This window comes from Cryobacterium sp. 10I1, from assembly GCF_035019805.1.
Taxonomy (GTDB): domain Bacteria; phylum Actinomycetota; class Actinomycetes; order Actinomycetales; family Microbacteriaceae; genus Cryobacterium; species Cryobacterium glucosi.
In genome coordinates, this window is sequence record NZ_JASJVF010000005.1 from 1 (window position 1) to 40,713 (window position 40,713).

Sequence of the window (40,713 nt, forward strand, 5' to 3'; positions counted from 1 at the left end):
CAACGCCTGCAAAAACACGTTCCCCAGGCTCGCGAGGTGCCGTTTCCGGAACCGGGCGATCGAGCGAAAATCCGGTGCCTGCTGCGCGGCCAACCAACGAAAAGCGACCACGTCCACACAGACCCGCTCCAACTCCCGTGACGAGCGAACCCCGACGCAATACCCGTAAAGCAGCACGCGGACCATCAGCCGAGGGTCATAAGGCGGCTGGCCCTTCGACTTCGCGTAGGACGCGTAGAACTTCTTCAGGTCAATTTGAGTTTCGACGATGTCGGCGATGAAACGAGAGAGGTGGTTCTGCGGCAGCCACTCATCCAAAGACGGTGGAACCAACATCACGGCCGCCGGCTCGAACGCCCGGAACCGCTTGTTCACGCCGGCGCCAGCCTCGACTCCGTCGTCCATGACCAGGTCAACATGTTCGAGTTCTGTCGCGGGAAACAAACCATCAAAATCGCTCATAAGCAATTTTCCCAGACCAACAACCCCAGCCCAGGAAATCCGTCGGCGTTTTAAACTTCGCCGTTACTGACCCACGCTCCTAGGAGAGCTTGAGGATGGGGTGGAGTCCCCGCGCGGTCTCCTGGGCCCCTGGCAGGCCGGTGAGGGCCAGCCAGTTGGCAAGCATGAGGTAGCCGCCCTCGGTCAGGACCGATTCCGGGTGGAACTGCACGCCGAGAATCGGAGCGGATGCGTGCCGCAGCCCCATGATCACCCCGCCAGCCGTCCGCGAGGTCACGACAAGGTCGCTCGGAACGGTGGAATCGACGACGGCGAGCGAGTGGTACCGGGTCGCCGTGAAGGGCTGCGGAACGCCCGCGTAGAAAGCGCTGTCGTCGTGCGTGACCTGGCTCGTCTTGCCGTGCATGAGCTCCTCGGCGTTCGTCACCGTGGCCCCGAAGGCCTCCGCGATCGCCTGGTGCCCCAGGCACACGCCGAAGAGCGGCGAGCCGGCCTCGAACGCGGCCAGCACGACTGCGATGGAAACGCCCGCGTCCGCAGGCTTCCCCGGCCCCGGCGAGAGCAGCACACCGTCGAATTCGGCGATGCGCGCTGCGGCGTCCTCTGGTGGAAAGGCGTCGTTTCGCACGACCTCGGTCTCAGCTCCGAGCTCCATCAGGTAGCCGTTGAGCGTGTAGACGAAGCTGTCGTAGTTGTCGATCACGAGTATGCGGGTCATGGGGTGCCGACCGTCGATTCCTGGCTATTGACGATGGTGTCCACCCACGGGAAAACCCACGTGGCGAGGACGAAGAGGACAAGAGCGATGAGCACCAGCACCTGGAGGATGCGGAGCCAGAGCGGGCCGGGGAGGACCCGCCACAGTGCTGCGTACATATGAGCCTCCTAGCCCGCGGCCTGGGCTGCGATGATGGCGGCGAGTTCCGCGGGCGGGCCGGCCGAGATCGGCTGCCAGGAATCGAAGACGCCGTAGGCGATGATGCGTTCCGCCGTCGAATAGAGCGGATTGCAACTCGTGAGGGTGATGATGCGATCGGTCGCGGTGGCCCCCGGCGCATGCGGGACTGCGGCGAGCACGCCCACGTCGGTCGGTTGCACGTATTCCAGGTCACGGAACCGGTACGTGTAGTAGCCGTCGGCCGTCTGCACGAAAATGGGATCGCCGAGCTGAAACTCGTTGATCAGGTGCATGCCGCCGCCATTGGCGCTGCGGTGAGCGGCCACGACGAAGTTCCCGACCTCGCCGGGCATCTGAGTGCCGGGGTAATGCCCGATGCCGAGGCGTGGACTGTTGAGCACGTTGTGGCCGACGCCCTCAGCGATGGTGCGCGAGTACGCGGCGCCATAGCGGGGCACATACAGCACGGCGAACGGCTGCGCCTCCCCCGGGGCGACGCTGACGACGGGAGTCCCGAAGCCCGGCGTCTGGACGGGAACGGCCGTCGGCGTGTTCGTGGCGGTCGGCGCTGGCGTCGCGCTGGCCGCCTGTGCGTCGCCGATCCACTGCTGGCTGATCTGGTTGGCCGCACTCGCCTGTTCCCCCGCAACGACGAGGTCGTTCCACCACAGTTGCCAGGCGATGAAGAGGAAAACGAGAACGCCACCCGTGATGAGCACTTCACCGATGACACCGATCACACTCACCGGCCTGCGGCGCCGGGAAGCGCGCCGCTCGCGGCGACTCTCCGCTGGCGCAGCGGGCGGGGTGGCGTCGGACATGGTTCCGATTCTAATCGGCAGTGGTGGCCGGCAGGCCCTGGAGAGGTCGCCTGATGGGCAATGGCGCTAGAATCGCAGGCATGGCACGAACGAATCCCCGCACCAAGCCCGCCCGCACCGAGGTCGTTCGCTCTGGCGAGGACGCCCCGAACGCCGTCTGGTTCAAACCAGTCATGTTCGGCTTCATGCTCATCGGACTGGCATGGATCATCGTCTTCTACGTGAGCCAGGGCACCCTGCCGATCGCCGGCCTCGGCTCCTGGAACATCCTCGTTGGATTCGGGATCGCCTTCGTCGGCTTCCTGATGACGACCCGCTGGCGTTAACCTCTCGGTTACCCCCCTTTTGGGGGTCAATTACACCGGTGTAATTATCCCCAGTTGTGGACAGACCTGTGGATAACTTTCAGCCCAGGAACTTGACGAAACTCAGGGCGACGAGCACGATCGCGAAGGCCGCGACAAGCCAGTTCTGCAGCGACTGGTGCTTGCTGCGCCGAGTCTGCACGTAGATCAGGCCGAGGATCGCACCGCCGATCAGGCCGCCGACATGCGCCTGCCAGGCAACATTGAGGTTCGGCAGGAAGCCGATCACGAGGTTGATTCCGACCAGGATCAGCAATTGTGTCGAGTTGCCTCCGAGGCGCCTCTGAATTACCAGGAACGCGCCCATCAGGCCGAAGATCGCACCGGATGCCCCGACGACCGGTGTGAGCGGACCAGCGAGGAACAACACCCCGAGCGAACCGGCGAGGCCGCTCAGCAGGTACAGGGCGAGGAATCGACCGCGGCCGAGCATCCCCTCGAGGATCTGGCCGAATATCCACAGTGTGTACATGTTGAGAAGCACGTGGAAGATGAAGCCGGTCGAGTGGACGAAGACACTGGTGAGCATCCGCCATGGCTCGAAACTGCCGGGGTACGAGTAGATGCCCGCATAGAGCAATGCGCTCGTCACGTCGAATCCCGGGACGAGCTGCAGCAGGAACACGGCGAAGGTGACCCCGATGATGCCGTACGTGACGACGGGCCCACGGCTCGAGGAGATGCGGGTCAGCAGGGCCGGGCGGGTGCGCGGGGCGTTCTGCCGCTGCTCCTTCATGCACTCGGGGCAGATCACGCCGACGGCGGCCTGTGTCTGGCACTCCGGGCAGATGGTGCGGCCGCAGCGCTGACAGAGGATGAAGCTTTGCCTGCCCGGATGCCGATAGCAGAAATTGGCTGCGGATCCGGGCAGGTCAGTCATTCGAAGTGGGCCTAGACCTGCTCGACGGTGACGGACTCGATGACGACCTCGGTGAGGGGACGGTCACGGCCATCGGTCGGCACGGTGGCAAGCTTCGCGACGATGGCACGGGAGGCCTCGTCCTCGACTGCGCCGAAGATGGTGTGCTTGCCCTGCAGCCACGTGGTCGGGACGACAGTGATGAAGAACTGCGACCCGTTGGTGCCGCGGCCGCCCTGGATGCCGGCGTTGGCCATCGCGAAGACGTACGGCTGGGTGAAGTCGAGGTCGGGGCTGATCTCGTCGTCGAACTGGAAGCCGGGGCCACCGGTGCCCTGGCCGAGCGGGTCGCCGGCCTGGATCATGAAGTCCTTGATGATGCGGTGGAAGACGGTCCCGTCATAGAGGGGAGTCTTCGAGACCTTGCCAGTGCCGGGGTGCTTCCATTCGATCTCGCCGGTGGCGAGGCCCACGAAGTTCTTCACCGTCTTCGGCGCGTGGTTGCCGAAGAGGTTGACCTTGATCGGTCCGAGCGATGTATTGAGCGTTGCGACGGCGGTGTGCTTTGACATGGGGTCAATTCTTGCACAGGCGCGAAGACGGATCCTGACCGTCCACGCCATCCGAAGCCCTCTTGCGGTATTGCGTGGCAAGATGGATGGTGTTCGCCACATGACATCGATGGAGGGTCCAGATGAGCCTGTCACGCAAGCGCCGCAAGGAACTTACGAAGCTGCGCAAGAGCGCAGACGAGTTGTGGAACCACCAGCAGGAGGTTCTCGATCGGGCAAACGTGCTCGCACGTGATGCCGCACACCAGGCGGGGGTGCTCACCCGCGAGGAAGTCGTTCCCCGTGTCCGCGACAGCTACGACCAGTTGGTACGCCCGAAGATCCAGGCAACGCAGGATCTCGCAGAGGATGTGCGCAGCCAGGTCGTCACGAAGGTGCTTCCCGGCATCGGCACTGCTATCGGCACCGTCATGAGCGTCGGAGACGTCGCCAGGGATGCCCGCGTTCGTGCGGCCCTGAGCCGCCTGCACTTCCAGCAGCCCGTTGTGATCGAGAAGAAGGGCCCGGGGGCCGGCGCATACATCGCGCTCGGTGTCGCCCTGGCCGCCGCCGCAGGAGTCGCATACGCCGTCTGGCAGACGTTCCGCGCCGATGACGAGCTCTGGGTCGCCGACGACGAGCCCAAGAACGCATCGTCCGTCGAGTCGTAACAGACAGACAGAGACACAAAGAAGGCCCGCATCCACTGGATGCGGGCCTTCTGTCATTCTCGTGCAGGATTCATTCTCGTGCAGGATTCATTCTCGTGCAGATTGTGGAGCCACGGGGAATCGAACCCCGGACCTCCTGCTTGCAAAGCAGGCGCTCTACCAATTGAGCTATGGCCCCGTACATTCACGGGGGTGATGGCCGGAACGGCCGGTACTTCTTATAACTGCGACTGCATAAAACTGTAACTGCGTGGGGATACCGGGATTTGAACCTGGGACCTCTTCATTATCAGTGAAGCGCTCTAACCAACTGAGCTATATCCCCCTTATTGGGCAGATTTGAGACTACCGGAAACCTCCGGTTTCTCCCAATCGAGCAGCCGATTCGTTTCGGATGCTGCCCGATTGGGAGGCGGTGACGCGGGTGGAGCGGGTGACGCGGGTGGAGCGGGTGGAGAAGGTCGAGCTAGTTGTTCGTGAAGCCGACGAGCAGTCCGCCGGTGATCTTCACGCTCAGGTTGTACAGCACGGCGTAGACGGCACCCAGGGCCGTGATGACGACCGTGTTCAGCACCGCCACGACGACAGCGAAGCCCATGACATTACCGATGGACAGGATGCTGGCCAGATCGGAGGAAGACCCCGCGATATCGGCGTACAGCGCGTCGATCTTGCCGAAGATCCCGGTGCCGTTGAGCACCGTGAAGATCAGGAAGGTCGCGACGATGGTCACGATGCCGAGGCACAGGGCGATCAGGAACGACAGCTTCACCGCCGACCAGAAGTCGATGTACACCAGCTTGAGCCGCACCTGCTTGGTTGTCACAGTGGGCCTCCGGCCGGACTTCTTGGCAAGTTTCTCAGCAACACTACTCATCTAACGGTTCTTCCTCTCCCGAATCGCTCTCCGGCTCGTCCGCAGTTTCCTCGACGATCAGGTTACGTTCGGAGTTCTTCGCAATGGCGATGATCCGGTCTTCTTCCGCAAACTTAGCGAAGACGACGCCCATCGTGTCCCGTCCCTTGGCAGGGACTTCTGCGACGTCAGAGCGTACCACCTTGCCACTGGCAAGGACCACGAGTACTTCGTCCTCGTCATCCACGATAAGGGACCCGACGAGGTCCCCGCGATCATCGTTGAGTTTCGCGACCTTGATACCGAGTCCGCCACGGTTCTGCAGGCGGTACTGATCGGCCGCGGTGCGCTTGGCGTATCCGCCCTCCGTCACGACGAACACGTAGCCGTCGTCGGAGACAACGGATGCGTCGAGCAGCCGGTCATCCCCGCGGAAGTGCATCCCGATCACGCCGGAAGTGCTGCGGCCCATCGGCCGGAGGGCTTCGTCGCTCGCGGTGAACCGGATCGACATTCCCTTCCTGGACACGAGCAGCAGGTCCGAGTCTTCCTCCACGAGCAGCGCGGAGACGAGTTCGTCGCCCTCGCGCAGCTTGATCGCGATGATTCCGCCGGTACGGTTCGTGTCGTACTCGCTCAGGGCCGTCTTCTTGATCAGGCCGTCGCGAGTGGCGAGCGTGAGGTACTGGGCCGCCCCGTAGTCGCGGATGTCGAGGATCTGCGCGATCTCCTCGCCCGGCTGCAGTGCGAGCAGGTTGGCAACGTGCTGGCCCTTGGCGTCGCGACCGGATTCCTGGGCCTCGTACGCCTTGGCGCGATAGACCCGGCCGGTGTTCGTGAAGAACAGCAGCCAGTGGTGGGTGGTCGTGACGAAGAAGTGCTCCACGACGTCGTCCGCGCGCAGCTGGGCACCCTTGACGCCCTTGCCGCCGCGGTGCTGGTTGCGGTAGTTGTCGCTGCGGGTGCGCTTGATGTAGCCGCCGCGCGTGACGGTGACCACCATCTCCTCTTCGGGGATGAGGTCCTCGACCGACATGTCGCCGTCGAAGCCGAACATGATCTCGGTCCGCCGGTCGTCGCCGAATTTCGTGGTGATCTCGGTGAGTTCGTCGCTGATGATCGTGCGCTGGCGCTCCGGGCTCGCGAGGATCGACTGGAACTCGACGATCTGCAGCTCGAGTTCGGCGGCCTGGTCGATGATCTTCTGACGCTCCAGGGCCGCGAGGCGTCGCAGCTGCATGGTCAGGATGGCGTCGGCCTGGAGCTTGTCCACGTCCAGGAGGTCCATCAGGCCGGTGCGGGCGTCGTCGACGGTCAGAGACCGGCGGATGAGCGCGATCACCTCGTCGAGGGCGTCGAGGGCCTTGAGGTACCCGCGCAGGATGTGCGCATCCGCTTCGGCCTTGTTGAGCCGGAACTGGGTGCGCCGCACGATGACGTCGACCTGGTGGTCGACCCAGGCGGAGACGAAACCGTCGAGGGGAAGCGTGCGCGGCACCCCGTCGACGATCGCGAGCATGTTCGCGCCGAAGTTCTCCTGCAGCGGGGTGTGCTTGTAGAGGTTGTTCAGGACGACCTTCGCGACCGCGTCGCGTTTGAGCACGATCACGAGGCGCTGGCCGGTGCGGCCGGAGGTCTCATCGCGGATGTCGGCGATGCCACCGATCTTGCCGTCCTTGACGAGGTCGGCGATCTTGATCGCGAGGTTGTCCGGGTTGACCTGGTACGGCAGCTCGGTGATCACGAGGCAGGTGCGACCCTGGAGCTCTTCGATGCTGACGACGGCCCGCATCGTGATGGACCCGCGACCGGTGCGATAGGCATCCTGGATGCCCTTGATCCCGAGGATCTGGGCGCCGGTGGGGAAGTCTGGTCCCTTGATCCGCTGGATGAGGGCTTCCAGAAGCTCCTCGCGGGTCGCGTCCGGGTTCTGCAGGTACCAGAGGGCGCCGGCGGATACCTCGCGCAGGTTGTGCGGCGGGATGTTGGTGGCCATGCCGACGGCGATGCCGACCGAACCGTTGACGAGAAGGTTCGGGAAGCGCGAGGGGAGCACGGTGGGTTCGAGCGTGCGGCCGTCGTAGTTGTCCTGGAAGTCGACGGTGTCCTCGTCGATGTCGCGCACCATTTCGAGGGCGAGCGGGGCCATCTTCGTCTCGGTGTACCGCGGGGCGGCAGCGCCGTCGTTTCCGGGGGAGCCGAAGTTTCCCTGCCCCAGGGCGAGCGGGTACCGCAGGCTCCAGGGCTGCACCAGCCGGACGAGGGCGTCGTAGATGGAGGAGTCACCGTGGGGGTGGAACTGACCCATCACGTCGCCGACGACGCGCGCGCACTTGCTGAACGCCTTGTCCGGGCGGTAGCCGCCGTCGAACATGGCGTAGATCACGCGGCGGTGCACGGGCTTCATGCCGTCACGCACGTCGGGAAGCGCACGCCCGACGATGACGCTCATGGCGTAGTCGAGGTAGGAGCGCTGCATCTCGAGCTGCAGGTCGACCTGGTCGATCTTGCCGTGCTGCTCGAGATGAGCCGCCTTCGCGGCGGCCTCCGCTGCGGTCTCTTCGTTGGTCGTGTTGTTGGTGGTGTCGTCAGATGTCAAGGAAACGCACGTCCTTCGCGTTCTTCTGGATGAAGTTGCGGCGGGACTCGACGTCCTCGCCCATCAGTGTGGAGAAAATCTCGTCGGCAGCCGCTGCGTCGTCGAGCGTGACCTGGAGCAGCGTGCGGGTCTCAGGCGCCATCGTGGTTTCCCACAGCTCCTTGTAGTCCATCTCGCCGAGGCCCTTGTAGCGCTGGATGCCGTTGTCCTTGGGGATCCGCTTGCCCGCAGCAGCGCCGTCGGCGAGCAGCGCGTCGCGCTCCTTGTCGGAGTAGACGTATTCGTGCGGGGCATTCGTCCATTTGAGCCGGTACAGCGGCGGCTGCGCGAGGTACACGTAGCCGAGGTCGATGAGCGGCCTCATGTACCGGAACAACAGGGTCAGCAGGAGGGTCGTGATGTGCTGGCCGTCGACATCCGCATCGGCCATCAGGACGATCTTGTGATAGCGCACCTTGTCCGGGTTGAATTCCTCGCCCATGCCGGCGCCGAACGCCGTGATCATGGCCTGGACTTCTGCGTTGCCGAGGGCACGGTCGAGCCGGGCCTTCTCCACGTTCAGGATCTTCCCGCGAAGGGGCAGGATCGCCTGGTATTCCGGGTTCCGGCCCTGGACGGCGGAGCCGCCGGCCGAGTCACCCTCGACAATGAAGATCTCGGAGAGCGACGGGTCCTTGCTCTGGCAGTCCTTGAGCTTGCCCGGCATGCCGCCGCCCTCGAGGAGGCCCTTGCGTCGGGCGGTTTCGCGCGCCTTGCGGGCCGCCATCCGGGCGTTCGAGGCCTGGAGGGCCTTGCGGATGATCTCCTTGGCCGAGATCGGGTTGCGGTTGAACCAGTCGGAGAGCTGGTCGTTGGCGACCTTCTGCACGAAGGACTTCGCCTCTGTGTTGCCGAGCTTCGTCTTGGTCTGGCCCTCGAACTGCGGTTCGGCGAGTTTGATCGACACGACGGCGGTCAGGCCTTCACGCACATCGTCGCCGGTGAGGTTGTCGTCCTTTTCCTTGAGGATGCCCTTTTCCCTCGCGTACTTGTTGACGAGGGTCGTGAGCGCTGCGCGGAAACCCTCTTCGTGGGTGCCGCCCTCATGGGTATTGATCGTGTTCGCGTAGGTGTGGACGCTCTCCGTATACGCGGTGGTCCACTGCATGGCCACTTCGAGCGCCATCTTGCGTTCGTGGTCTTCGAACTCGAAGGAGATGATCTCTTCGTTGACGAGTTCGGCCTTCTTGGCACGGTTGAGATACTCGACATAGTCGACGAGTCCCTTCTCGTACATGAAGGTCTTGTGTATCGGTGCGCCCTCTGCGTCGAGGTGCTCCGGTCGTTCGTCGGTGAGCGTGATGGTGAGCCCCTTATTAAGGAACGCCATCTGCTGGAAACGGGCCCGCAGGGTTTCGAAGTCGAAGTCCGTGGTCTCGAAGGTCTCGGCGCTCGGCCAGAACGTGATCGTCGTTCCGGTCTCGTCCGAGGCTTCGTCCTGGCTCAGCGGGGCGAAGGGGACACCGTCGTGGAAACTCTGCCGCCACACGTGGCCCTGGCGACGAACCGCGACGTCGAGCCGGGAGGACAGCGCGTTGACCACGGAGCTGCCGACGCCGTGGAGGCCGCCGGAGACTGAATAACCGCCGCCGCCGAACTTTCCACCGGCGTGGAGCACGGTCAGGACGACCTCGACCGTCGAACGGCCCTCCGCCTTGTGAATGTCGACGGGGATTCCTCGCCCGTTGTCGGCGACGCGCACGGCTCCGTCGGCGAGGATCTCGATGCCGATCGTGTCGCAGTGTCCCGCGAGGGCCTCGTCCACCGAATTGTCCACAATCTCGTAGACCAGGTGGTGCAGACCTCGGGGGCCGGTCGACCCGATATACATACCGGGGCGCTTCCGAACGGCTTCAAGTCCTTCGAGGACCTGGATATCGTCGGCGCCGTATCCATGCTCCGGCTCGATCAATGGTTCGACTGACATCTGTTATGGAGCTCCTGACCGTCGCGCGGGCGACCCTTGAGTCTACCAAACAGGGCATGGTCTCCCGGCCATAAACGGGGATCTGACGCGTTTTGCCTAGTCGGTTGACCTGTTTTGGCTCCCTAGCCGTAGGTATCGCGTGGACCGCGCCCTGGAATTGATCTGGGACCCTTTTTCCAGGAGGGAGCGTTGGGTCCCTGAAAACGGATTGACAGGATGCCCGCGTCCGGATACCGGACGGAGATGTGCGTCATGATTTCGACACGCATCATGCGCAGCTGAGTCGCCCACGCCGTCGACTCGCAGTGCACGGTCAGGACGCCCTCGTCGATGCCGGCGGGAGTGGAGTGTTTCGAGGTTTCCTCACCGGCGAGTTCGATCCAGGATGCGAGCAGTTCCGACTGCGCGAGGGGTGAGTTCCAGCCCAGTTGCAGGGTCAGGGAGTCGATTGTGTCCCCGAGGCCACGCGGATCGCGGCCGATGCCGAACGGGACACTCGAGCCGGTGTCGTCCCGCACCCGGCGCCTCGCCCTGACACGCTTCGCGTTCGGGTCGCCGAACACGTCCTTGAAGCGCAGGTAGACCCGTGCTGCCTCGCTCTGCTCAGCCATCGATGACCTCCCCGGCGTGGATGTGAATCGTGTGCGCGGCCAGTTGCTTGGGGACATCCTCGAACACGGCTGCCGTGATGAGCACCTGGTCGAATCCCAGGACCGCGGCTGCGAGGCGGCTGCGGCGCGATTGGTCGAGTTCGGCGAAGACGTCGTCGAGGATGAGGACAGGATCCCCACTCGAGGAGTCCCTGCGCAGGAGTTCGGCGGCTGCGAGCTTGAGCGCGAGGGCGAACGACCAGGATTCGCCATGGCTCGCATACCCACGCGCCGGCAGGGCATTGAGCATGAACACCACATCGTCGCGATGCGGTCCGACGAGGGTCATCCCGCGGTCGAGTTCCTTCCTGCGCACACCGGCCAGGGATGCACGGAACAGGTCGGCGGTCGCCCCTGCCTCCTTCGCTCCGGCATCATTCGTGCCGACCGATGCTCCGGAGGGAGTGTCCTCCTCGCTGCCGAGGGTGTCATCCAGTCCGAGGATACTGAGTGCGCCGAGCAGGGCCGGCCCGTGATCGGCGCCGACGACGGCCTCATATGCAGTGCGGAGGGGTGTGCCGAGCTCTTCGACGAGCTTCGCCCGCTCGTCGATGATCTCCGAACCGAATTCCACGAGACGGTCGTCCCACACTTCGAGGGTTCCGAGCTGGGTTGTGCGCAATCCGGACGCCCTCGCCGATTTCAACAGGGAATTGCGCTGCCGGAGCACCCTGTCGTAGTCGGCGAGCACACCGGTGAGACGCGGAGACCGGAGGACGAGCAGCTGGTCGAGAAAACGGCGTCGTCCAGACGGGTCGCCGCGGACGAGCGCGAGGTCTTCCGGAGCGAACAGGACGCTCGAGAAATACCGCGGCAGTTCCCTCGTCTTGATCACCGAACGGTTGATCTGCGCCCGGTTCAGTCCCGAGCGGTTGATCTGCACTTCGGCGAGGAGGTCCCGGCCGTTGTACTCGAGTTTGGCCCGGATGATCGCGGATTCCTCGCCGGACCTGATCATCGCGGCCGTCGTCGACACCCGGTGCGAACCCAGTGTGCTCAGGAAGCCGAGGGCCTCGACCAGGTTGGTCTTCCCCTGGCCGTTGCTCCCGACGATGAGGTTCGGTCCCGGCTGGAACGGAACCTCGACCTGCGCATAGTTGCGGAAGTCGGTCAGGGACAGGTGAGTTACCCGCACCGGAGTTCTTAGCGCAACAGCAGGTTCGGCTGGAGCAAGTACTTGTAGCTGTCAGCTCCCGGCTGGTCGCGCGAACTCTGGCTCGTGATCAGGACAGGGCCCGGCTTGTTCGGGTTTTCCGTCTTCGTGAAGGAGATCCGCACGAATTCCGAGTGCACGGCCGTGAGGCCGTCCAGCAGGAATTGCGGCTTGAGGGAAACAACGGTTTCGACGCCGGACAGGATCGCATCGACGGATTCCTTGGCCTGTGCCTGTTCGGAACCGACCGCTTCGAGCGTGAGTCCCTCGGTCGTGAAGGAGAAACGCAGCGCAGCCTCGCGTTCGAGTACGAGAGCGACACGGCGGGTGGCCTCGATCAGTTCCGCGGTATTCATCACGGCGTAGTTGTCGACCTGGTCGGGGAACAGCCGGCGAACCGGCGGGTAGTTGCCCTTGATCAACAGGCTTGTGACGGTCTTCTTGTCGGCGGTGAATGCGATCAGTTCTCGATCGTCGGTGTTGGTGATCGCGACGGAGATCGTGCCGCTGTGTCCGAAGGTCTTGCCGACTTCCTGCAGGGTACGTGCGGGTACGAGCGCGGTGATGGTGTCTGTCGCGACCATCGTTCCGGGGTCCCAGTCGATTTCTCGCACGGCGACACGGTAGCGGTCTGTCGCGACGAGGCTCAGGCTGTTTTCGGAAATCTGCAGCTGGACACCCGTGATGACCGGCGTGACGTCGTCACGCGATGCGGCGACGGCGACCTGGGCGACGGCAGCGGCGAAATCTTCGGCGGGAACCAGGCCGGCCTGGCCGCTGACGACCGGGATGCTTGGATATTCCTCGACAGGCATGGACAGGAGCGTGAAGCTCGCGGTTCCACAGCTGACCGTGATGCGGGAGTCCTTGGTCACGAATGTGACGGGGGCGTTCGGCATCCGGCTGGCGATCTCGGCGAGGAGGCGACCGGACACGAGAACCCGTCCGGTCTCTTCGACCTCGGCGGCGATTTCGGTTTGCGCGGACACCTCATAGTCGAATGACGAGAGGATCAAGCCGGTCGCTGTTGCTTCGATCAGCACACCGCTCAAAATGGGCAGCGTGGTGCGCTGGGGAAGGAGTTTGACAGCAAAAGAAACGGCTTCGCTGAAAACGTCCCGGTTGGCCTGAAATCTCACGAAGTCACTCCTGTCGGTCGGAGACCTGTTTGGCCTCAATGGTAGTCGTTCTCACAACGGCCCCGGCGTCGCTCGGTTTCCTCCGGTGTCGGAGGAAAGGTTGTCGGCCAGAGAGAAGTTTAAGTTTTTGTTAATCTTCTTAACCGTTGTGGAAACTGTGGATAACTCTGTGGATGCGGCTCATTCACTGGGAACTACAAACATGTAACTTGTGGGCAGCCTGTGAGCGTTAATCGTCCCCCGGTTCAGGGCGAGCCTTGCCACCAGCGGAGTTTGCACAAGCTGGACGGTAGTTTCCACAAATTCAGACAAGTTGTTCGACGAGTTTCCACAGGGTTATCCACAACTGTGAAAACTGAGGGATTCTGCGGCTTATTTGTAGCGGTGGTCCTGTTTGATGCGGTTGGTGAGCTCCGTGACCTGGTTGTAGATCGAGCGGCGTTCCTTCATGAGTTCGCTGATCTTCTTGTTCGCGTACATCACCGTCGTATGGTCCCGGTTGCCGAACAGCTGGCCGATCTTCGGGAGGGAGAGATTGGTGAGCTCGCGGCAGAGGTACATCGCGATCTGTCGAGCCGTGGCAACGGCTTGGGAGCGTGAGGAGCCATAGAGGTCCTCGACGGTGAGCTTGAAGTAGTCCGCCGTGTTGGTGATGATGTCGACCGGCGCGATGACGTTGTCTTCGTCGAGGGTGATCAGGTCCTTGAGCACCGTCTGGACGAGGTCCATGTCGACGGGCGTTCGGTTGAGGCTCGCGAAGGCCGTGACCCTGATCAGGGTTCCCTCGAGCTCGCGGATGTTGGATGAGACCTTGGACGCCATGAATTCGAGGATGTCGTGGGGAACCTGGAGCTTCTCGCTCTGGGCCTTCTTGCGCAGGATGGCGATGCGGGTCTCGAGGTCGGGGGCCTGGACATCCGTGATGAGGCCCCACTCGAAACGGGACCTCATGCGGTCTTCGAAACCGGTCAGGGCCTTCGGCGGCAGGTCGCTCGTGATGACGACCTGCTTGTTGTGGTCGTGCAGGGTGTTGAAGGTGTGGAAGAACGCCTCTTGGGTCTCCGCCTTGCCCTGCAGGAACTGGATGTCGTCGATCATCAGGATGTCGATATTGCGATACCGGGACTGGAATGCCGAGCCGCGGTTGTTGGCGATCGAGTTGATGAAGTCGTTGGTGAACTCTTCTGAACTGACATAACGCACTCGGATGCCGGGATAGAGGCTCATGGCGTAGTGGCCGATGGCGTGGAGCAGGTGGGTCTTTCCCAATCCGGAGGAGCCGTAGACGAAGAGGGGGTTGTACGCCTTGGCCGGTGCCTCGGCAACGGCGACGGCGGCGGCGTGCGCGAACCGGTTCGACTGCCCGATCACGAAGTTGTCGAAGCTGTACTTGGAATTGAGCCGGGTGTCGTGCGGGCTCTCGACGGGCGGCGCGCTCTCGAAAACCGATTGGGGCGTCGCGGGTGTCTCGACGTCCCTGGGCAGTGCGGACTCCTGGACCGGACGGAGCGACTCCTGCTCGAGTTCGGGATTGACGACGACGTAGAAGGTCGAGACCGCGCTCGCCTCGGACAGTTGACCCATCGCGGCGAGCAGCGGCACCCGCATCCGCTGGTTCAGCATGCTCGCGGTGAACTCGTTCGGTACTTCGAGATAGAACGTGCCGGCCGCGATGCCCTTGGGTTCGACCAGGTTCAGGAAGCCGTAGAGCATCGGGGTGATGGTGTCATCCGATTCGAGGCTGGTGAGCACTGCCCGCCAGGTGTCCGCGATCGGTTGTTCTTCGGCTGCCATTGTTCCCTCTGTCGATACTGTCTGGTGAAACGCTGTGTGTTGAAACTGCGTGTCGGTACTGTCGATGATTTCTTGAATGCACCCGGAACTGCCGGAAGAGTCGACACCAGTGTGGGCCGAATCGACGGCCTCAGCAAAAGCATCCACAAGGTTATCCACCGCCTGTGCGCAATTCGGGCTGTGTTTTACAGGCATTGCGGGCTGCCTGTGGATAACTTGTCCTCACGGTAGTCAATGTCTGCCGCGGCGGCCAACTCTGTTGTGGATTCGGTACGTGTCGTTGACCGGAAACCGAGAAAACATCTGCAGAATCTGCCGTTTACCGCCGTCGGGTTTGACCAGCACCGATTGAGGCCGTAGTTTTAATCAGTTGACCCCAGCCCGCGGGCTACCTCACTCTTTCCCGGCCGTTCTACATTTTTTGGCCTGCGGAGATTCAATACGTGGAGACCACACAATGAGCAAGAGAACTTTCCAGCCGAACAACCGTCGTCGCGCCAAGGTGCACGGCTTCCGTCTTCGCATGCGTACCCGTGCCGGCCGCGCGATCCTCGGTGCCCGCCGTCGCAAGGGTCGCACCGAGCTTTCCGCCTAAGCACTCACGTGCTCGCGGGGACCAATCGCATCACGAGCGGCAACGACTACAAGATGGTCGTTCGCCGTGGCGTGCGTGTTGTTGGTCCGCATTTCGTGACGTACCTGCGTGACAATTCCGAGGGCTTACCCCCTCGGTTTGGTTTCATCGTCGCCAAAAACGTGGGGAACGCCGTCCGGCGCAACCGAATGCGACGTCGCCTGAAGGCGGCGTGCTTCGGTCTGCTCCCTACGGTGAACCCGGGCACGGATGTCGTCATTCGCGCACTTCCTGCGGCGCACGAAGTGGAGTGGCCGGTTTTGCAGGCCGAAGTCAGCCAGGCCCTCCTGAGTTTCCAGCGCCGAATTGCGGCGGGCATGACCGGATCCGGCCATCGCCGGCCGGAACGACTGCCCTCCCGATGAGTAGCCCGCGATGGTCGACCTCGTGAAGACGGTGTTGGCGTGGGTCCTTCTGCTCCCACGCAATCTGGGGGTTGTGCTCCTGCGCGTCTACCGCGCGGTGATCTCACCGCTGTATGGCGACGTTTGCAGGTACTATCCCTCTTGTTCGGCGTACGCACTCGGCGCCGTTCAGGAACATGGCCTTGTAATCGGGTCCGGTCTGGCTGCACGCCGGCTGGCCCGGTGTCATCCGTGGGCCGAAGGCGGAGTCGATGACGTTCCGCTGAAGCGCAAGCGTCGCTACGCCGTGACGTCGTTTGGATTTGTAGTCCCAGTGAGCCACGGAAAGGGCTGACCCAAAGTATGGACCTCCTAGGTACGATTCTCTGGCCTTTGAAATGGGCTGTCGAGCTCCTGCTCGTCGCCTTCCACTGGTTGTTCACGACCGTTGGCCTCGGCTACAACGATGGCATCACCTGGGTGCTCGCGATCGTGGGACTCGTGCTCGTCGTGCGCGCCGCGCTCATCCCCATCTTTGTACGGCAGATTCGCAGCCAGCGCAAGATGCTCGAGGTCGCTCCCCAGCTCAAGAAGATCCAGGACAAGTACAAGGGTAAGAAGGACCAGTTCTCCCGCGAGGCAATGTCCCGCGAGACCATGGAACTGTACAAGCGCACGGGCACGAACCCGCTGAGCTCGTGCCTTCCCCTCCTGCTGCAGATGCCGATCTTCTTCGCGCTCTTCTCCGTCCTCAACGACGCGCAGCACGCCAAGGCCGGCGTCGGTCCGCTCAACTCCCAGCTTGCGGAGAGCTTCGGGAGTGCGACCTTGTTCGGGGTTGCACCGCTGCACGAATCGTTCTCCACGCAGTGGGCGCTGCTCGTGGCCGGCAGCCCGTACAACCTCGCCGTGATGCTCATCGCGGCCACCATGGTCGTCCTGATGACTGCTTCGCAGTTCATCACGCAGCTGCAGATCGTCTCCAAGAACATGTCGCCGGAAACCAAGGCGAGCCCGATGTTCAAGCAGCAGCGCATGATGTTGTATTTACTCCCGCTCGTCTTCGCCTTCTCCGGTATCGCCTTCCCGCTCGGCGTCATGTTCTACTGGCTGACCTCGAACATCTGGACCATGGCCCAGCAGTTCCTGGTCATCCGCAACATGCCGACACCGGGCAGTGAAGCGGCCAAGGCCCGCGAGGAGCGTCTCGCGCGCAAGGGAAAGCTCATCGCGAAGGATGGCGACATCATCGTGGTCGAAGAGCCGAAGAAGCAGCAGCCGCAGCGTCAGCAGCCCGTCGGCAAGTCCCGCGCCAAGAAGCAGACCGGCCCGAAGAAATAGACTGGTCCGAAGCGACTGAACAGGCCGAAGGGCCTGAACAGAACGACTGAGCAGAACACAGAAGAGACGGACATCGTGACTGAGAACACCGACGTGATCGCCGCGGATTCCCCCGCGGAAGACGACTCCCCCACCCTCGATCAGCTCGAGAAGGAGGGCGACGTCGCCGCGGACTACATCGAGGAATTCCTCGACATCTGCGACCTCGACGGGGACATCGACATCGATGCCCGCAACGGCCGCGCCTACGTGTCGGTCAATTCGACGGATGCCGGAAGCCTGCGCCTGCTCTCCCGCCCGGACACCGTGAACGCCCTGCAGGAACTGACCCGCCTCGCGGTGCAGAACAAGACCGGGTCGTTCTCCCGGTTGATCCTCGACATCGGCGGCTCCCGTGAGGCCCGCCAGGCGGAGCTCGGCGTCCTCGTGACCCGGGCGATCGAGCGCATCGCCGCAGGCGCGACGGAAGCCTCCCTGCCGCCGATGTCGTCCTATGAGCGCAAGCTCGTGCACGACCTCGTCTCCGAGCACGGTTACGTGTCGGAGTCGACGGGCGAAGGCCGCGACCGTCACACGGTCATCACCGCGGCGTAGTTTCACGTGGAACCCGTGAACGACACGCTCGAGATCGAACCGGTCGTCACGGCCGGGCTCTTCGGGGACCGCATCGACGTCGCACGGGCCTTCGCGGCCAACCTCGCGACGCAGGGCGAGGAGCGCGGCCTGATCGGCCCGCTCGAGTTGCCCCGGCTCTGGAGCCGGCACATCCTGAACTGTGCGATCATGGCCCCGCTGCTCCGGCCCGGACTGGTCGGCGACGTCGGGTCCGGCGCCGGACTGCCCGGACTCGTGCTCGCGATCATTCGGCCCGACGTCGACTTCGTGCTGATCGAACCGATGGAGCGCCGGGTGGCTTGGCTGACCGAGCAGGTTGCGGAGCTCGGTTTGACCAACACGACCGTGACGCGCGCCCGTGCTGAGGACCTGCACCTTCCGCATCCGCTCGACCAGGTCACCGCGCGCGCAGTAAGCGCTTTCCGAACACTGATTCCCCTGACGGCGCCGCTCCTCAGGGCAGGGGGCGAGCTCGTGCTCATGAAGGGCGCTGGTGCGCAGGGCGAAATTTCGGCGGCTGCGAAGGAGATTCGTCGCTTCCACCTCAGCAATGTCGAGGTGATCACCCTCGGTGAGGGCGTGCTGCAGGACGTGACGCGAGTCATAAGGGCTACAGTTGATTAGTCCCCGATTGGCGTTTCGCACACGCGAACACGGATCGTGCATCACCCTCGGATGGCTCTTCAACCGTCGAACGTAAAGGTTTCACGTGAAACAACCCGGCCAGGAACAGCACGACACCACGGCCGCACGCGGTTTTGACAGCAGCACTCCCCTCGCCAGGGAAATCACCGAGCTCACGCGCAGGCGTCAGGTGATCGCAGCGGAGAAGCTGCCCAAGCCCGAGCGCACCCGGATCATCACGGTGTCCAACCAGAAGGGCGGCGTTGGCAAGACCACGACCGCCGTGAACCTGGCAGCGGCCCTGGCCCGGCAGGGTGCCCGGGTACTTGTGATCGACCTCGATCCGCAGGGAAATGCCTCGACAGCGCTCGGCGTCGAACACCGCGCGGACACCCCGAGCGTCTATGACGTGATCATCAACGACGTAGAACTCGCCTCCGTTGTGCAGAGCAGCCCCGAATTCGGTTCGCTCTTCTGCGTACCGGCGACGATCCACCTCGCGGGAGCCGAGATCGAGCTCGTCTCCCTCGTCGCCCGCGAACAGCGGCTGAGTCGTGCCCTCACCGTGCACCTCTCCGCAATGACGGATCCCTACGACTATGTGTTCATCGACTGTCCCCCATCCCTCGGGCTCCTGACGATCAACGCCTTCGTCGCCGCGAAAGAGGTCCTCATCCCGATTCAGTGCGAGTACTACGCGCTCGAAGGCCTGAGCCAGCTGCTCAAGAACATCGAACTGATCGAGAAGCACCTGAACCCCGAACTCACGGTATCGACCATTCTGCTGACGATGTACGACAGCCGCACCAACCTGGCCAACCAGGTGGCGCAGGACGTGCGCGATCACTTCCCCGACCAGGTGTTGAGTACCCTCATTCCGCGCTCTGTGCGGGTTTCTGAGGCGCCGAGCTACGGTCAGAGCGTGATCAGTTACGACCTGAACTCGGCAGGATCGCTCTCCTACCTTGAAGCAGCAGCGGAAATCGCCAGACGCGGTGCCCCCCAGACAGGAGAACGACAGTAATGGCGAAGAGAACAGGCCTCGGCCGCGGTATCGGCGCCCTGATTCCGATTCAGGACGACCCGACCCTCGCCCGTCCCGTGGACGTGTTCTTCCCGTACTCCCCGGCGGCGAAGGCGAGCGCGGCAGCCGCACTCGCGGCGGCGGGTGACAAGGCCGGGATCGACGCTGTCGGACTCACCGCGGTGCCGGACTCGGGTGCTCCCGCAGAGGACGGCCTGGTCGAGGGCGGTTCTGCTGTCGTCGAGCCGGCGGATGCGGATGCGCCCGTCCTCGTACCGGTTCCCGGTGCCCGGCTCGCGCACCTCAATCCGTTCGATATCGTCCCGAATGCCGTGCAGCCCCGCAGCGTGTTCGACGAATCCGATCTTGCGGAACTCGTGCACAGCATTCGCGAGGTCGGTGTGCTGCAGCCGATCGTGGTGCGCCCCCTCCCCGATCAGCCCGGAAAATACGAACTCGTCATGGGCGAGCGTCGGTTGCGGGCGACCAAGGAAGCGGGCCTCGATTCCATCCCCGCCGTTGTCCGGGAGACCGCGGACATCGACATGCTCCGAGACGCACTGCTCGAGAACCTGCATCGTGCCCAGCTCAATCCGCTCGAAGAGGCGTCGGCGTACCAGCAGCTGCTTGCGGACTTTGGAATCACCCAGGACGAGCTCGCACAGCGAATTGGCCGGTCAAGGCCACAAATCACCAACACGATCCGTCTCCTGAAGCTTCCGGAAGCCGTCCAGGTACGGGTCGCCGCGGGTGTCCTGTCCGCCGGTCACGCCCGTGCGATCCTCTCCGTGGGCGATCCGGAAGGGATGCTTCGTCTCGCCGACAAGATCGTCAACGAGGACCTCTCTGTGCGGGCGGCGGAAGCCGCGGCGACGGCAGTGCCGAAGGCGCAGGCGCCTCGACCATCGGCAGGCAAACGCCAGGGTCACCTCGACGAGATCGCTTCACACCTTGGCGATCGCCTGGACACCCGGGTGAAGATCAACCTGGGCGCGCGTAAGGGACAGATCAATATCGATTTTGCCACGATCGGCGACCTGAACCGGATTCTTGCGGTTCTGGGAGAGCCCGGCTTCGGGTCGAATTAGATCCCTCGGTCGAACAGGCCTGCTCCCCTACGGTGTTTCACGTGAAACATCACGCACGCACACGCGTCAGGTGAGCCGATTCACTCGCGGGGTGCTTGGTACGAAATGACGCAATTGGCGCGCTTCATCACCGGGGCGCCTGGTCGACGCGACGTTCTGCGCATGTTTCACGTGAAACGGTGTCACGAGACGCGAACCCCAGGTATGTTTCACGTGAAACATAGCGTTAGACTCAAGCCATTCTCTATGTAACCGGTGTCTCAAGGGGCCACCGCCGTGCAGGGTGAATCACCAGCGTGCCTGTGGGGTGTGCAGAATGCAGCGCATGTTTCACGTGAAACGTGCTCTTGCGCGGATTTTCTGCCTCCCGTCATTTCTGGCGCGAGTGTTTCACGTGAAACGTTGTCAGGAAAGACGAGTGGGAACGCCGGTTCTGCGTGATCTCAGGTCTTCAGAAGGCATCCTAAGCCGATTCCGGCGCTCCGGGAATGTCCGATTCGCGCCCCAAAGGGGCTGATTTTCGGGAGAAATGGACGATCTTGTCGGATCGAAGTCAGTCGACGGTCGCGACCGCGGCTCGCGCGAGTGACTCGTAGACGTCGCCGAGCGTCGCACCCGACGCTTCGATGGACTGGGGGACCAGGGAGGTTTCCGTGAGCCCGGGGAGCACGTTGGCTTCGAGGAACCAGACAACGCCTTCTTCGTCGACGATCAGGTCGATCCGGGAGATGTGCCGGAGTCCGAGCAGCGTGTGAATATCGACAGCCGTCTGGGCGACGAGAGTGGCGATGTCCGCGGTGATGCGCGCTGGTGCGTAGAAGAGGGTCTCGCCGGCGTTGTAGCGGGCCTCGAAGCTGTAGACGCCGTTGACGGGCACGATCTCGACGGCGGGGAGGGCGACCGGACCGAGTCCGGAGTCGATGACAGTGACGGCGAGTTCGGTGCCGCGTACCTTTTCTTCGACGAGGGCCACCGAGTTGTAGGTGTAGGCCTCGACCATGGCCCGCGGAAGCTCGGCCGCGGTCTCGACGATGGTGACACCCTGCGCGGATCCACCCTGGGATGGCTTCACGACAAGGGGAGTGGGAAGTGCCGTCAGGAGATGCTCGAGAACGCTCGCCGCTCCGAGGTCCCGGAAGGTCTCTTTGGAGAGGGCAATCCAGTTCGGTGTCGCGAACCCGGCGCGTCGGACGAGTTCCTTGGCCGTGGGCTTCGTCCAGGCGAGGCTCGCCGGACCTCCGCGGGAGCCGACGTGGGGGATACCCGTCGTCTCCAGGAGCGAGAGGAGCGCGCCGTCTTCCCCGGTGGCTCCGTGCACGACCGGGAAGATGACATCGGGGGCCCGGGTGGTGAGGTCGAGCAGGAGTCCCGCCTGCGGGTCGAGGAGGGTGACCTTGTGGCCGAGGCCGGTGAGCGCGTCCGCGACCCGACGCCCCGAACGGAGCGAGATATCGCGCTCATGCGAGATTCCGCCGGCGAGAACGATGATCGCGAGGGGAGAAATATCGGTCATGATCAGGGATTCCTTGCTAATCGCTTGGGGGTGGTTCGTGGGCTAGGAGATGTCGGTCGGCAGCGGGTTGAAGCGACCGGGTGTGCGGAGCGGATCGAGCGAGCCGGTTCCGGCGAACGTTTCGAGAAGGTCGAGCTCATCGCGGACGACGGTCGCGAGGCGACGGACGCCGACCCGGATCTCGGCAGGGGTGGGATAGCAGAACGACAGGCGGATGTTCTGCTGGCCGTCGCCGTCGGCGAAGAAAGCGGTTCCCGGCGTGTACGCGACGAGCTCCTTGACGGCGCGCGGGAGCATAGCCTTGGAATTGAGCAGCTGCGGCAGGGTGACCCAGACATAGAATCCGCCATTGGGATTCGTCCAGGTGAGTTCGGGCAGGTACTCGTCCAGTGCATTCAGCAGGGCGTCCTTGCGCTCGTGGTACACGCCTCGGAAGGTGTTGATCTGGCCCTTCCAATCGGCAGTGGCCAGGTACTCCGAGATCACGAGTTGGCTGAACGAGCTCGGCGACAGAACGGCGGCCTCGTTCGCGAGCACCAGCTTTTCCCTGATCGCGTGGGGTGCGAGGGCCCAACCCACCCGGAAACCCGGAGCGAGGGTTTTGGAGAAGGTGCCGAGGTAGACGACGCCGTCCTGTTCGAGGGAGCGCATCGCATCCGGTGCCGGCTTGTCGAAGTAGAGCAGGCCGTACGGGTTGTCTTCGAGGACGAGGATGTTGTTGGCGCGGCAGATCTCGAGAATTTCGATACGCCGTTCCCAGCTCAGCGTGACCCCGGCCGGGTTGTGGAAGTTCGGGATCGTGTACAGGAACTTGATGGTCTTGCCTGCAACACGGAGCTGCTGGATGTGCTCACGCAGGGCTTCAGGGATGAGACCGTGTTCGTCCATGGGAACATGGTCGACCTCGGCCTGGTACGACTTGAAGATGACCATGGCAGTCACGTAACTCGGTCCCTCGGAGATCACAACGTCACCGGGATCGAGAAAGAGTTTGCTGACGAGTTCGAGGGCGTGCTGCGAGCCGGTGGTCACGACGACATCGTCGGCATGGGCGCGGATGCCTTCGAGGGCCATGACCTCGAGGATCTGTTCGCGGAGAGCGGGTACTCCCTGGCCGGAGCCGTATTGCAGGGCGACGGGACCCTGCTCACGCATGACCCGCTCCATGGCGTTGACCACGAGGTCCGGGGGCAGCGCTGCCACGAACGGCATTCCCCCGGCCAGTGAGACGACCTCGGGGCGGGAGGCGACGGCGAAGAGGGCCCGCACCTCGGAGGCCCGCAGCCCGGCGGCTCGCTCGGCGTAGTGGTGGTACCACGGGTCGAGGTTGTTACCGGCCTGGGAAGAGCCCTGTGCAGTCACGTCACATCCGTTCTGGTGAGGGTTCAATCGTAGGCCCACCCGGATACGACGAAGCCCGCCCGACGGTGCCGGGCGGGCTTCGTTCATCTCTACGTCCGGTGTTTCACGTGAAACCGACCGAAGCGGGGAGAGGGCCTCTAGGCCAGGTATGCGGCCAGGTCGGAAACGAGGACGACCTTCGGCTTGGCGCCGATGACGGTCTTGACGACCTCGCCCTTCTGGAACACCTTCATGGCCGGGATCGACGTGATCTGGTATTTCGCGGCGAGGGCGGGGAAGTCGTCGACGTTGAGCTTGACGATGTCGAGCTTGTCGGCGTGCTCTGCGGCGATCTGGTCCAGGATGGGGCTGACGGCGCGGCAGGGGCCACACCATTCCGCCCAGAAGTCCACGAGGACGGTCTTCTCGTTGTTGATGACTTCCTGGTCGAAAGTCGCGTCGGTAACGGCGCGTGCGGACATGTGTGCTCCTTAGTTGGTGGCTGTTGCGAATGTGGAGTCGCCGGCGCTGGCCAGCAGTTCCGCGGGGAGGGAAGCGAGGTAGTGCTCCGCGTCGAGCGCAGCCACGGTGCCGGAGGCGGCCGCGGTCACGGCCTGGCGGTAGTGCGGGTCGATGACGTCGCCGGCGGCGAAGACGCCCGCCTGGCTGGTCAGGGAGGATCGTCCAGCGACGGCGATCGTGCCGTCCGTCGTGAGATCGAGCTGCTTGTGGACGAGGTGGGTGCGCGGGTCATTGCCGATGGCGACGAAGACCCCTCCGACGGGAAGGATGCTTTCGGCGCCGGAAACCGTGTCGCGCAGAACCAGGCCGTCGACGGCATCCGTGCCCGTGATGCCGGAGACCGTCGAGTTCCAGACGAACTCGATCTTCGGGTTGGCGAAGGCGCGATCCTGCATGATCTTGGAGGCGCGCAGGGTGTCCTTGCGGTGCACAACGTAGACCTTGCTCGCGAACCGGGTGAGGAAGGTGGCTTCCTCCATGGCGGAGTCGCCGCCGCCGATCACGGCAATCTCCTTCTCTTTGAAGAAGAAGCCGTCGCAGGTCGCACACCAGGAGACGCCGCGCCCCGAGAGGCGCTCTTCGTCTTCGAGACCGAGCTTGCGGTAGGCGGAACCGGTCGCGAAGATCACGGTCAGGGCCTCGTGGGTCTCGCCGGAACCGAGCGTGACGGTCTTGACCGCGCCGGTGAGGTCGAGTTCGGTGACGTCGTCGTAGACGACCTCGGTGCCGAAGCGTTCGGCCTGCTCCTGCATCTTCTGCATGAGGTCGGGGCCCTGGACACCCTCGGGGAAGCCGGGGAAGTTCTCGACCTCGGTCGTGTTCATCAGCTCGCCGCCTGCCTCGACCGAGCTCGCGATGAGGAGCGGTTTGAGGTTGGCGCGCGCGGCGTAAATGGCGGCCGTGAATCCGGCAGGGCCGGAGCCGATGATGATGATCTGACGCACGCGTAGACTCCTTCGCAGTGGGGGCAGGGCAGGTGTGGCTGCCTCGCTGCCGGGTACAACACATCCTAATCGGATGCTATTCCGCGCCTCCCAGCCGGGGGCCTGCGTTCACGGCCGGTTGCCAGTGTGCCCGGCCCGGGGACCACCTTGCTGGTGGCGTGCCGGACTAGTTCGTGCCGCGCGGGCGGAACCGGTTGATCAGCGGCACCAGGAAGACCCTGAGTTCATCGCTGCGCATGAGCAGCAGCATTCCGAAGTAGGCGAGCGACATCACGCCGCCGATGATGAGCATCGAAAGGATGGCCTCGAGCCGTCCGGAGACGGCGAAGCCGCCCTCGTGAGTGCCGCCGAGGAGCAGGAGGATTCCGAGGCCGATGATGAGGGGAAGAATCGCGGCGACCAGGTACCGGACGAGGCTCCGCAGGATACGACGGCCGTCGAGACCGCCCAGACGACGCCGCAACAAATGGCCGGCCAGGATCGTTTGCAGGATTCCGGAGACCGTCACGACGAGTGCGATGCCGACGGCGATCCAGGCCGGGGGCAGCAGCGAGCACGCGAGCACTCCGGTCACGACGAGGATGACCTGGAACAGGGTGAAGAAGAACGGGGTGCGGGTGTCGCCGAGCGCGTAGAACGTGCGTTGCAGGACGAAGAGCACGCAGAAGGCGACGAGGCCGAGAATGTAGGCGATGATGACGTTCCCGGTGCCCTGCACCTGCTCGAACTTCCCCTGGGTGAAAACCGCCGCGAACGGGTAGGCGCAGACCAGGATGACCGTCGACGCGAGCACGATCAGGAGTGACGTGCCTCGTATAGCCGACGAGGCATCCGTTCTGAGCTTCGCAACGTCACCGCGGGAGGCATGCTCGCTCATGCCGGTGAAGTAGGCGGTGGCCACGGAAACGGTGATGACCGAGTGCGGGAGCATGAAGATGAGCCAGGCTGTTGCGAGCACGGCGACGGACGCCTTGCCCGTGGCCTGGGTGACGACCTGGGTTTCGACGATCCCGGCGGCCGTGCTGAGCAGGAGCATGCCGAAGGTCCAGCTCGCGGTCTTGCCGGCGGCGCCGAGCCCGACCCCGCGGAAGTGGAAGTCGGGGCGGAAGTGAAGTCCGATCCGACGCCAGAAATAGAAGAGCACGACGGCCTGCGCGACGACGCCGAGCGTGGCGGTGCCGCCCAGCAGTGCGACCATGCCCGGGGTGAAGTCGCTCGCCGTGCGATCACCGTTGGGGTCGGCCCCGGCCACGAGGGCGAAGACGACGATTCCGGCCAGGGCAACCACGTTGTTGAGAACCGGAACCCAGGTGAACGGTCCGAACGACTTTCTCGCATTGAGCACTTCCCCCAGAACCGTGTACAGGCCGTAGAAGAAGATCTGCGGCATGCACCAATAAGCGAAGGCGATGGCGAGGTCCAACTGCGCTGGAGGCAGGTGCAGGCCGATGAAGGGCGTGATGACCGGGACCAGGAGTGTTGCGGCGAGCGTGGTGACCGCGAGGATGCTGAGCGCCAGGGTCAGCAGCTTGTTGATGTACGCGGTGCCGCCGTCGACGTGGAGTCCGGCCCTGACGATCTGGGGGACGAGGACCGCGGTGAGGACTCCGCCTGCGACGATCGTGTAGACGGTGTTCGGGAGCTGATTGGCGAGCGCGAACGCGTCGGCGCTCGTGCCGTACAGGCCGATCACGCCGGCGAGGACGATGACCTTCACGAATCCCAGGATGCGGGAGACGATCGTGCCCGAGGCGAGGAATGCGCTCGCGCGCCCGATGCTAGCCACGCGGCACGACCGGGGGATCGACGGGGGCATCGACAGGGGCGTCCACAGGGGCATCTGTCGCCTGCGCGACCGCAGTACGTTCCCGGCGGCGGCGCTGCACGTTTCTCCAGAGCCCGAATCCGAAGAAGAGCACGAGCAGGGCGGCGAAGATGAGCGAACCGAGGCCCTCCCAGTCCGCACGCACGTTGATCGGAATCTGACTGGGCTGGCCGACGACGGAACCGTCCGGGGAGAAGAGGGTGATCCGCAGCGTGACCGCACCATTCCCGACAGCGGCCGTCACGGGGACCTTGACGGTCCTGGCCGAGGACGCCTCGATCGTCGCCTCGATGACATCGCCGCCGACGATGAGTCGGCCGTTGGACGGGACGACCTGGACTTTCACCGTCACGGACTGCCCGAGGGCGTTGTCGAGGGTGATCGGGATGTCGACCTGACTGCCGACGACGTTGATCGGACCCTTCGTGGACACGCTGATCGAGGAGAGCAGTACAGAGGAGTCCGCGAGGCTCGAGTCGACGGCCTCGCTCCAGGCACCCGTATCCTGCGCCCAGCTCGTCGACAGCAGCGCGAGCGTCGTCAGTCGCTGGGTGGCGGTGATGGCGAGCGGTTTGGAGAGTGCCGTCGAGAACGCCGTCACCTCACCTTCACGGTGCAGCAGAGTGCGCGCCGTGAGGATGCGGGCATCGGACACCGCCTGGGACTGGAAGCTCACGTCCGTGGCCGGCGACGCCGCACGTGCGGCGGCCACGGTCGCCGGTGCACGCCAGCCCAGGCCCGAAAGGGCCGCGAGGGTTTCGCTCAACCGGACTCCACCCGGCACGGGGTCACGGTCGAACGTGGCGAGGAGTGTGCGCACGGTCGCGGGACGTTCGGCGGAGACCACCGCGATCTGGGAGCTCAGCTCGGCCATCGCCACCTGCCAGTCGCTATCCGTCGTCGCGGTGGCCGCCGTCCGGAGCGCTGCAGAGATGGGTTCGTCGGTGACCAGGGCGTTTCCATGCCCACCGGCCAGGACCACGTTCGCGTTGGGGGTCTCGGTGAGGTCAGACTGCGCGGTGTTTGCCCCGCCGAGGATGAGGCTCGAGAGGCCGCCCGCCGTGAAGACATCGAGGTCGGCGGCCGAGACCGTGCCCGTCAGCGGCCAGCCGATGTCCGTTGCCGTGTAATTCCAGGCCAGGAGTTGCTCGCTCGTGGGGACTGTGCCCGGAGTGATCACGGGTGCTGAGGTCGGGGGTGGAGTCGGAGTCGCGGTGTCGGTCGTCGTGTCGGTCGTCGTGTCGGTCAGGCCGGCAGGGGCGCTGCCGGTTGCCGTCGGAGTCGGGGTCGGTGTCGGAGTTGATGTTGATGGTGTCGGTGCCGGTGTCGGGGAGGTGAAATCCGAGGCGTTGATCGACTGGTCGAATGAGAGGGGAACCAGGAGGGTGCCGGCAGCGGCCTGGGCCTGAAGGGTGAGGTCGGCACCCGCATAGCCGAGCGGGAATATATCGTTCTTCGCCTGACCGAGGCGACCGAGCCAGGCCACGGCACTCGCCGGTGCCGTGTTGCCGAGGATACGGATCGACGCGATGATCATCGGATCGATCGCAATCGTCACGTCGCGGTTGATCACGCCGTCGAGCTGCCGGCTCAGCCTGCCGCCCGGCGCGGTGTAGGTTTCGAGTGATTTCGCCGGGATGAGACCCTCGGTCTGCTCCGGCACCGTGATCGGCATCACGACAGCGAGGGCCACCGGGGTGACGACCTCGTTGGAATACCAGACGAAGGTGCCCCGCCCCTGGGCGAGGACGGACCCGTCCTCGGTGATCGTGGCCGAGATGCCGCGGGCGCCCCACGCGTTGCCCGAGGTGAGGCCGACGTCCGCGGAGGGCACCGAGATGGCGACGGTCGCCGTTCCCGCTGGCGGGATGGCGGCCGGAAGTGCCGAACGCAGCATCAGGTCGCCGGGCTTGCCCGTCTTGGTGGGATGCAGCCAGGCGGTGAGTGCGCTGCGACTGGTCAGTGCCCGTTCGGCGAGGTAGAGCTCGATCGTGCCGGGGGTGATGGTTTCGGCGCTGCCGTTGGTGATCCTTACGGTGACCGCGAGGTCCTGACCTGACCGCAGGGGCGCCAGCGAGACGGGGGCGACCGTCACCGTGACCTGGTCCGTCGTCGCAGCATCCGCTGTCGGCGTCGGCGTCGGCGTCGGAGTCGCCGTCGCGGCGGCGGCCGCGCTGGTGGGCGCGCCGGGAATGAAGCCGGACGAAGCCAGGGGAAGCAGTCCGGCGAGGATGCCGATCAGGAGGGCGGAGACGGGGACCCTGAGGTGCGACCAGCGGCCGCTCGCCGCTGTCGGGTGCGCGGGCCGACGCGCAGTACTTGACTCGGCCACCATATAGGGGATTCTACGGCGTGCGCCCTGAGTAACCGGTCTGCGGCTCCCGCGCCGGCGACCAGGAACTAACATGGGGGGCATGCAGAGCGTCGCGACAGCCCTCACGCGGCTGGGCGACCTGGCTGCCACTCCTTCCGTATCCCGCCTGGCCCTGGCCTTCGAGGCTGCGGGCCACGAGCTTGCCCTCGTCGGCGGTCCGGTGCGCGACGCGTTCCTGGGCCGGACCCTGCACGACCTCGATTTCACGACGGATGCGACCCCGGAGCAGATCCTCGAGATCGTCACCCCGATCTCCGAGGCGCAGTGGGATATCGGCCGGGCCTTCGGGACCATCGGGGCGAAGGTCGCCGGCGAGACCGTGGAGATCACCACCTACCGGGCGGACAGCTACGACGGGGTGACCAGGAAGCCGGAGGTCGTATTCGGGCTGAGCCTGGAGGACGACCTTCTCCGCCGGGACTTCACGGTCAACGCGATGGCGTTGCGCCTTCCCGGGCTCACCCTGGTCGACCCGGCGAACGGCATCGGCGACCTCATGGCCGGGGTCCTGCGGACGCCGATCTCGCCGGAGATCTCCTTCGGCGACGACCCGCTGCGGATGATGCGTGCCGCCAGGTTCACCGCCCAACTCGGTTTCACCCTCGACCTCGACACCGCGATCGCGATGGACGCGATGGCGTCGAGCATCCGCAATATCTCGGCGGAACGGGTCTGCGAAGAGCTCTGCAAGCTGCTCCTCTCGGACAACCCGCACGGCGGCCTCGAGCTGCTGGTTGACTCCGGCCTGCTCGACATCGTCCTGCCGGAGATTCCGGCGCTGCGCCTCGAGGTCGACGAGCACCACCACCACAAGGACGTCTACCAGCACACCCTCACCGTGCTCGACCAGGCGATCGGCTACGAGAAGTCCCGGGAGAGCTTCCCGGGCGGACCGGACCTGATCGTGCGGCTCGCCGCCCTGTTCCACGACATCGGGAAGCCGGCGACCCGGAAGCTCGAGCCAGGCGGAATCGTGAGTTTCTACCACCACGACGTGGTGGGCGCCAAGCTCGCGAAGAAGCGCCTGCGTGCGCTGCGCTTCGACAACGACACGATCGCGGCCGTCTCCCGGCTGATCGAGCTCCACCTGCGCTTCTTCGGGTACACCGAGGGAGCCTGGACGGATTCGGCCGTGCGCCGCTATGTGCGCGACGCCGGCGACCAGCTCGAACGGCTGCACATCCTCACCAGGGCCGACGTGACCACCCGCAACCGGCGTAAGGCCGACCGGCTGGGCTTCGCATACGACGACCTCGAGCAGCGCATTCGCGAACTCGCCGAGCAGGAGGAGATGGCCGCAGTGCGGCCAGACCTCGACGGAGAGCAGATCATGGCGATCCTCGGCGTGAAACCGGGCAGGGAGGTCGGCGAGGCCTACCGTTTCCTCCTCGAACAGCGCCTCGACGACGGCCCCCTCGGTGTCGAGGAGGCAACGCGCCGCCTTCAGGCGTGGTGGGCGGGACACGGCCAGTAACCACTCCTCAACAGGGGCGGATGTGCGCACTTCTCCACAAGCGCTGCTTCCGGCTGCACGGTCCACGCGCGTCCCGGCATGCTCGGACTGACGTGAACACAGACGGCGTGGAGGGCGCCGCGGCGCTGTGGTGGCTTTTGGTCGCCTCATCGAGTAGTCTGGGCAGGTTGTCTGCGCGCCGGATTCCCGGCCTCCGCCTTCAGCACATGCACAACCCTCCTGTTGCAGAGATTCTGCAGCCGTTTAGTCCGAAGGAGGTGGGTTAGTCATGCATCAGTACGAGTTGATGGTTATCCTCGATCCCGAGATCGATGAGCGCACCGTAGCTCCCAGCCTTGACAAGTTCCTCAACGTTGTTCGCAACGATGGTGGAACGATTGACAAGGTTGACGTTTGGGGTCGCCGCCGTCTCGCTTACGAGATCAACAAGAAGTCCGAAGGCATCTACGCCGTCGTCGACTTCACCGCGAACGCTTCTGCCACGGCCGAGCTCGACCGCCAGCTGAAGCTGTCGGAAGCCGTCATGCGCACCAAGGTTCTCCGCGCAGAAGAAGGCATCGCCCAGGTTGCCGTCGCGAGCAAGCTCGCCGCCGAGAAGGCAGCCCGCAAGGCAGCCAACCCGAAGGTCATTGCCGCGAAGGCCGAAGCCGCAGCCGCCCCGACCGCCAAGGTCGCCGCGTCTGTCAAGCCCGCATCGGCTCCCGCCGCAGCAGCCGTCAAGGCCGCAGCCCCGGCAGCTCCTGCAGCCCCGGCAGCGGTCGCCACCCCGGCAGCAGTCGCCAAGCCCGCAGCGGTCGCCACACCGGCTCCCGCAGCAGCCGTCGACACCGCCGACAAGGCAAGCGACAAGTAGCCCATGGCCGGCGAGACCGTAATCACCGTGGTGGGCAACCTGACCAGCGATCCGGAACTGCGTTACACGCAGGGCGGGCTGGCGGTTGCCAACTTCACCATCGCATCCACTCCGCGCAATTTCGATCGCGCAGCCAACGAGTGGAAAGATGGCGACGCATTGTTCCTGCGCGCGAGCGTTTGGCGTGAATTCGCCGAGCACGTCGCCGGTTCACTGACCAAGGGTTCTCGTGTCGTCGCTACTGGGCGGCTCAAGCAGCGTTCCTATGAAACGAAGGAAGGCGAGAAGCGCACAAGCTTCGAGCTCGAAATCGACGATATCGGTCCTTCGCTCAAGTACGCCACTGCTTCGCTCACTCGCGCTGCATCGTCCTCCTCCCCGCGCGGCGGTAACTCCGCAGCGGCCGGGAACGACGAGCCCTGGGCAGCCACTCCTCCCGCCGCCGTGAACACCGGTGGCGACGTGTGGAACACCCCGGGCAACTTCAGCGACGAGACACCCTTCTAGCCGATCGCGGCGCTCCGGCGCCGTCAGGCTGAAACGCACTTCTTAAGAAAGTAAGGAAATCATGGCTGGAAAGTCGAGCGGCGACCGCCGCAAGCCGCTCCGCGGAGCTAAGGGTGGCAAGAATGCCGCTCCCGCGAAGTCGATCCGGGTTGGTGTCATCGATTACAAAGATGTCCCCACCCTGCGCAAGTTCATCTCCGAGCGTGGAAAGATCCGCGCCCGTCGTATCACCGGTGTCTCCGTCCAGGAACAGCGCCTCATCGCCCGTGCCGTCAAGAACGCCCGCGAAATGGCGTTGTTGCCCTACGCCGGCTCAGGCAGGTAGGTAGCCAAATGTCGAAAATCATTCTGACGCACGAGGTCTCCGGCCTCGGTGCACCCGGCGACATCGTCGAGGTCAAGAACGGGTTCGCCCGTAACTACCTCTTCCCGCAGGGCTGGGCCGTTTCCTGGACCCGCGGAGGCGAGAAGCAGATCGAACAGATCAAGGCTGCTCGTGTCGCCCGTGAGCACGCCACGCTCGAAGAGGCCCAGGCCCTGAAGGCAACCATCGAGAACACCAAGGTCCGTCTGGTCGTCAAGGCCGGAACGGGCGGACGCCTCTTCGGCTCCGTCAAGACCACGGATGTTGCCGAAGCCGTCGCCGCTGCAGGCCTCGGTGCCATCGACAAGCGCAAGATCGAGCTCAGCCCGATCAAGTCCGTCGGCGAGCACCAGGCAACGGTTCGTCTTCGCGACGAACTGAGCGCCACCATCACCCTCGTGGTGGTTGCTGCCAAGTAAGCAGTCACACTGCCGGCCTAGCGGCGGACTCCCACCGGAGTCCGCCGCTAGGCTCGTTTAAGGCTCCAGCCACCCCTTTCGAGGGTGATTTCAGTTGATGAATCCCCACATTTGTACACAGGATTTCTTCTGGGCACCAACGTTCAAGGTGTACTTGAACCAGCTTTTTACCCACAGCTGTGAATAGAATTTATGCCTGATCAAAGTGCATTAAATTTTCAAAGAAGATTAGTTGTCCACAGCCGAGTCCACAGGTTGTGCACAAGCCTCGCGGCGTTTCGCCCTCATTCTGCACAGTGTTATCCACAGGGTGGTTTGTTTCCAGCGGAAACCGGTCCGTATGGTGGGCACGCGGCCGGATTTCGAGGTGTGCCGGAATCGTCCGATGGTGTCGGCGGTCCCTGATAGAACATCACCACGGACAGAGGAGGCACGGTTGTCGATCGCACACCTGGGTCTGGCGGACAAACGCGGTACCGATCTGCGCAACGGCACAGAGACCCGGCACACCGAACGAACGCTCCCCCACGATCTCCTGGCCGAACAGAGCGCGCTCGGCGGCATGATGCTCAGCAAGGACGCCGTCGCAGACGTCGTCGAGACCGTTCGCGCCGCGGACTTCTACATCCCGAAGCACGAGCTGATCTTCGATGCGATCCTGTCGCTCTATGCGCAGGGTGAGCCGACGGACGTCATCGCCGTCACCGACGAACTCACCAAACTCGGCGAACTCTCCCGAGCCGGCGGCGCAGACTACCTGCACACGCTCACGAGCCTCGTCCCGACCGCCGCCAACGCGGGCTTCTACTCCTCCATCGTCGCCGAGCGGGCCCTGCTGCGCCGCCTCGTCGAGGCCGGGACCCGCATCGCCCAGATGGGGTACTCGGGCGAAGGCGAGGTGCTCGACCTCGTCAACAACGCCCAGGCCGAGATCTACGCCGTCACCGGCAGCACAGAGACCGAAGACTACGTGCCGCTCACCGACGCCGTGACGGCGGCAATCGACGAGATTGAAGCCGCCAAAGGCAAAGACGGCCAGATGACCGGCGTGCCGACCGGCTTCGCGGACATGGACGAGCTCACCAACGGTTTCCACCCCGGCCAGCTCATCATCGTCGCGGCACGTCCTGCCCTCGGAAAGTCGACGCTCGCGCTCGACTTCGCGCGCTCGGCCTCGATCAAGCACGACATGCCGAGCATCTTCTTCTCCCTCGAAATGGGCCGCAGCGAAATCGCGATGCGCCTGCTCTCTGCCGAGGCATCCGTGCCCCTGCAGAGCATGCGCAAGGGCACGGTCGACGCGCGCGACTGGACAACCATCGCGGCCACCCGCGGACGCATCAACGACGCCCCGCTCTACATCGACGACAGCCCCAACATGACCCTCGTCGAGATCAGGGCCAAGTGCCGCAGGCTCAAGCAGCGCGTCGGACTCAAAATGGTCATCATCGACTACCTGCAGCTGATGACATCGGGCAAGAAGGTCGAGTCCCGACAGCAGGAGGTCAGCGAGTTCTCCCGAGCTCTCAAGCTCATGGCCAAGGAACTGCAGGTGCCCGTGATCGCCCTCTCCCAGCTCAACCGTGGACCGGAACAGCGTGCGGACAAGATGCCGGCCATCTCCGACCTCCGGGAGTCCGGTTCGCTCGAGCAGGACGCCGACATGGTCATCCTGCTGCACCGCGAGAGCGCATATGAAAAGGACAACCCCCGCGCCGGCGAAGCCGACCTGATCGTCGCCAAGCACCGCAACGGTCCGACGCGAACCGTCACCGTCGCCTTCCACGGCCACTATTCGCGCTTCGCCGATCTCGCGCCCGGTTCGTAGATTCCGCGTTAAAACGACCCCCTCTTCCCCGGTACGCTAGCGGGAGGGCGGTAAAACCGCGCAAGCTTTCGGGTTGTCCGGATTTGCTCGTGGCTGGCCGCCGCGAAGGAGATACCCGCGTGAAGGTTGGCATTGGGCGAGAGCGCATCGAGGGAGAGCGGCGTGTCGCCGCGACACCGGAGACTGTGCAGCAACTACGGGGCCTCGGTGTCGATGTCCTGATCGAGGCCGGCGCCGGCATCGCTGCAGGATTCTCCGATCGCTCATACACGGATGCCGGTGCCACCGTCGTCCCCGAGCTCGCGCTCGATGACCTCGACGTCTACTGCCACGTGCGACCGCTCACCCCCTCGATCGCCGCCAGGCTCCACTCCGGCCTCGTCACGGTCGGACTCGCGGCCCCCGCAAACGAACTCCCGACCGTCACGGCCCTGGCCGCGGCCGGCGTCACCGCCTTCGCCCTCGAACTCGTGCCGCGCATCAGCCGCGCCCAGTCGATGGACGCCCTGACCTCGCAGGCCCTCGTCGCCGGCTACCGGGTCGTCCTCGAGGCGGCCATCCGCTTCCCGCGGTTCTTCCCGATGTACATGACTGCCGCGGGCACCATCCCGCCCGCGCGCGTCCTCGTCCTCGGCGCCGGCGTCGCGGGCTTGCAGGCGATCGCGACGGCCAAGCGCCTCGGCGCGCGCGTCTCCGCGTACGACGTGCGCCCCGCATCCGCCAACGAGGTCACCTCGATGGGCGGAACCTTCGTGACGCTCGACCTGGATGCCGTCGAGGGCGCGGGCGGGTACGCCCGCGAGCTCAGCGAAGACCGCGCCGTCCGCCAGCGCGAGCTCCTCGCCCCCCACGTCGCCGCGGCGGATGTCCTCATCACCACGGCCGCGATCCCCGGCCGCCCTGCACCCCTGCTCGTGACGCACGACATGGTCACCGGCATGCGGCCCGGCTCCGTCATCGTCGACCTCGCCGCCGAAACCGGCGGAAACGTCGAAGGCGTCGTCGCCGGCGTCGACACCCTCGTTCCGGTCGCGAGCGGGGACGGAACCGTCAGCCTCGTCGGGATGAAGGACGCGGCATCCACGATGCCCGCTGACGCCTCACGCCTGTACGCCAAGAACGTCGCGAACCTGCTCGCTCTCATGACGAGCGAGGGCACGGTCGCCCCCGATTTCACCGACGAGGTCATCGCCGGCGCATGCCTCACCCACTCGGGCGAAGTGACGCACGAACCGACCAAGGCCGCCCTCGCGGCCCAGGCCGCGCTGCAAGGAGAAGACTGATGGATCCGATCACCCTGTTGACCGTGGTGGTGCTGGCGGTGTTCGTCGGCTTTGAAGTGGTCTCGAAGGTCTCGAGCACCCTGCACACCCCGCTGATGAGCGGCGCGAACGCCATTCACGGCATCATCCTGATCGGCGCGATCACCGTCGCCGGCCAGACGACCACTATCTGGCTGCTGGTCGTGGCCCTGCTCGCCGTGCTCCTCGCGACAGCGAACCTCGTCGGCGGCTTCGTCGTCACCGACCGGATGCTCAAAATGTTCGCCCCCCGCAAACCGGCCGGCACCGACGCGAAGGACACCGCCAAATGAGCCTGCTCAGCCCCGAATGGACCGGGCTCCTCTACCTGGTCTCCGCCGTCTGCTTCATCCTCGCCCTCCGCGGGCTGTCCTCGCCCAAGACCGCACGGCGCGGCAACCTGATCGGCGCCGCCGGAGCGCTCCTCGCCGTCATCACCGTGTTCTTCTCGGTCCGGATGGACAACATCCCCGCCATCATCGTGGCCATCGCCGTCGGTTCGGCCATCGCCGCCCCGATCTCCCGCCGCGTGCAGATGACGCAGATGCCCCAGCTCGTCGCCCTCTTCAACGGCGTCGGCGGCGGCGCAGCCGCCCTGGTGGCCATGCTCGAGCTCGGTGAAAGCGCCAATGGCTGGACCAGGGTCGCCGTCGTCTTCACGATGCTCGTCGGCGCGGTGTCCTTCGCCGGCTCCGCCGTCACTGTCGGCAAGCTCCAGGGCCTGATCAGCTCCCGCCCGCTCGTGTTCCCCGGGCTGGCCTGGGTCATGGGCGGCATCGTCCTCCTGGCGCTCGTCACCGGCGGCTTCGTCGTCGGGACCGGTGCCGCCGGCTGGGCGGTCGTGCTGCTCGTTCTCGGCCTCGTCGTCGGCGCCCTGCTCGTGCTGCCGGTCGGCGGCGCGGACGTGCCCATCGTCATCTCCCTGCTGAACGCATTCACCGGGCTCGCCGTCGCGGCCTCCGGCATCGTGATCGGCAACCTCCTGCTCGTCGTCGCCGGCACCCTCGTCGGTGCAAGCGGCACGATCCTCACCCGCGCGATGGCCGCAGCAATGGGCCGCGGAGTCAGCGGCATCATGTTCGGCGCCTTCAAGGGCGGCTCGACCGCGGGCTCGACCACGCAGAGCGACCGTCCTGTCCGGTCCTCCAGCCCCGAAGACGTCGCCGTGCTGCTCAACTACGCCCAGCGGGTCGTCATCGTTCCCGGCTACGGCCTTGCCGTCGCCCAGGGCCAGCACACGATCGCCGAACTCGCAACGACCCTGCAGGCCAGGGGCGTCGAGGTCGTCTTCGCGATCCACCCGGTCGCCGGGCGGATGCCGGGGCACATGAACGTGCTCCTCGCCGAGGCGAACGTTCCGTACGAGTCGCTCAAGGAAATGGCCGAGGTCAACCCCGAGTTCAAGAACACCGACGTCGCCCTCGTCGTCGGCGCGAACGACGTGGTCAACCCCGCGGCCAAGACTTCGCCCGGCTCGCCGATCTACGGGATGCCGATTCTCGACGTCGGCGACGCCCGCCAGGTCGTCTTCCTCAAGCGCTCGATGCGCCCCGGCTTCGCGGGCATCGAGAACGAGTTGCTCTACGACCCGAAGACGACGCTTTTGTTCGGCGACGCCAAGGATTCCCTCACCAAGATCCTCGGCGCGGTCAACGCGCTCTAGGCTCTGTCACCGAGCGGATGCTCCGAGCCGGCCCGCGTAGACTTGGCCAGTCTCGCTACCCGACAACGAGCATCCGCTACCGGCAGGAAGCCGCAGGCAGGAAAGGGGTCTTCGCATGGCCGACGCACCCGACAACGCCCGCACGGACCACCGCACCGCGGGGTATTGGACAGTGCCCCTCGTGCGCGCTGCGATCGCCGTCGTCCCGGCCATCCTGATCACCTTCACCGCGAACCACTCCCCGGACTTCGGGCTCGTGGTGTTCGGCGCCTTCGCCTTCGTGAGTGGCGTCGCCGTCGCCGTGCTGAGCCGCCGCACTCTCGCAGACTCCCGTGAACGCAGCGCCTTCCTCGTGCAGGGCGTCGCCGGTGTCGTAGCCGGGGCGCTCGCGCTCGGCTTCCACGGCGGGGGGCTCGGCTTCTTCCTCTACCTCGTCACGGTCTGGGGCATCGTGACCGGCTTCCTGGAACTGTCGAGCGGCATCCGTGCCCGGCGCAGGGACCCTGCAGACCGTGACTGGCTCGTGATGGGCGCGGCGACCGTGCTGTTCGCGATCGTTGTGCTGGTGCTGCCGCCGAACGTCGTCGTTTCCGTCGGCCTGCTCGGCGCCTATCTCGTGATGCTCGCGGTCTACCTCGGCATCGCAGCGTTCTCACTCAAGTGGGCCGTGGCGGCCGGCGCCGCCCAGGTCCCCCTCGACTCGATTCACCCCGCAGCACCCAACGATTCGGACACTCAGTGACCCAGAACACGCCGCGCAAGCCCAGCCGCTCCGAAGTACTGAAGCCGCTCGAACTGGTCGGCCTCGCCGGCGTGATGGCCCTCTTCCTCGGGCTCGTCGTGCTGATGAGCACGAGGGAGCCGCTGCTCGCCCTGGTCGGGTTCGGCATCGCGTTCATCGTCGTGCTCGTCGTGATCGCGATGCTCGTGCTCAACATCAAGCCCAACGACGCCGAAAAGACCGACATCGACGAGCAGGACAAGGGCCAGCAGCCCTAAGCCGGTCAGCCGAGGTAGTCGACGAGACTGTCGGCGAGGCCGACGTATGCCGCGGGAGTCAACGCGAGCAGGCGGGCCCGGGCGTCCTCCCCGATCTCGAGCCCGGAGACGAAGGCGACGAGGTCGGCCTGGTTGATCCGCTTGCCACGGGTGAGCTCCTTGAGCAGCGCGTACGGGTCTGCGATCGTCGACCGGCCGGCCGAGACCTCCGCCCGGATCACGGTCTGGATGGCCTCGCCGAGGATCTCCCAGTTGACGTCGAGATCGTGAGCGAGCAGGGCCCTGTCGATGTCGATCTCGCCGAGCCCGCGCACGATGTTGTCGAGGGCGAGCAGGGAGTGGCCGAAGCCGACGCCGATGTTGCGCTGGGTCGTCGAATCGGTCAGGTCCCGCTGCATGCGCGAGGTGACCAGGGTCGCGGCGAGCGAGTCGAGGATCGCCGAGGACAGTTCGAGGTTCGCCTCGGCGTTCTCGAAGCGGATCGGGTTGATCTTGTGCGGCATCGTCGATGAGCCGGTCGCGCCGGCCTGAGGGATCTGCCGGAAGTAGCCGAGGGAGATGTAGGTCCACACGTCCGTTGCGAGGTTGTGCAGCACCCGGTTGACGTGGGACACCTTCGAGTACAGCTCGGCCTGCCAGTCGTGCGATTCGATCTGGGTCGTGAGCGGGTTCCAGGTCAGCCCGAGGCCCTCGACGAAGGCGCGGGACACGGCCGGCCAGTCGATCGTGGGATCCGCGGCGACGTGCGCCGCGAATGTTCCGGTCGCACCGCTGAACTTGCCGAGATAGTCGTTGGCCTCGACCTGCGCGGCCAGGCGCTCGAGCCGGTACACGAAGACCGCGATCTCCTTGCCGACGGTCGTCGGCGTTGCCGGCTGGCCGTGGGTGCGGGCGAGCATCGCATCCGCCCGGTATTCGAGGGCGCGCAGCCGGAGCAGTCCGATGGTCGCGCGGAGCTTGGGCAGCCAGACCTCGCGCACGGCGGAGCTCACGGTGAGGGCGTACGCGAGGTTGTTGATGTCCTCGCTCGTCGCGGCGAAGTGGGTGAGCTCGCTGATCCGGTCGAGGCCGAGCGTGGTCAGGCGGCGGCGCACGAGATACTCGACCGCCTTGACGTCGTGGCGGGTGGTGGCCTCGAGAACGGCGAGTTCGTCGATCTCGGCCTGGCCGAAGCCGGTGACGAGGGCGCGCAGCGAGGCCTTGTGTCCGGCGTCGAGCGGAGTGGAACCGAACAGGCTGCGATCGGTGAGGGTGATCAGCCACTCGACCTCGACGTGCACCCGCGCGCGGTTGAGTCCGGCCTCCGACAGGTACTCCCCGAGTTCGGTGACGGCGGCCCGGTAGCGGCCGTCTAGCGGGCTGAGGACCTGGGGGGGTAGTGGACTCATCGGACTCCCTGTCGAATTGCGGGCTCTAGTTGCGCGAAGAGCGCGAGGTTTGCCTTCTCAATCATGCCCAATACCGAGTCAAACAACGCATCGTCGGAATAGTACGGGTCCGGCACGTCGTGCAGGGACGCCTGTTCCTGGTCGAAGCTGAGCAGCAGGCGCACCTTGCTCCTGTCCCGGTCGCTCACCGCCCAGTTGCGCAGGATGCGCTCCTGGGTGCGGTCGAGCACGACGACGAGGTCGTAATCGCTGAACCAGACCGGGTCGAACTGGCGGGCGCGATGGTGGCTGCCGTCGTACCCCTGCCGTTTGAGGGCGGCGACCGTGCGGACATCCGCCTGCTCGCCGACGTGCCAGTCGCCGGTGCCCGCAGAGCTCGTGAAGATCAGCCGGCCGAGCCCGGACCGGGTGACCAGGTCGCGCAGGGTGATCTCCGCCATCGGCGAGCGGCAGATGTTGCCGGTGCAGACGAAGATGATCCGAAAGGGCGTCGCCTCGTCGGGGCGGATCGCCGAGAAGGTCATGGCTCCATTGTCCGTCACTTTCGCCTCCTCCACACCTGCTCGGGGGACTTCGCTTTCCCCAGGTTCCCGTCGGCGGGCGCTCCGGAGGGTAGTGGCGCACAGGATCGGTCTGTCGGGGCCCGCCGGGTCGGCCTCGCGGAAGGGCAGGCCGATGCAGTGGTGGCAGTATCCGCCGGAAACCGACCGGTTGACCGAACTGCGGCACCAGCGGATGCTGCTGCGCACCCTGGCCGACGACATCGCCCTCGCGGCGCGCCGGCTTCTCCCCGCCGGCGCCCCGGCAGAGTGGCGCTCCGAGGCGCAGCGCGCCTACCTCGACCGCCGCTGGGAACTCGCCGCGCTCCTGGCCGGGGCGGAGCGGAGCATCGAGGAGACCCTCACGGCGGTGCTCGCGCGGATCGACAGTGTGAAGGCTCAACT

42 protein-coding genes, 2 tRNA genes and 1 pseudogene are annotated in these 40,713 nt (G+C 65.0%); 22 read left to right on the forward strand and 23 right to left on the reverse strand.

Features of this window, described 5'->3' with window-relative positions:
- From QN345_RS01285 to QN345_RS01300, 4 genes are all read right to left on the reverse strand, one after another.
- Positions 1-405: transposase (locus QN345_RS01285; protein ID WP_323508372.1), on the reverse strand; the 405-nt coding region annotated here is incomplete at its 3' end.
- A gap of 136 nt (positions 406-541) precedes the next feature.
- Positions 542-1,180, reverse strand: coding sequence for an anthranilate synthase component II (locus QN345_RS01290; RefSeq protein ID WP_322136868.1), 639 nt, complete (start codon positions 1,178-1,180; stop codon positions 542-544).
- Positions 1,177-1,338 (reverse strand): hypothetical protein, encoded by a 162-nt coding sequence (locus QN345_RS01295; RefSeq protein WP_166787341.1) that lies wholly within the window; start codon positions 1,336-1,338, stop codon positions 1,177-1,179. Before QN345_RS01295 ends, QN345_RS01290 begins: the two co-directional genes overlap by 4 nt.
- 9 nt (positions 1,339-1,347) lie before the next feature.
- A complete protein-coding gene (locus QN345_RS01300) occupies positions 1,348-2,181 on the reverse strand; it encodes a class E sortase (protein ID WP_241985065.1) in 834 nt (277 codons plus the stop codon).
- 80 nt (positions 2,182-2,261) lie between these two features.
- On the opposite strand from QN345_RS01300, the gene QN345_RS01305 reads away from it, so the two are divergent.
- Complete coding sequence (locus QN345_RS01305) at positions 2,262-2,507, forward strand: cell division protein CrgA (RefSeq protein WP_134448576.1); 246 nt, start codon at positions 2,262-2,264, stop codon at positions 2,505-2,507.
- A gap of 79 nt (positions 2,508-2,586) precedes the next feature.
- On the opposite strand, the gene QN345_RS01310 is transcribed toward QN345_RS01305, so the two are convergent.
- Positions 2,587-3,426 (reverse strand): rhomboid family intramembrane serine protease, encoded by an 840-nt coding sequence (locus tag QN345_RS01310; RefSeq protein WP_134448574.1) that lies wholly within the window; start codon positions 3,424-3,426, stop codon positions 2,587-2,589.
- 11 nt (positions 3,427-3,437) lie between these two features.
- On the reverse strand, positions 3,438-3,977 hold the full coding sequence (locus QN345_RS01315; protein WP_134448572.1) for a peptidylprolyl isomerase: 540 nt from the start codon (positions 3,975-3,977) through the stop codon (positions 3,438-3,440).
- A gap of 122 nt (positions 3,978-4,099) precedes the next feature.
- On the opposite strand from QN345_RS01315, the gene QN345_RS01320 reads away from it, so the two are divergent.
- A complete protein-coding gene (locus QN345_RS01320; RefSeq protein WP_134448570.1) occupies positions 4,100-4,627 on the forward strand; it encodes a hypothetical protein in 528 nt (175 codons plus the stop codon).
- 105 nt (positions 4,628-4,732) lie between these two features.
- Here the strand turns inward: QN345_RS01320 and QN345_RS01325 are convergent.
- The 9 genes from QN345_RS01325 to dnaA form a co-directional block, all read right to left on the reverse strand.
- A tRNA-Ala gene (locus QN345_RS01325) sits at positions 4,733-4,805 on the reverse strand.
- A 73-nt stretch (positions 4,806-4,878) separates the two neighbouring features.
- Positions 4,879-4,952, reverse strand: a tRNA-Ile gene (locus tag QN345_RS01330).
- Positions 4,953-5,093: 141 nt separating this feature from the next.
- Positions 5,094-5,504, reverse strand: a complete 411-nt coding sequence (locus tag QN345_RS01335) for a DUF3566 domain-containing protein (RefSeq protein WP_134448568.1) — start codon at positions 5,502-5,504, stop codon at positions 5,094-5,096.
- Positions 5,497-7,989 carry a DNA gyrase subunit A gene (gene gyrA, locus QN345_RS01340; RefSeq protein ID WP_322189891.1) on the reverse strand — a complete coding sequence of 831 codons (2,493 nt, stop codon included), beginning with the start codon at positions 7,987-7,989 and terminating at the stop codon, positions 5,497-5,499. Before gyrA ends, QN345_RS01335 begins: the two co-directional genes overlap by 8 nt.
- 82 nt (positions 7,990-8,071) lie before the next feature.
- A complete protein-coding gene (gene gyrB, locus QN345_RS01345; protein WP_134448566.1) occupies positions 8,072-10,048 on the reverse strand; it encodes a DNA topoisomerase (ATP-hydrolyzing) subunit B in 1,977 nt (658 codons plus the stop codon).
- A 122-nt stretch (positions 10,049-10,170) separates the two neighbouring features.
- A complete protein-coding gene (locus QN345_RS01350; protein WP_134558118.1) occupies positions 10,171-10,659 on the reverse strand; it encodes a DUF721 domain-containing protein in 489 nt (162 codons plus the stop codon).
- Complete coding sequence (gene recF, locus QN345_RS01355) at positions 10,652-11,833, reverse strand: DNA replication/repair protein RecF (protein WP_134448562.1); 1,182 nt, start codon at positions 11,831-11,833, stop codon at positions 10,652-10,654. The genes QN345_RS01350 and recF overlap by 8 nt, the downstream gene beginning before the upstream one ends.
- A gap of 8 nt (positions 11,834-11,841) precedes the next feature.
- The gene (gene dnaN, locus QN345_RS01360; protein WP_134448560.1) at positions 11,842-12,990 is read right to left on the reverse strand and encodes a DNA polymerase III subunit beta; all 1,149 of its coding nucleotides are present in this window, start codon (positions 12,988-12,990) and stop codon (positions 11,842-11,844) included.
- 372 nt (positions 12,991-13,362) lie between these two features.
- A complete protein-coding gene (gene dnaA, locus QN345_RS01365; protein ID WP_134448558.1) occupies positions 13,363-14,784 on the reverse strand; it encodes a chromosomal replication initiator protein DnaA in 1,422 nt (473 codons plus the stop codon).
- A 457-nt stretch (positions 14,785-15,241) separates the two neighbouring features.
- Between dnaA and rpmH the strand changes: the two genes are divergently transcribed.
- From rpmH to QN345_RS01405, 8 genes are all read left to right on the forward strand, one after another.
- On the forward strand, positions 15,242-15,379 hold the full coding sequence (gene rpmH, locus QN345_RS01370) for a 50S ribosomal protein L34 (protein WP_010204566.1): 138 nt from the start codon (positions 15,242-15,244) through the stop codon (positions 15,377-15,379).
- An 8-nt stretch (positions 15,380-15,387) separates the two neighbouring features.
- A complete protein-coding gene (rnpA, locus tag QN345_RS01375) occupies positions 15,388-15,783 on the forward strand; it encodes a ribonuclease P protein component (protein ID WP_322189024.1) in 396 nt (131 codons plus the stop codon).
- Positions 15,784-15,805: 22 nt separating this feature from the next.
- Positions 15,806-16,117 (forward strand): membrane protein insertion efficiency factor YidD, encoded by a 312-nt coding sequence (yidD, locus tag QN345_RS01380; RefSeq protein ID WP_134448656.1) that lies wholly within the window; start codon positions 15,806-15,808, stop codon positions 16,115-16,117.
- A gap of 8 nt (positions 16,118-16,125) precedes the next feature.
- The gene (yidC, locus tag QN345_RS01385; RefSeq protein ID WP_134448555.1) at positions 16,126-17,103 is read left to right on the forward strand and encodes a membrane protein insertase YidC; all 978 of its coding nucleotides are present in this window, start codon (positions 16,126-16,128) and stop codon (positions 17,101-17,103) included.
- Positions 17,104-17,178: 75 nt separating this feature from the next.
- Positions 17,179-17,697, forward strand: coding sequence for a protein jag (locus tag QN345_RS01390; RefSeq protein ID WP_134558121.1), 519 nt, complete (start codon positions 17,179-17,181; stop codon positions 17,695-17,697).
- Positions 17,698-17,703: 6 nt separating this feature from the next.
- Entirely contained in the window at positions 17,704-18,342 is a 639-nt protein-coding gene (rsmG, locus tag QN345_RS01395) for a 16S rRNA (guanine(527)-N(7))-methyltransferase RsmG (RefSeq protein WP_241975188.1), read from the forward strand.
- An 85-nt stretch (positions 18,343-18,427) separates the two neighbouring features.
- On the forward strand, positions 18,428-19,366 hold the full coding sequence (locus QN345_RS01400) for a ParA family protein (protein WP_134560982.1): 939 nt from the start codon (positions 18,428-18,430) through the stop codon (positions 19,364-19,366).
- The gene (locus QN345_RS01405; RefSeq protein ID WP_134448551.1) at positions 19,366-20,454 is read left to right on the forward strand and encodes a ParB/RepB/Spo0J family partition protein; all 1,089 of its coding nucleotides are present in this window, start codon (positions 19,366-19,368) and stop codon (positions 20,452-20,454) included. Before QN345_RS01400 ends, QN345_RS01405 begins: the two co-directional genes overlap by 1 nt.
- Before the next feature lie 553 nt (positions 20,455-21,007).
- Here QN345_RS01405 and QN345_RS01410 read toward each other — a convergent pair.
- The 6 genes from QN345_RS01410 to QN345_RS01435 all read right to left on the reverse strand — a co-directional run bounded on the left by QN345_RS01410 (position 21,008) and on the right by QN345_RS01435 (position 28,934).
- On the reverse strand, positions 21,008-21,967 hold the full coding sequence (locus QN345_RS01410) for a D-alanine--D-alanine ligase (protein ID WP_322136865.1): 960 nt from the start codon (positions 21,965-21,967) through the stop codon (positions 21,008-21,010).
- Positions 21,968-22,009: 42 nt separating this feature from the next.
- A complete protein-coding gene (locus tag QN345_RS01415; protein WP_134448547.1) occupies positions 22,010-23,329 on the reverse strand; it encodes a PLP-dependent aminotransferase family protein in 1,320 nt (439 codons plus the stop codon).
- 137 nt (positions 23,330-23,466) lie between these two features.
- Positions 23,467-23,790 carry a thioredoxin gene (trxA, locus tag QN345_RS01420; RefSeq protein ID WP_134448545.1) on the reverse strand — a complete coding sequence of 108 codons (324 nt, stop codon included), beginning with the start codon at positions 23,788-23,790 and terminating at the stop codon, positions 23,467-23,469.
- 9 nt (positions 23,791-23,799) lie between these two features.
- Entirely contained in the window at positions 23,800-24,774 is a 975-nt protein-coding gene (trxB, locus tag QN345_RS01425) for a thioredoxin-disulfide reductase (RefSeq protein WP_134558124.1), read from the reverse strand.
- 166 nt (positions 24,775-24,940) lie between these two features.
- Positions 24,941-26,560: a murein biosynthesis integral membrane protein MurJ gene (murJ, locus tag QN345_RS01430; RefSeq protein ID WP_134448541.1), complete on the reverse strand. Its 1,620-nt coding sequence runs from the start codon at positions 26,558-26,560 to the stop codon at positions 24,941-24,943.
- Entirely contained in the window at positions 26,553-28,934 is a 2,382-nt protein-coding gene (locus tag QN345_RS01435; RefSeq protein WP_323508370.1) for a DUF6049 family protein, read from the reverse strand. Before QN345_RS01435 ends, murJ begins: the two co-directional genes overlap by 8 nt.
- A gap of 79 nt (positions 28,935-29,013) precedes the next feature.
- Here QN345_RS01435 and QN345_RS01440 point away from each other — a divergent pair, with 79 nt between their 5' ends.
- The 11 genes and pseudogenes from QN345_RS01440 (at position 29,014) to QN345_RS01490 (ending at position 38,381) form a co-directional block, all read left to right on the forward strand.
- Positions 29,014-30,447 (forward strand): CCA tRNA nucleotidyltransferase, encoded by a 1,434-nt coding sequence (locus tag QN345_RS01440; RefSeq protein WP_134558159.1) that lies wholly within the window; start codon positions 29,014-29,016, stop codon positions 30,445-30,447.
- A gap of 268 nt (positions 30,448-30,715) precedes the next feature.
- A pseudogene (gene rpsF / locus QN345_RS01445) lies at positions 30,716-31,084 on the forward strand (30S ribosomal protein S6); the annotation flags it as partial.
- Positions 31,085-31,303: 219 nt separating this feature from the next.
- Positions 31,304-31,807 (forward strand): single-stranded DNA-binding protein, encoded by a 504-nt coding sequence (locus QN345_RS01450; RefSeq protein WP_134448535.1) that lies wholly within the window; start codon positions 31,304-31,306, stop codon positions 31,805-31,807.
- A gap of 61 nt (positions 31,808-31,868) precedes the next feature.
- Positions 31,869-32,132: a 30S ribosomal protein S18 gene (rpsR, locus tag QN345_RS01455; RefSeq protein WP_035835236.1), complete on the forward strand. Its 264-nt coding sequence runs from the start codon at positions 31,869-31,871 to the stop codon at positions 32,130-32,132.
- An 8-nt stretch (positions 32,133-32,140) separates the two neighbouring features.
- Entirely contained in the window at positions 32,141-32,590 is a 450-nt protein-coding gene (gene rplI, locus QN345_RS01460; RefSeq protein ID WP_134448533.1) for a 50S ribosomal protein L9, read from the forward strand.
- A gap of 436 nt (positions 32,591-33,026) precedes the next feature.
- On the forward strand, positions 33,027-34,418 hold the full coding sequence (gene dnaB, locus QN345_RS01465; protein ID WP_134448531.1) for a replicative DNA helicase: 1,392 nt from the start codon (positions 33,027-33,029) through the stop codon (positions 34,416-34,418).
- A 119-nt stretch (positions 34,419-34,537) separates the two neighbouring features.
- On the forward strand, positions 34,538-35,701 hold the full coding sequence (locus tag QN345_RS01470; RefSeq protein ID WP_322189031.1) for a Re/Si-specific NAD(P)(+) transhydrogenase subunit alpha: 1,164 nt from the start codon (positions 34,538-34,540) through the stop codon (positions 35,699-35,701).
- Entirely contained in the window at positions 35,701-36,012 is a 312-nt protein-coding gene (locus tag QN345_RS01475; RefSeq protein ID WP_134448527.1) for an NAD(P) transhydrogenase subunit alpha, read from the forward strand. Before QN345_RS01470 ends, QN345_RS01475 begins: the two co-directional genes overlap by 1 nt.
- Positions 36,009-37,382 (forward strand): NAD(P)(+) transhydrogenase (Re/Si-specific) subunit beta, encoded by a 1,374-nt coding sequence (locus QN345_RS01480; RefSeq protein WP_134448525.1) that lies wholly within the window; start codon positions 36,009-36,011, stop codon positions 37,380-37,382. Before QN345_RS01475 ends, QN345_RS01480 begins: the two co-directional genes overlap by 4 nt.
- A 115-nt stretch (positions 37,383-37,497) precedes the next feature.
- On the forward strand, positions 37,498-38,124 hold the full coding sequence (locus tag QN345_RS01485) for a DUF308 domain-containing protein (protein ID WP_134448523.1): 627 nt from the start codon (positions 37,498-37,500) through the stop codon (positions 38,122-38,124).
- Entirely contained in the window at positions 38,121-38,381 is a 261-nt protein-coding gene (locus QN345_RS01490; RefSeq protein ID WP_134448521.1) for a hypothetical protein, read from the forward strand. The genes QN345_RS01485 and QN345_RS01490 overlap by 4 nt, the downstream gene beginning before the upstream one ends.
- 5 nt (positions 38,382-38,386) lie before the next feature.
- Here the strand turns inward: QN345_RS01490 and purB are convergent, their stop codons facing one another.
- Positions 38,387-39,769, reverse strand: coding sequence for an adenylosuccinate lyase (gene purB, locus QN345_RS01495; protein WP_134558128.1), 1,383 nt, complete (start codon positions 39,767-39,769; stop codon positions 38,387-38,389).
- Positions 39,766-40,293 (reverse strand): low molecular weight protein-tyrosine-phosphatase, encoded by a 528-nt coding sequence (locus QN345_RS01500; RefSeq protein ID WP_134558160.1) that lies wholly within the window; start codon positions 40,291-40,293, stop codon positions 39,766-39,768. Before QN345_RS01500 ends, purB begins: the two co-directional genes overlap by 4 nt.
- 151 nt (positions 40,294-40,444) lie before the next feature.
- On the opposite strand from QN345_RS01500, the gene QN345_RS01505 reads away from it, so the two are divergent.
- Positions 40,445-40,713: hypothetical protein (locus QN345_RS01505; protein ID WP_323508371.1), on the forward strand; the 269-nt coding region annotated here is incomplete at its 3' end.

What these genes read in the sequence shown, in the direction of transcription:
- QN345_RS01500 (WP_134558160.1), bottom strand. Translation starts at nt 40,293, where the DNA reads ATGACCTTCTCGGCGATCCGCCCCGACGAGGCGACGCCCTTTCGGATC.
- yidC (WP_134448555.1), top strand. Translation starts at nt 16,126, where the DNA reads ATGGACCTCCTAGGTACGATTCTCTGGCCTTTGAAATGGGCTGTCGAG.
- QN345_RS01305 (WP_134448576.1), top strand. Translation starts at nt 2,262, where the DNA reads ATGGCACGAACGAATCCCCGCACCAAGCCCGCCCGCACCGAGGTCGTT.
- QN345_RS01290 (WP_322136868.1), bottom strand. Translation starts at nt 1,180, where the DNA reads ATGACCCGCATACTCGTGATCGACAACTACGACAGCTTCGTCTACACG.
- QN345_RS01450 (WP_134448535.1), top strand. Translation starts at nt 31,304, where the DNA reads ATGGCCGGCGAGACCGTAATCACCGTGGTGGGCAACCTGACCAGCGAT.
- QN345_RS01485 (WP_134448523.1), top strand. Translation starts at nt 37,498, where the DNA reads ATGGCCGACGCACCCGACAACGCCCGCACGGACCACCGCACCGCGGGG.
- purB (WP_134558128.1), bottom strand. Translation starts at nt 39,769, where the DNA reads ATGAGTCCACTACCCCCCCAGGTCCTCAGCCCGCTAGACGGCCGCTAC.
- gyrB (WP_134448566.1), bottom strand. Translation starts at nt 10,048, where the DNA reads ATGTCAGTCGAACCATTGATCGAGCCGGAGCATGGATACGGCGCCGAC.
- QN345_RS01335 (WP_134448568.1), bottom strand. Translation starts at nt 5,504, where the DNA reads ATGAGTAGTGTTGCTGAGAAACTTGCCAAGAAGTCCGGCCGGAGGCCC.
- trxA (WP_134448545.1), bottom strand. Translation starts at nt 23,790, where the DNA reads ATGTCCGCACGCGCCGTTACCGACGCGACTTTCGACCAGGAAGTCATC.
- QN345_RS01410 (WP_322136865.1), bottom strand. Translation starts at nt 21,967, where the DNA reads ATGACCGATATTTCTCCCCTCGCGATCATCGTTCTCGCCGGCGGAATC.
- dnaA (WP_134448558.1), bottom strand. Translation starts at nt 14,784, where the DNA reads ATGGCAGCCGAAGAACAACCGATCGCGGACACCTGGCGGGCAGTGCTC.
- QN345_RS01320 (WP_134448570.1), top strand. Translation starts at nt 4,100, where the DNA reads ATGAGCCTGTCACGCAAGCGCCGCAAGGAACTTACGAAGCTGCGCAAG.
- QN345_RS01440 (WP_134558159.1), top strand. Translation starts at nt 29,014, where the DNA reads ATGCAGAGCGTCGCGACAGCCCTCACGCGGCTGGGCGACCTGGCTGCC.
- QN345_RS01435 (WP_323508370.1), bottom strand. Translation starts at nt 28,934, where the DNA reads ATGGTGGCCGAGTCAAGTACTGCGCGTCGGCCCGCGCACCCGACAGCG.
- rpsR (WP_035835236.1), top strand. Translation starts at nt 31,869, where the DNA reads ATGGCTGGAAAGTCGAGCGGCGACCGCCGCAAGCCGCTCCGCGGAGCT.
- QN345_RS01475 (WP_134448527.1), top strand. Translation starts at nt 35,701, where the DNA reads ATGGATCCGATCACCCTGTTGACCGTGGTGGTGCTGGCGGTGTTCGTC.
- QN345_RS01315 (WP_134448572.1), bottom strand. Translation starts at nt 3,977, where the DNA reads ATGTCAAAGCACACCGCCGTCGCAACGCTCAATACATCGCTCGGACCG.
- QN345_RS01480 (WP_134448525.1), top strand. Translation starts at nt 36,009, where the DNA reads ATGAGCCTGCTCAGCCCCGAATGGACCGGGCTCCTCTACCTGGTCTCC.
- QN345_RS01405 (WP_134448551.1), top strand. Translation starts at nt 19,366, where the DNA reads ATGGCGAAGAGAACAGGCCTCGGCCGCGGTATCGGCGCCCTGATTCCG.
- rpmH (WP_010204566.1), top strand. Translation starts at nt 15,242, where the DNA reads ATGAGCAAGAGAACTTTCCAGCCGAACAACCGTCGTCGCGCCAAGGTG.
- QN345_RS01300 (WP_241985065.1), bottom strand. Translation starts at nt 2,181, where the DNA reads ATGTCCGACGCCACCCCGCCCGCTGCGCCAGCGGAGAGTCGCCGCGAG.
- QN345_RS01295 (WP_166787341.1), bottom strand. Translation starts at nt 1,338, where the DNA reads ATGTACGCAGCACTGTGGCGGGTCCTCCCCGGCCCGCTCTGGCTCCGC.
- rplI (WP_134448533.1), top strand. Translation starts at nt 32,141, where the DNA reads ATGTCGAAAATCATTCTGACGCACGAGGTCTCCGGCCTCGGTGCACCC.
- QN345_RS01310 (WP_134448574.1), bottom strand. Translation starts at nt 3,426, where the DNA reads ATGACTGACCTGCCCGGATCCGCAGCCAATTTCTGCTATCGGCATCCG.
- QN345_RS01350 (WP_134558118.1), bottom strand. Translation starts at nt 10,659, where the DNA reads ATGGCTGAGCAGAGCGAGGCAGCACGGGTCTACCTGCGCTTCAAGGAC.